Below are 57,671 nucleotides of genomic sequence, written 5' to 3' on the forward strand. Positions count from 1 at the left end.
AATTCAAGGGCAAGAGCACCAACGGGAATTGGGGTGATTCGCTGCTGATGCTCGACCACGACTTCGGCAGCATCCTGGACTACCTGACCGAGCTCGGTATCGCCGACAACACCATCGTGATCATGGCCGGCGACAACGGTGCCGAGGACCACCTGGCCGGTCGGGGTACCGCGGGGTTCTTCGACGGCTCCTACTTCAGCTCGGCCGAGGGCGGCATCCGGACGCCGTGCCTGATCCGCTGGCCCGGCCACGTGCCGGTGCGCGAGAGCAACGAGATGGTGCACGTCACCGACATGTTCCCGACCCTGCTGCGCTGGGTGGGCTGCGAGGTGCCCGACGACCGCATCATCGACGGCATCGACCAGCGCGAATTCTTCGGCGGGGCAGAGGAATCCAAGCGTGACGGGTGCATGGTCTGGCTCAACGAGGAGCTGCATGCGGTGAAGTGGTCACAGTTCAAGATCAACTTCAAGCGGCAGCAGCACTTCCACGACCCGGAGATCCCGCTGGGCTTCGCGCGCATCACCAATCTGCTGGAGGACCCGAAGGAACGCGAAGCGGTCAACCAGACCTGGGTGCGGTGGTGGGTGATGCAGCACGCGTACCGGTTCATCCAGGAGTTCGACGCCAGCGTCGAGACCGAGCAGCTCATCCCCGCCGGGGCGCCCATCGATTTCGTCCCCGAACGCAACCAGTAGCACCAGCGCGGCGCGGCCCCTGCATGTCAGGGGCCGCGCTCGACTGTCAAAGGAGTACAGCCGTGTCCAACAGCTATGGCGCCCAATCGATCACGATCCTCGAAGGGCTTGACGTCGTTCGCAAACGGCCCGGCATGTACATCGGGTCGACCAGCGAGCGCGGCCTGCACCACATGGTGTGGGAGGTGGTCGACAACGGCGTCGACGAGGCGATGGCCGGCCACGCCAGCCGCGTCGACGTCACGCTCCTCGCCGACGGCGGCGTCGAGGTCACCGACGACGGCCGTGGCATCCCGGTGGCCATGCACCAGACCGGGATACCCACTGTCGACGTCGTGATGACCCAGCTGCACGCAGGCGGCAAGTTCGACGGCGACTCCTATCAGGTGTCCGGTGGCCTGCACGGTGTCGGCGTATCGGTGGTCAACGCTCTCTCGACGCGGCTGGAGGTGCTGATCCGCCGGGACGGGCACGAATGGTTCCAGACCTATGACCGCTCCGTGCCGGGCACCTTGCGGCAGGGACAAGCGTCCGCACGCACCGGCACCACGGTCCGATTCTGGTCGGACCCAGAGATTTTCGAGACCATCGAGTACAGCGCCGAGACCATCGCGCGCCGGCTGCAGGAAATGGCCTTCCTCAACAAGGGCCTGGTGCTGACGCTGACCGACCGGCGCCGCCCCGACGAGGAGACCCGCGTCTTTCACCACCCGGGTGGACTGATCGACTACGTCACGCACATCAATCGGGTGAAAGACGCCATCCAGCCCAGCATCATCGCGTTCGACGGTGCGAGCCCCGGCCACGAAGTCGAGATCGCCATGCAGTGGAATGCCGGCTATTCGGAGTCGGTGCACACCTTCGCGAACACCATCAACACGCATGAGGGCGGCACGCACGAGGAGGGCTTTCGGGCCGCATTGACGAGTGTGGTGAACAAGTACGCGCGCGACAAGAAGTTGGTCAAGGACAAGGACCCGAACCTCACCGGTGACGACATCCGGGAGGGCCTGGCCGCGATCATTTCCGTCAAGGTCGCAGAGCCGCAATTCGAAGGGCAGACCAAGACCAAGCTCGGGAACGCGGCTGTCCGGTCATTCGTCCAGAAGATCTGCCATGAGCAGCTGACGCATTGGTTCGAGGCGAATCCGGCGGAGGCGAAGGTCATCGTCACCAAGGTCGCGTCGTCCGCGCAGGCCCGCGTCGCCGCGCGTAAGGCGCGGGAGTTGGTGCGCCGCAAGAGTGCCACCGACATCGGCGGCCTGCCCGGCAAGCTGGCCGACTGCCGCTCCACGGACCCGACTAAGTCGGAACTGTATGTGGTCGAGGGCGACTCGGCCGGTGGCTCGGCCAAGAGCGGCCGCGACTCGATGTTCCAGGCGATCCTGCCGCTGCGCGGAAAGATCATCAACGTCGAGAAGGCCCGCATCGATCGCGTGCTGAAGAACAACGAAGTCCAGGCCATCATCACGGCCCTGGGCACCGGTATCCATGACGAGTTCGACCTGTCGAAGTTGCGGTACCACAAGATCGTGCTGATGGCCGACGCCGACGTCGACGGCCAGCACATCTCCACGCTGCTGCTGACCCTGTTGTTCCGCTTCATGAAGCCGCTGGTGGAGAACGGCCACATCTTCCTGGCGCAGCCGCCGCTGTACAAGCTGAAGTGGCAACGCAGCGAGCCCGAGTTCGCCTACTCGGACCGCGAGCGTGACGGTCTGCTCGAAGCGGGCAAGGCGGCCGGCAAGCGCATCAACACCGACGACGGCATCCAGCGCTACAAGGGTCTGGGTGAGATGGACGCCAAGGAACTGTGGGAGACCACCATGGATCCGTCGGTCCGCGTACTGCGCCAGGTCACCCTCGACGATGCCGCGGCAGCCGACGAACTGTTCTCGATCCTCATGGGCGAGGACGTCGAAGCCCGCCGGAGCTTTATCGTCCGCAACGCCAGGGACATTCGCTTCCTGGACGTGTGACCGGCTAACCGATCACCATCAGGTAGGTCAGGATCAGCACGCCCTCGGCGACAACGGCCAGACCCACCACGGGCAGGTAGTGCATCGCCCAATAGCGTCCCTGAGCCAACTGCCGGCGGCGGTGGGCACCGAACCCCCACACCGCTGCGGCGAGCGCCGCCACCGCGACCACGACGGCGACGCGCGCGACGTCGAGTCCGCGGTTGAAGGTGTCGGCGTTGCGAAGTAGCACGAGGACCCCCGAGGTGGCGATTGCCAACCCGGTGCGGCTCCACGCCAGTGCCGTACGTTCGGCCTGCAGGCCGCGATCCTGAGCCAGCGCCAGGCGCGTCATCGGACCGTGGCCGTGATCGCCAGTGCCACCGTGGTGATGCCGATGATTGCCAGCCCGGTGGTCAGGTACGTGGGCGCCGAGGCCGGGGGGAGCGGCTCGTCGTTGCGAATGGCGCGATCCACCTGGCTCCACCGGCGCAGCCCCGCCATCGCGGTCAGTACCGCCATGCCGGCCACAGCGACCCCCAACACGTGGCGCAGCCCGGGGATGGCCAGCTCCGGCATGAACTGCACGACGGCGACCGCAGCGGCCATCAGCCCGAGCGAGGTGCGTTGCCACGCCAGGAAAGTGCGTTCATTGGCCAGGGTGAACCGGTAGTCGGGCTCGACCTGGGTATGTGCGGAGGTCATGTTCGAGATGTCCACGGCTACAAGCTTTTCCGAATACTCTGCGACATTCCAGCGGTCGGCGGGTGGCGTAACACACTCGTCACAGCCGTCATCGAGCCCCGCGGCGCAATCGGCGCGAAACCGTACCTGACGAGGGATTTCGTCCGGCGAAGATGGCGTAACTACCGCGCAACCTCAAATGACAGCTAGGTAACAGAAACGGTCGACCCTTGTTGACATGGACAAGGAAAAGCGCACTGGCGGCTCGCGGCACGCCCGGTCGGTTGCCTTGCTGACCGCGCTCACGGTTGGTGGGGCCCCACTCCTGACCGGGTGCGGCGTGCTGTCCGAGCCCAGCGTCGTCGTCAACGTCGGCTACCAATCCAAGACCATCAACACCGTCAACGCCGGAACGTTGCTGCGGGATCGCGGTGACTTCGAGAACCAACTCAAGGCACTCGGCGCGGCCACCAACACGAAGTACCGGGTGGTGTGGCAGGACTTCGCCTCCGGTGCCCCGCTGACGGCACAGATGATCGCCACCCACGTCGACATCGGCTCGATGGGCGACTACCCACTGCTGACCAACGGTTCCAAGACCCGCAAATACGATGACGCGGCAACGGAATTGGTGGCGACCACAGGCTACAACCTGCGCGGCTCGCTGAATCAGGTCGTGGTGCGGTCGGACTCGTCGGCTCGGACCCTGACCGACCTCACCGGCAAGAAGGTGTCCACCAGCCTAGGATCCGCCGGTGACGGCATGTTCTCCACCGCGGTGAAAACCGTTGGTGTCAGTAAAGACTCGATACACGTCGTCAACCAGGACCCGTCGGTCGGCGCATCGTCCATCGACGGCGGCCAGGTCGACGCCCTCGCTCAGTTCGTGCCATGGCCGCAATTGGTGATCTACCGCAACCAGGGCCGCCTGCTCTACGACGGCGGCGACAACAACGTGCCCACCTTTCACGGCGTGGTGGCGCGCCGGCAGTTCGCGTCCGCACACCCCGAGGTGATGGCGGCATTCCTGCGGGCGATGAAGAGCACCACCGACGAGATCGTCGCCCATCCACTCAAGGCGGCCCTGCGGGTCAGCGCGCTGACCGGGATCGAGCCCGAGGTGATCTATCTGTACAACGGCCCCAACGGCTTGGTCAGCTTCGACATGACGCTCAAGGACCAGGTGCTCGCGGCGTTCAAGCCGATCAAGACCTATCTGGTCGGCCGCGGCGCGGTGACAAAGGATTTCGACGTCGCCGGTTTCATCAACGACGGATACCTGCGCCAGTTGTTCGGCCCCGACTACGCACAGCGGCAGTCCAGTGTCGCGAATCCGATGGCGCTCAACGGGTTCGACAACGTATGCGGACTCCCGGTGAACGATCCAGCGCAGGCATCCGAGCTCTGGGTATCGGGCACCGCCACCGAAGTGGCCGCCACCCCGAGCTGTCTGCTGCGCCACCTGTCCGCGACACCGCACGTGCGGGCCGCCTACGTGCCCGACACGTTGACCGGCCTGCGGATCTTCGCCGATCACGCCGTCTGGCTACAGGATCCGGACGCGCCACCGACTCAGCGGTACAAGCCATTCGCAACCACGGCGGGTGCCGATGCCTACCGCACCGGCCATCCGCAAGCACTCACGGTCGGCTACACCGCCGCCGCAGGACAGTCCCGCACCGCGGGCTAGCCACACCATCAGGAGAGAAAGGAAACGCATGACCGAGCTCATGACCCGACCCACGTTGGCCGTACCTCGCCTGTGGTCACCGGCGAACCGAACCGGAAAACCGATGCGGCACAAGGTCGCCGATCTGCGGTCCAGCGCCGTCGCCCGGCGACTGCCGGCGGTGCTGCTGCCGCTGATCCCGATCGCCGCCTTCCTGGTGCTGTGGCACCTGCTGACGGCGCACAACGTCGTGGCGTGGCTGCGGTTCAACCGGATGCCGGCACCCGAGGCGGTGTTCCACACGCTGTTGGCGCGGGTGAGCTCAGGTGGCTACTACGACGACCTGCTCGCCAGCCTGCAGCGCATCCTGTTGGGCTTCGGCCTGGCAGCGGTGGTCGGCATCGGCCTGGGTGTGCTGGTCGGGCGCTCGGAGATCGCCCGGATGACGTTGCGGCCGTTCATCGAACTGATCAGGCCGATCCCCGCCATCGCACTGGTACCGCTGACCATCCTGCTGTTCCCATCCAGTGAGCAGGGCATCGTCTTCATCACGTTCTTCGCCGCGTTCTTCCCCGTGGTGGTCAGCACCATCCACGCCATGGACTCGATGCCCAAGGTGTGGGAGGAAGCCGCCCAGACCATGGGGGCCGGGCGAATGTCGTTGCTGTTCCACGTGATCATCCCGGGCGCGCTGCCGGGCATCTTCGCAGGACTTTCGGTGGCGATGGGTGTGGCGTGGATCTGTGTGGTGAGCGCCGAGATGATCTCGGGCCAATACGGCATCGGCTACTACACCTGGCAGGCCTACGGGTTGCTCGACTACGCGGGCGTCGTCGTCGGCATGATCTCCATCGGCGCCCTTGGTCTCGGTACCGCATGGTTGGTGGAGCGGGTCGGGCGGCGCGTCAACCGCTGGCTGCCGAGGGCCGCCCGATGAGCGCCGGCGCCGTCAACCTGCAGCAGCTGCAGCTGGGCTTCAACGGGGTCGTCGCGGCCAACATCACCCTGAGCATCGATCCCGGCGAAGTGGTCGTCTTCCTCGGCCCGTCCGGCTGCGGCAAGTCGACCATCCTGCGGGCGCTGGCCGGGCTGCTCAAGCCGATGGGCGGCACCGCCACCGTCGACGGCGCTGCCGTCACCGGCAGTGCGGCCCAGTGCGCGATGGTGTTTCAGGAAGACGCCCTGTTCCCGTGGCGAACGGCACTCAAGAACGTCCAGTTCCCCCTGAAGCTCCGCGGCGTACGGGGCAAGGAACTCAAGGAGACGGCCACCGACCGGCTGGAACAGGTCGGCCTCGGCGCCTACCTCGATCATCTGCCGAGCCAGCTGTCCGGCGGCATGCGGCAGCGGGTGCAGCTCGCCCGCACCCTGGCCTGTAAGCCACGGGTGATGCTCATGGACGAGCCGTTCGGCGCCCTGGACGCGCAGACCCGGCTGGAGATGCAGCAGCTGCTGATGTCGGTCTGGCAGACGCATAGAATGACGCTGCTGTTCGTCACCCACGACGTCGACGAGGCGCTGCTGTTGGCCGACCGGATCGTCCTGCTGAGCCACCGCCCCGCAACCGTCGCCGACGTCATCACGATCGAGAAGCCCCGCACACCCGAGGCGCAGTTCGAGGAGTCCTACCAACGGCGCCGCCGCGCCATCTTGGACTTCCTCGGCCACCGTCCGGCTGCCTGACCACCGACCTGGCTGTCCGCCAAGGAGATTCGATGAGTATCACCGTTCCTGGATTCCGCACGCCCACACCCGGCGTCGACCGGCCGTCGCTGTGGTCGCCTGCGGTGCTGCGCACCGAGGTACTGGCCGGATTGGTCGTCGGGCTGGCGCTGATCCCGGAAGCCATCGCCTTCTCCGTCATCGCCGGGGTCGATCCCCGCGTCGGGCTGTTCTCCTCGGTGACCATGGCGATCACCATCGCCTTCGCCGGCGGACGGCCGGCCATGGTGTCGGCCGCCACAGCGGCGGTGGCCCTGGTCGTGGCGCCCATGGCCCACGAACACGGCGTCGGGTATCTGGTCGCGACCATCGCGCTGGCCGGGGTCATCCAGATGCTGCTGGCTTTCGTCGGTGTGGCCAAGCTCATGCGGTTCATTCCGCGCAGCGTGATGGTCGGGTTCGTCAATGCGCTGGCGATTCTGGTGTTCGTCGCGCAGCTGCGGCATCTGATCGACGTGCCGTGGCTGGTGTATCCGCTCACCGCGGTCGGTATCGCGGTGATGATGCTGCTGCCCAAGGTCACCACCGCCGTGCCGGCGCCGCTGGTCGTCGTGCTGGTGCTGACGTTGGCGGTCGTGGCCTTCGGTTGGCACGTGCCGAACGTGGGAGACCAAGGGGCACTACCTGATTCGCTGCCGATGCTCGGCATTCCGCACGTGCCGCTCACGCTGCATACGTTGCAGATCATCGGGCCGTACGCGTTGGGCGCGGCGCTGGTCGGGCTGCTGGAGTCGTTGATGACGGCCAAGCTCGTCGACGACATCACCGACACCCGGTCGAACAAGACCCGCGAAGCCTGGGGACAGGGCGTGGCCAACGTGGTGACCGCCGCGTTCGGCGGCATGGGCGGTTGCGCGGTGGTGGGCCAGACGATGATGAACGTCAAGATCGCCGGCGCCCGGACCCGACTCTCGACGCTGTTGACCGGTGTCTTCGTGCTGATTCTGGTGCTGGCCTTGGGTGACCTGGTCGGACGGATCCCGATGGCCGCGCTGGTGGCGGTGATGATCGTGGTGTCGGTGGCGACGTTCGACTGGCACAGTGTGGCGCCGCGGACGCTGAAGATGTTGCCGCGCAGCGAAACTCTGGTCATGGTGATCACCGTCTGCGCGACGGTCGCCACCGGGAACCTGGCCATCGGCGTCTCGCTCGGGGTGCTGGCCGCGATGGTCGCCTTCGCCCGCCGGGTCGCGCACTTCACGTCGGTGTCGGCGGTGGCGCCGGGGGCCTATCGGGTGCGCGGTGACCTGTTCTTCGTCTCCAGCAATGACCTGGTGCACCAGTTCGACTACGCGGGCGACCCCGACGAGGTGGTGGTCGACCTGTCGGGCACCGCGGTGTGGGACGCCTCGTCGGTGGCGACGCTGGATGCGATCCGGTTGAAGTACGCGTCGCGGGGGAAGACCGTGGAGTTCACCGGACTCGACGAGGCGAGCTCGGACCGGTTGAACCGACTGTCGGGGCGTCTCGGGGTTTAGTGGCCTGAGTCCGCGGCATTGCGCCATCATGGAAGCGTGAAGGTGAACTGGCGTGGTGTCCTCGGGGTCGTTGTCGGGCTGCTCATCGGGTTGCTGATGGGCGGTCCGGTTGCGGGCCAGGCACACGCCGCCGCCGTGGCACCGGCCGGCGACGTCATCTCCATCGGCGACCCGAACGCGCTCGGGCAGATCGACCTCTACGTCGACCCGCTGTGCCCATTCAGCGGCAAGTTCATCCGCTCCGACGGCGAGGAACTCGGGCGGCGCATCGAAAGCGGCGCACTGCGGGTGAACCTGCGGTTCGTGAACTTCCTCGAAAAGTATTCAGCCAGTGGCACATACGACCAGCGCGCGATCTATGCGGCGTTTACCGTGGCCGGCCAGTCGAAGTCGAGCGACGTGGCGTGGCGCTTCGTTCAGCAGATCTTCTCCAAGGAGCACCAGCCGAAAGAGGGCGGCCCGGCGGACCTGAGCAATGACCAGCTGGCCGAGCTCGCCGGTCATGTCGGCGCGCCGCAATCGGCGCAGGACATGATCCGGCTGGGCTTGCCGATCGGTCATGACGCCAAGGTCATCGCCGCCAACAACCTGGCGCTCCTGCACGAGTTTCCGGAACCCGGCGTGCCGCTCGTGGTGATCAACGGGCAGGTCGTCAACGACGATTGGCGCACCCAGATCCCGGCCTGACCGCCGGCGTTCCCCCGATCGGGGGACAACAGGTTCAACCGGTGTAGGGGCCGGTTGGTGGATACAGGTCGACGGCTGTCGGCGGCATTCTTAGTTCAACACCGGATCACACCGGACCAGAACTTGAAAAGCCTTATCCACCAAAGGAGTCGACATGAACCTCACCCACCGCCTCGCCGCCGGTTTCGCCCTCGTTGCCGCGCCCGCCGTCATCTTCCTCGGCGCCGCCACCGCACACGCGGACGTCACGACCGCCAGCAGCCCGGTCGGCACGCACCACGCGTTCCCGCACCAGCAGAACAACCCGCAGCCGGGCTCGCCGGTGCATCACCACCACCAGCACAACCACCGCTGAGACTTTCCGTCACCGCTGAGGCCGCCCCTGTCATCGACGGGGCGGCCTTACGCATCTACGGGCTGACCGCCCTGCCGAGGAACGCCATCAGCTTGGTGGTGCGCGAGGCATCCGCCGGCGCGAGTTGCTCCGGCCCGAAAGCGCCGGGCCGCCGGAGCATCTGTTCGGGCACCGACTGGACCAGCCCTTCGGACAGGGTGAGCAGGTCGTCGGGCAGCTCGATCGGCTCGCCCAGGGACTTGCGCAGATCCCAGGTGTGCATGGCCAAATCGGCGATCGGGAACATCAGCGCCCGGCGCAGCGGAACCTCGCCTTGCGGGGACTTACGCGGGGCATCGAGGTCCGCGGTGGGCAGGGCGTCGCGCAGGCGAATGCCCAAGGCGCTCAGCTGATCCACCGGGCTGTCGTACATCCAGTCCGACGGTTGTGAAGGTCCGTCCCAGAGTTCGCCATCTTCGGCGAGCACGATGATTCGGGTGGCGCTGCCGGTCGCGTGCGCCACCAGTTCGCGCAGCGTCCAGTCCTGCAGGATCGACGGATCGTCCCAGCGCTCCGCTGGAACCTCACGGACGGCCGTGGTGAGCAGGTCGAGGGCCTCGATCGCCAACACGCCAAGGTCGGGAGTCGTGTCTTCGCTCATGAGGAACACCGTACGAGCGGGCGCCGACATTCGCGGACGGATCGACGGAGCCGGTTCGCTGATTGGCCTGCTGCGGCCCCCTCCCCGTAGCCTTCCACAGTGACCGCGATCGATCCTGACCAGCTCAGCACCTGCCTGCGGGTGCTGTCCGAGGTGAGCGCGCTGCCGCCCGAGCACCCCGACGCCATTGCTGTGCGCAAGGCCACCGGGAAGATGTTCAAGGCGTTGAAGAAGGAGCGCCGGACTGCCAAACGCGACGCGATCGCGGCTGCTGACCGCGCCGTCGTCGCTGCTACCGCCACGGGCGCACCGGGACGGATCGATGACGAGACGCAGGGTCTGCCCTTGGTTTCCACCGCGGTCGGGGCCAGTGCGGGCACGCTGTTGCGCTCGCGGGCCTGCTACATCTGCAAGACCCATTACACCGTGGTCGACGCGTTCTACCACCAGCTTTGTCCGGAGTGCGCCGCCTTCAACCGCGCCAAGCGCGACGCCCGCACCGACCTGACCGGTCGGACCGCGCTGCTCACCGGTGGGCGCGCCAAGATCGGCATGTACATCGCGCTGCGGTTGTTGCGTGACGGTGCGCACACCACGATCACCACCCGGTTCCCCAACGATGCGGTGCGCCGCTTCGCCGCGATGGAGGACAGCGCCGACTGGCTGCACCGGCTGCGGGTGGTGGGGATCGACCTGCGGGACCCGGCTCAGGTGGTTGCCCTGGCCGACGAGGTGGCCGCGCAGGGGCCGCTGGACATCCTGATCAACAACGCCGCTCAGACCGTGCGTCGCCCGCCGGGCTCGTACGCCGCGCTGGTGGAGGCCGAGCGCACCCCGCCGCCGGAGTTGGTGGAAGTAATCACGTTCGACCACGTCAGTGACGCGCATCCGCATGCCCTGGCCGGGAGTCTCGGTGAGCACCCTGCCCCGCATGCGCTGACGTCGCTGGCGTTGCAGGCCCGCAGCGCGTCGCCGGAGCGGATTGCCGCCGGCCTCGCGATCGACGCGGGTGGGTTGCTGCCCGATACCGCGTCGGTCAACAGCTGGACCCAACGCGTGCACGAGGTCGATGCGATGGAGCTGCTCGAGGTGCAGCTGTGCAACCAGACGGCGCCGTTCATTCTGGTGAGCCGGCTGCGGCCGTCTCTCGCCGCCTCGCCCGCCCGGCGCAAGTACGTCGTGAACGTGTCCGCGATGGAAGGCCAGTTCAACCGCGGCTACAAGGGGCCCGGCCATCCACACACCAACATGGCGAAGGCCGCGCTGAACATGCTGACCCGCACGAGCGCGGGGGAGATGCTGGAGCAGGACGGCATTCTCATGACCGCCGTCGACACCGGCTGGATCACCGACGAACGTCCGCATCCGACCAAGCTGCGGCTGGCCGAGGAAGGCTTCCACGCGCCGCTGGATCTGGTGGATGGTGCTGCGCGCGTGTATGACCCGATTGTTCGGGGGGAATTGGGCGAGGACATCTACGGGTGCTTTTTGAAGGATTACTCGAAGAGCGATTGGTAGGGCGGGACTCTCGCGCAACTTGCTCCGCACCGGCGAGGTGACGCCCTACGCTGCGAACCATGTCGATCGACCGTGTTGGGCTCGTCGTTGGTGGCATCCGTCTTGCGTCGGGGGTCTCGTTTCTGGTCGCCCCGGCCCGCGCGAACCGGCTGTGGGGTGACCCCGAGAAGCCGACCGGATCGACGTGGTTGCTGCTGCACTCGATGGGCTACCGCGATGCCTTGATCGGCGGGCTGCTCGCCGCGGCGGCGCTGCGGGGTCGGGACACCCGCGGCTGGTTCCTGGCCTCGGGTGGCGCCGACGCGGCAGACCTGTTGGGCGGCATGGGTGTTCATCATGAGATGAGGCCGTCGCAGAAGTACATCGGCCTCGGCGGCGCCGTGGTCGGGATCGGTGTCGGGTTGTGGGGTGCGAGGCGACGCCAGCCTGTCGGCGAGGCTGCCGGTACGCCCTGACCGTGTTCGGGTGCCGCGCTACGCCGCCATGCGCGCTGCGGTCGCCGCGGCGATCTGGTTGAGGTGGTTGGTGGCCACCTGCACCGAGCTCTGGTGGGGGAGTGCGTCGACGAACTCGTAGGTGATGTGCGGCAACGTCGGCGGATTGGTGGCGTAGAAGGCGACGGCCCGGTCGATGGCTTCGACGAGGGCCGGGCCGCCGACGATCGGATCGGTGACGAACGCCAGTACCTGCTGGGCCAGGCTGCCCTGGCCGGTCAGACCGGCGATCAGCGCGAGGGCCGCGTTGATGCTGATGCCGAGCTGGACGGCGGCCTTGTAGACGGCGCTGATGTCGGCGCCGGCCTGGTTAGTGGGCGTGGTGGTGTAGAGATCGCCGGGATTGGCGAAGTCCCACCAGGTGTCAATGCCGTTGCTGTCCTTGGGGATTTGTGCGGCGGTCAGGTTGGTTGTGGCGATGCCGCGGCCGCCGGGATCGGTGCCGCCGGGGAAGGTGTGGCCTTTCATCCGCCAGGGGTTGCCGAAGGTGTAGCCACCGATCAGGTTGGGCTTGGCCCACTGCAGGCTGCCGGTCATGATCTCTGCGAGGACCCGCGATGCGGCCTCGGAGCCCTGGCTGTAGCCGCCGAGGGCGAAGGTCTGCTTCGGGTTCGCGTTGATCCAGCCGATCGCGTTGGTGACCGCGATCCGCACCGACTCGGCGTAGCTGGGGGAGAGCGGTGCGCCGGGCGGGATGGGGCCGAAGGTCCACGGTGCTTGGATCGGGACTTCGAAGACGAGGTCGGGGTCGGCGGCGTGGACGACGTCGGACGGATAGCCGGTGCCGGGAGCGGCCCAGGTGCCGGCAAAGGTCAGGACGGCGTGGCGGACGTGGAAGACCCCGGAGATGTTGGCGGCGATATCACTGAAAGTGGTCATCGCTCAGCTCATTTCGCGGTGGTAGGCAGTCCGTTTGCCTTGCGCCACTGAATGGCGAACTCCATCAGCTCGATGAGGACATCCCCGCTGTCGCGGGTGATGCCGTCGCTGAAGGTATGCACCCAGGCGATCTGCTCGGCGGTGGTCACCTGCTGTTCGAAGGCGTCGAAGGTGCCCTGGTAGGTCTGGCCGTTGTGGGTGGAGTTCCACGGGCCGCGGTTGGGGTCGTCGACGATGTCGCCGATGTTGCGCGGGTGACGGGCCAGGACCGCACGCCACGGCTCGGGCATGCCGTTGGCGGTGACGCCGGAGATGTCGGTCTGGAGCGATTGTGCATCAGCCATGGTGGTGCCTCCTTGGATGTGGCGCTTGTTCTCCCTGGACGTATGGCGGTGGGATGGAATGCCTTGGTGGCGAGGGTTTTTGCGACGCGTGCGGCTGGCGGTGCCGGGTGGTCCCCGGACCGGTGTGCCGCCTCGTCCTTCGTCATGGCCCGCCTTATTTGACTAGGTCGTCCAATTCCCACAGTAGGCGTGGATTGATGGGCCGTCGAACTTGTCGGTGGGAGGTTCGACGGTGCGCGGCTCACTCAAATTAGGAGGACGACGTGACCCCGCCGGACGCCTCCGACAGCACCATTGCACCCTGCTGCGGTTGACCGCGAAGCACCGACGACCGGGCCAGGCAAGCAGGCCGGTCACGCTGTGCCTTCCGTTCGAGATATCCAGCATCGCGGCAAGCTCATCGCCACTAAACTCGCGTTCCTGGTGGTTAATGAGCGTTGAGAACGGACCCTTTGCCGTGTCACTGACCTTGTCCCACACCGCAACAGCCAGCGCAGCACCCGAATCGGACCAGGATAGGCGTTGAACCGCACTCTCCGTGGTCCTTGCGTCGGCCGCGAAAAGCCCAGTTGTCGCACGTTCCGCCGTCCCCGCTAGACGTGTGCTCGTTAGGTTGGCACCTTTTCAGCTAGTTCTAATCGCCAATCACGTCGGCTCTCATCTGTACAGTGATGCACGTTAGTGCTGTTGACTGTGGGGCAATTGGGGTCTTTGCGTTCCAAACCGCAGGCGAAGTCCGCAGATGGGAGTTATCTTGGCGCTGCCAAAGGTTGTCAGTCTGTTCTCCGGTGCCGGCGGCCTTGACCTCGGATACCGAGATGCTGGCTTTCCGCTCGTCTTCGCAGTGGATAGCTCGCCATCGGCGATCCAGACCCATAAGCGGAATTTTGCGACTACGACATCGCTGGCCGCCGATCTCGTCAAGCTGCAACCTGCGGGCGTCTTGCAACATCTCGACGAGGTGCTTAGCCCCGGTGACTCCATCGGAGTCATTGGCGGGCCGCCGTGTCAGGGGTTCTCGCGCGCGAATACCGCCTCTGCTGCGAGCGATCCACGCAACAGATTGCCGCTCTTATATCTGGAGATCGTAGAAGCGTTACAGGCGAAGTACGACGTCAAGTTCGTTCTTTTCGAGAACGTCCTCGGAATACGGGACGCGAAGCACTCGGTTGTATTCAGAGGAATTCTCGCCAAGTTCCGTCGCCTTGGATTCGACGCCGGAGCGAACGAGTACTCAGCCTTGGATTTTGGCGTCGCCCAAACGCGAAACCGAGTCATAATCTCTGGGTTTTCGTCCTCTGCCGCTGCGTCATCCTTTACACCAGCCAAGGTCCCGCAGAAAGACCTCACTGTGCGTGCCGTGATCGGCAATCTTCCCGAGCCAGTCTTTTTTTCGCGCGGGCTAACCCCGGATCGAATTCCTCACCACCCAAACCACTGGACGATGCGACCCATTTCAAAACGATTCAGCGATCCCGGCGGCCCTGCTCCTGGTAGCAGGAGCTTCCGTCGGCTGGCATGGGACAAGCCAAGTCCGACAGTTGCGTACGGTCATCGAGAGATCCACGTCCACCCCGACGGCCGCCGTCGGTTAAGCATCTTTGAGGCCATGCTCCTTCAGGGCTTCCCGCCAGAGTTCGTGCTTGAAGGGACGTTCTCTGCGCAGGTGGAGCAGGTGTCCAACGCTGTGCCTCCGCCTCTGGCCCGAGCGCTGGCCGAGGCTGCGAAGCGAGCACTCAAGGCTGCTGGGGCGTCGCGTAATCGCAGAAAAGCTTTTATTGCTTGACGAGTCCGAGCGACCGCCGTGACTCTTACTGCAGCAAATGTCGGCTCGCGTCTCTATCATCAAATGCGCGGGCCTTAGGCTCGGCTGCAGCTAAGTAGGGGGATTGTGTCCAGGGCAGGGGGAGGCGGCCAGATCAGGCTGGCTTTGCGCGGAGAACCACCAGCTGAGCCTGCGTCTTGGATAGGTCAGCTAATGATGCTCGGCAGCCGTGCCGCCCATTGGTCTAGGGCGCACCCGGATCGTCAGCTGGTGGTCGGAATCTCTGTTCCCACAAGGGACTTCGCTGCTGCGCTGGTCGGATGCGGCTGGATGATGGCCGCCACGGCGCCACAACTTAGGCCCGTGGGAGAGGTCGCCGGATCGGTCGCCGTCGGCACCCCCGTCCGCATTGTCACTCAGAACAAAGTCATCACTGACTTCTTCCGGGGTGTCGATACAGTACGAGATCGGCTCTACGTAAGCGGCCAATGGAAGCTCAACAAGATTCAGGCGATGACACCGTTGCCGAATCTGGCGACTCCGCGTACTCAGCCCCTTGCCGAGCCAGGAGTCATCAGTCTCATGAGCGGCCTGGCTACGAATTGGGTTGCGCGGATGTGCCGACCGCCCACTGATCTCGCGCTGGTCGGCACGTTGAAGTGGCTGCGCGAAGATATAGACGCTCTCCTCGGTCGTGGATGCGACTTCGAACCGATCGCAAACATTCTGCAGCCGGAGGATCCTCATGCCGCAACATGGTCGACCCGTTTGTACGCCGCGTCGCGCCTCAACGACGAGTTGCCGCTTCCCGGGGACCTTCAGGCAATCGTCCTGGATGGAGGCGCCGCGACGGAATACTTGTCGGCTGTAGAGACCCCGGTCGTCATCGCAGTCCTTGACCGTAGCGTCTTCGATGAAGCCGCCGCCGAGCACTTAGTGCGGTATCGGAACAACCGAGGCGAACCGTTGTCCGTGAGGCACGACGTCGCGTGGGCGCCGCCTCTCGGCATTGAGGCACTCGGCTTCTGGGTGCCATTGTGAGTCGAATCGATGACGTCAACACCCGGTACGAATTTTCGGCGGGGCTCGTTGCGCGCGGTGTCGAGCTAGTTGTGATTGGCGACCCTCCTAGCGCGCGTGTGAACGCCGCCGTACGACAACAATTACTACTTGCGCGTGAAGACCCATCGGGATTCTGGGACGATTTGGTCGGTGCTGCGAAAGCGCTGCGCTGGCGACTACTTACTCAACCGCAGCCGGTGGAGTTGAACAATGCACTCACACAGTCCGTCAACGATGTCGCGGAGGAGGCAGCCCGGCTCCGGTCGGGTATCTCCCCGGCTCATCAGCTGAAGCTAGACGAACTCGTCGCCGCCGCCACCGGCGTTTTGACCGAAGACCCAGTCCTGGGCAGTGTGCTGGTTGAGTCGATCTTTGACGCCGGCGTGGAAAATTGCGTGGTCATAGCGGCCAGCGGAGCGGCCGCGGCCGGACTCGAATCCTGGCTAGGGCCTCGTGACGTAGTAGTCCGGGAAGCCGGACAGTTCATCCGCAATCGTAGTTTCAGCGAACAGGCATATGTGGTCGGGCCACCGCGGTTCTTCACGTCTTCACTTGTGACGACGCCGAGGACTGAGTCATTGACGTACCTCATGCCGGCGTGGTTCCGAGATAGGTCGATCCCCCGCTCGGTACTCGCGGCTTACGCCGAAGGCGCCTTGGAGATAGAGGCTCGCTCGTTCAACGTTGGCGACGCCTCAGAGCCCGCGATCACACATACCGAAGACACCCTCAACGAACAAGACCTACTGCCGCAGCCGGTATGGAATGTCTCAGCCGCCGTGGTACGCGATCCCGGCAGGGATGAGGTAGCGGCTCGCCGTGTCCTGCTAAGTGGCGGCTACGCCATTCTGCTCGACGACGGTGAGCGGATTCGAGCAGTCGCGCCCGCGCAACCTGGCGGCGAGCGGGTGGCATACGTCGATGTTGACGCGGTGGCACCTGGCACGTACCTGATGCTCCGTGACGGCGAAACTGAACGTCAAGCGTTGTATGACGCCGCGCTGAAACTCCTGGGCGCTCACGCGCCGGCTACTGAGCAGTCGCAGGCTCGTTGGAAAGGCGAGCTCCAAGCTCGGTTGGACCGATACGGCCAGGCCGCTGTTATCAGGGACCTTGCCAAAGCCGGCGTGCAGACGCTTGACCGCGTCGGCGCCTGGACTGAGCCGACGCTTGCCCGGCCGCGGAGCGACCGCGACTTCGGGCTGCTTCTCGAATGGCTCGGCGTCCCATTGCACCCCACCTATGAATTAGCAACTGCCCTGCGCCGCAAGAGGTCGCAAGCAAGCGCAGATGTCGCCGATCAGCTTGAACAAGCGGTAGGTGAGGCAGATATGGACCATTTGCAGCGCGTGGGCCATATGCGTCTTGAGACGAAAGCCGAAGGGTTTCGGGGTGTGATCGCAACGCGCGTTCTCGCGCTCGCGCCGACTAAAGAGATCGTCCTGCGGCACGATGTGCGAGTGCCATTTCTGGATCGAGGTGCCAAGTGGCTCGAATGATGCCACCTTATTGTCCAGACAACGCGCCACCCGGCGAACTGGCACTCTTCAACGCGCTGGCTACCGCGCCCGGGACAGATGCATGGATAGTGCTGCACTCGCTCGCCATCGCTTCCCATGTCCGACAGGTCGAGGGGGAGGCCGACTTCGTCGTAATCGTGCCCGACCACGGCATTGTTGTCGTAGAGGTCAAGTCGCACTCCGTAATTGAGCGCCTGGACGATGGGCGATGGAAACTCGGCAATCACGCGCCCACGCCCCGCAGCCCGTTCCAACAGGCCAGCGAGGCCATGTACAGCGTTCGCGACTACCTGTCGGCACGCGGCGTCGCTCTGCGCTCCATCCCAGTGTTGTCAGCTGTCTGGTTCACACATGTCCGTGCGAGAACGATGCTCCCAAGCGGCCCCGAGTGGCACGATTGGCAGATCCTGGATTCTGAGGATCTCCGCGCCGGCGCGCTATCGGCAATCCTTCGTGTGCTCCGGGCGGGGGCTGATCATTTGGGCCGCAAAATAAAAGGGTTCACGAACCCGGGAATTGGGCCTGATGCGGCAGGGGCACTTCGGATCGCAACGGTCCTGCGCCCACGGTTCGAGGCAGCCATCGTGCCGAGCGATGTCCGTCGAGCACGTGAGGCGCAACTGGTTGGCTTTGTCGACGAGCAGTACGACGCACTGGACAACATGCAACACAATCGTGCGGTCCTTTTCACGGGACCGGCGGGGTCCGGTAAAACCTGGCTTGCGCTCGAGGCCGCTCGCCGGGAGGTCGAGCTAGGGCAAAAGGGACGCCTCCTGTGCTTCAACCACCTACTCGGCCAACGTCTACAGAGGGATGCGGCTGATGTGCCCGGTCTTCGTGCGGCGACATTCCATCAGGAGGCGCTGCGTCTGAGCGGGTCGTCAGCGCCCCCTAACGCTGGACCTGATTTTTGGAGCCTGAAGCTGCCCGAGCTCGTGCTCGACGCACTTCTCAATCATGGCAACGCAGAAACGCTCGACTTTCTCATCGTCGACGAGATACAAGATCTGGCCACTAATCCGCTCCTCGATGTGCTGGACCTGCTAGTACGTGGAGGGCTCCGAGGCGGGAGGGTGCTGCTCTTCGGCGACTTCGAACGGCAGGCGATCTACGAAAGCGGCGATGGACGAGAACTGATCCGCCAGCGCATACCCGATCTCCCTAGCTACAACCTGACAATCAACTGCCGAAACATGCCGCGCATAGGCACAGTGGTCAAGAAGCTGAGCCATATGGTGCCGGGGTACAGACGCTTCCGTCGACCCGACGACGGTGTGGATCCGGTGTTCGTGACATATGAGAGAGCTACCGATCGGTCGGCGGCATTGGTCGACGCAGTACATCAGCTGAAAGGAGACGGTTACAAGCTAGACGAGATCGTCGTACTTAGTCCGTTTCGCCGGCAATCGACTTCAGAATCCACAACCGACCCTTGGCTGCGCCAGATCCTCCAAGTTGCGGACGGCGGAGCGCCGCGCCCTGGCAGGTTGCGTTACAGCACAATTCACGCGTTCAAGGGACTCGATGCTCCGGCAGTCATACTCACGGATCTCGATGATTCAGCCATTCCGAACTTCGATGCATTGCTCTACATCGGGATGACACGAGCAACCGACCGTCTGACCGTTTTGATCGAAGCCGACACACTTCGAACAGCATATGGAGGGAAATCATGACGGGGATTGCAGCACGTGAAGTGATGGACGCCGCCGTACGGCGAGAGCTGTTTGGCCCGCCCGCGAGTGAGCCACCCCGCGGCAAACCCCTGGATTGTTCGTCGGGCTCGGTTAACTTTGGCAAGCGTGAAGACAGCTGGGGCCTATGGCATGACTCCGTAAGTAAACAGGAAGTGCTCACCGAGTCCGACCCACTGCGACGTTACGGGATCGGCATTTTATTTTCGGGAGCGGCCGCCGGTGGCAGTGCAATCACCGGGCCCTCTGGGTCCACTGGCGGCGGCGAAGACGGCGAAGACGGCGAAGACGAGATCGTCGGCGTCACAGGACTGAGCGTCAACGAAGAGACGCCAGCGGAACCCGTCGAGATTGATGTGAAGTCGACTGCCGCGCCCAGAGGGGGCGCCGACAGCGACGACTTTGACCTAACGGACGCAAACTCATTCAAACCATCAGCTATGGCTATCTCTTTTGAATGCGACGTGAGCGGTCACGGCAAGCTGGCGATCACCGTGACCGGCGCGTACTACGACCGCATTATGGTGAACTTCCCGGGGCTACGCAGACCGCGACGATGGTGGGTACGTCGCCCATTCGAACTGACCGGGTCGGTACCCGACATCGTCCTTCTGAACGAGACCAATCGCTTGAAAACGATAGCTCTCAGCCCAACAAACGGACTGCGAATCGCGCCCACGCTGAAAGTGTTTAGCCGCCCGGTGCCAGGTCTTCCTATAGCAAATGGACGCCGCCTCGTTACGGTTGCATGCGTTAACAACTCAGCTGGGAGTGGCTCCTCGGCCGCATTCTTCCAAATGGGCTTCCAGGTAACTCCGGAAGGACACCTCACAATCAACCCGTATCCGGATATCGAGCAGTTCGATCCAGACGAAGAAGAACAGTCGATCGACCTGCTCTATAGAAATCAACGAACCTACGCAATTGGGCATGGCTGCGCTGCTGACTGGTCACTTTCGAGCGGCCAAACCGCCAGCAGTGTTCGCGCCGACCCACTACCTGCCTATGAGGTCGCTAGCCTCACTCCGAATGTCTACGTCACCGAGGAAGGAAAACGCCAAGAAGTCACTGTCAGCATGGATGAACTAGCCGCAGGCACCGAGACGGGCCGCACGCAAGTCGAGACGATCCTCCGTCTGTACGAGGAGTGGATCGTTGCCCGAGAAACGGAGACCACCTCCCTACCGTCCCCCCTCCAGTCGGCGGCTGAACGGCACACACGTCTTTGCCGTGATGCTCTGGATCGCATGCGAGCAGGATGGCAGCTAGCCACAACGGATCCGATCGCGATCCGCGCATTCCGTCTTACTAACGAGGCGATGCTCAATCAACAACTTCGCTCAAACTTCGATCGGCGCGAAGTGACACGCATGGGAAACGGCACCCTCAAAGTGCTAAGCCCCCATCCCGTACCCACCCCGACGCCGGGCAGGGGTAATTGGCGCCCGTTTCAGATCGCCTTCATTCTTGCCAGTTTGCCGGAACTGATTCACCGGTCTTTACCAAGTCGCCCCATTGTCGACTTGATCTTCTTTCCAACTGGCGGTGGTAAAACCGAGGCGTACCTGGGTGCGTCAGCACTGAGCTTGCTGGCGCGCCGTCTTCACGATAAGGGGGACACGGGAACCGACACGCTAATGCGTTACACGCTGCGCCTACTTACGGCCCAGCAATTCCTACGCGCTGCCGCCCTCGTCTGTGTGCTAGAGGACATCCGATCAAAGAACGAAAACGATCTTGGCACCGAGGCATTTGGTATCGGCATTTGGCTTGGTGGATCCTCGACACCGAACACATGGAAACAAGCACTGGCGAACATCCGTCAGCTCGAGCGCGACAACTCGGCTCAGAACATGTTTCTTCTCCTTCGCTGCCCGTGGTGCGGAACGGAGATGGGACCAAAGCCAAGACCCAATGGTGGACAAGACCTCATTGGTTACCAGCAGATCGGCAAGAAGGTGGAGTTCCGGTGTCTCGATGCCGCTTGCCGCTTTGGTGGCCGACGAAGTCTGCCGATCCACGTCGTTGACGAAGACATTTACGCCACCAGGCCGTCGATAGTAATTGGGACTGTGGACAAATTTGCAACGATGGCGTGGCGGCCAGAGGTGCGTGCGATATTTGGCCTAAGGAGCGACGGCCGCCGCCTAGCATCACCCCCCGGTCTGATCATCCAGGATGAACTCCACCTCATTTCCGGGCCGCTCGGCTCGATGGCCGGCATCTATGAGGCGGTAGTCGATGACCTTTGCACAGATAAGCGACACGCTCAATGGATCGTTCCGAAGATCATTGCTTCAACCGCAACCATTCGACGCTATGAAGACCAGATTCGGAGTCTGTTCGGTCGGGAGCGGGTAGCCCTCTTTCCGCCGCAGGGGCTCGAAGAAGGACATTCGTTCTTTGCGGAACCCGATACTTTGGCAAACGGCGAACCGGCGCCTGGTCGCCGCTACCTCGGCATCATGAGTGCATCTCTGGGATCGACTCAGACGGTCCAGGTCCGAGTCGCCGCTGCGACTCTCCAAGGCGCCGCCGGTATTCCTGAAGCCGACAGGGACGGTTACTGGACTAATCTGAATTTCCTCAACAGCTTGCGCGAACTTGGCAATACCGTCTCGTTGATCCAGTCCGATATCCCTGACTACTTGACAGGTCTTCGGCGTCGCGAGAACCTGCCGTCGCCCAGATGGCCACGGATCCAGATGGAACTAACGAGTCGCCGACGGAGCGACGATATTCCGAAGGCGATCGAACAGCTTCAATTGCAATATGGCGACCCTGGCTGTGTTGATATCTGCCTAGCGTCAAACATCATCGAAGTCGGCGTCGACATCGACAGGCTAGGGCTCATGACAATCGTCGGCCAGCCGAAGACAACCGCTCAGTACATACAGGTCAGCGGCCGCGTGGGCCGCCGCGCTGATCGCAGTCCGGGCCTGGTCATCACTATCTATGGCGCTGCCAAGCCACGCGATCGGAGTCACTACGAACGCTTCCGCACGTACCACCAGCAGCTCTACGCACAGGTGGAACCAACCTCAGTAACTCCGTTCGCGATGCCGGTGTTACGCCGCGCGTTGCACGCCGCGACTGTCTCGCACATGCGTCAAGCATCTGAACTCGGGTTGCCGGTCTACCCATTCCCACAGCAGGAATACGACGACGCAGTCGAACTACTGCGTATACGCGCCCGGATGGTTGATGAGGGTGAGCTCCCCGCCCTGGAGCGGATGCAGCGCAAACGCGCTCAGGAGTGGAACAAGTGGGAACGCACTAATTGGAGTGCCAATGTCAATGGGGGTGATCCTAAGCAGGGCCTGATGCGATACGCCGGTACGTTGCCCGATCTACAAGCGAAGTCGACGATATGGGACATCCCTACCAGCATGAGGAACGTAGACGCCGAATGCCGACTTGAGATGTCGCTGGACTACAACCGGGAAGACGCGGCTACCGAGGAGGATCAAGAATGAGTTCGGGCAGCATCCGCCGTGCGCAGTTAGTGACGCCATTTGGTGTAGGGGCAATGAGTGTTCTGGTCAACGGAACTTCGGTGATCACTGCAGGTTTGGATCACTGGTACGGCGTAGACGATCCGAACAACCTCGAACTCGGCGAATACCAAGCCTACGACTGGCGACTGCAAGATCGACTGCAAGTGCGCGAGTTCCGGTTACCGCCTGACTTCCGCCGCCGTCAGAGAGGTGAGGATCCGCGCAACACTAACCTGAAAGTGCCGGTGCTTCGATTCCCGCGCTGGTCTTTCTGTATGTACTGCAAGCGCCTGGAGCTACGTCCGTTGACGATGGCCCAGCCGGTGGAATGCCCCGACCCGAAGCATCAGCTGGATGCGGGTGGCGCCGCGATCAAGCGCAAGCCTCCTCGCATGGCGCAAGTCCCCTTTGTTTCGATTTGCGCGCGTGGCCATCTCGATGACTTCCCTTTTCGTGAATGGGTCCACCGAAGCCACTCCCCAGCTTGCCAGGGGGTGCTTCGGCTTGAGTCACGCGGCGGAGGTGGCCTTGAAGGACAGGTGGTCGTCTGCGACCCCGACAAGGCAAGTAAAGGATGCGGTGAGGCTCGGTCGCTTGAGGGAATCATGACCTCCCGGTGGGAGAACCAGGTGGAGCACACGTATCTGACTGACCAATTGAGCTCAGATAGAAGCGATCCCTTTTATTGCAGAGGCGCCCGCCCGTGGCTTGCTCAACTTGATGGCCTGTGCGGCGAACCCCTTCGTGGCGCGCTGAGGGGTGCCGGCAATGTCTACTTCCCGAAAGTTGAGTCGTCGATTTACCTGCCCCGGCAGATTGGCGCGGTTAGCGCCGAGCTGCACGAACTGCTAACCCGAGCCGATGTGGGGCCATTGCTCAAGATGATGAATCGGCTCTTTAAAGCAAATGTGACGGCGGAACAGATCCGCGAGGAGTTGCCACCCGAATTATTTAGTCCGATTACCGACGATGAGCTCCTCGCAGGTTATCGCGACATGTTCGGAATTGGCGTCGACGGAAGCGACGCCAACAGTAGCGGACAAGATGGTGGCGAGGAGGGCAATAGCAACGAAGAGGACAACGCCGAGACGCTAACCGGTAATGACGAATGGCGTTATCCGGAGTATCTACTTCTGCGCGAGACCCCAACCGATGACTACCTAACGGCATCAGATCCGGGCATGCACGAGGCGCTAACAAGCGTGCTTGACCGTGTGCGCACCGTCGAGATACTCAGAGAGACGCGTGCCCTACGTGGCTTCACTCGGGTGCGCGACGACGGCCTAAAACTCTCAGTGGGAAAGGGGATGCTGCGGCGCAGGCAGCTCCCGCACGGCCACGATTGGCTGCCCGCATACGTAGTGAAGGGCGAAGGGATCTATTTAGAACTTGGCCAGCAACGTCTTGAAGCCTGGGAGCAACGGCCCGAAGTAATCGCGCGTGCACAGAAGATCACGGACCACTACGGGAATGTGACGCGCCTACGTGGCCTCCAAGAGCGGGCGATCAGCCCAAGATTCGTCTTGCTACATACGCTAGCGCATTTGCTGATTAACGAGTTGGTCTTTACCTGCGGCTACAGCTCGGCATCGCTGCGCGAGCGCCTATATGTCTCAGAGACGCCGCCACGGCGAATGGCGGGGCTGCTGATATACACCGCCGCCGGTGACTCTGAGGGCACGATGGGAGGCTTGGTGCGAATGGCGCGGACAGACAACCTCTGGCCGGTGGTAGCCAATGCCCTCACGGACGCCCGTTGGTGCTCGACGGACCCAGTCTGCATGGATGCGGGAGAGAAAGGTCAAGGGCCTGACTCGTGCAATCTTGCAGCCTGCCACGGATGCGCGTTGTTGCCTGAGACGAGCTGCGAGGAGTTCAACCGATTCCTGGATCGTGGACTCGTCGTGGGCACATTCTCAGATGCCAGCTTGGGGTTCTTCTCAGATCTCAATCTGGGTTAGGCATTACCCCCGGGGTGGACTCGGGCTCGTCATTTTGGGCTGGTTATTTTGACCGCACGATCACTACCGGTGCCGCTCGAGGGCAAGACCTATCTGGTCGGCGACTTTTGTCCCATCCTCGTGCTCCCAGAACCTAAGCACTGTCCAGCCGGCTGACTGAAGCTTGTCAGTTGTGTCAGCATCCCGCGCGATATTCGAAGCGATCTTGGCTGACCAGTAATCAGTGTTGCGGTTGAAATCCCGCCGGCCATGCTCGGGGCAACCGTGCCAGAAACACCCGTCGATGAACACCGCGACCCGGACCTTGGCGAATACGATGTCGGCCTTCCTGCGGAGGCCTGGTTCCGGTGCTGTGCCAACGCGGTACCGGAACCCTCGGCGATGAAGGATCCGGCGCACCGCGAGCTCCGGTTTGGTGTCCTGAGAGCGGATCGCCTGCATGTTTCGGCGGCGTCCCGGCGATGATGCCCACGACCCCTCCACCCCGATCGCTCGCACCTCCCAATGCTAGATCCTGTGACCGGGGTACTGAACACGAACCTCTGATCATTTTTGGCAGCCGATGAGGACGCCCGTCACGAGAAACGTAGACATTTCGTAGCCTTCACTACGGCCGCGTGAAAGCCAGGTTTTCGACCGGCCCGGACAATGCCGCTTTGACCTGAACCGAGAGGTCATCGACCAGCACCTCAGCCGCGCCGGCTTCCAGGCCGTCGATGATGCGTCGGGCCACCTCGGCCGGAGCAAGCTTGGGTGCGTGGATGCCGTCGGTCATATCGGTGTCGATGTACCCGACATGCACCCCGACCACCTGGGTGTGCTGGGGCTGCAACTCTTGGCGCAGCGAATTGGTGATCGACCAGATCGCGGCCTTCGATGCGCCGTAGGCGCCGGCGCCGCCCAGCCAGGACAGCACTGAGTGCACGTTGACCAGCGCGCCACCGCTGTTGGAGGCCAGGATCGGCGCAAAGGCGCGCGTCACCCGCAGCGGTCCGAACACGTTGGTGTCGAAGGTGTCGGTGATGTCGTCGAAGCTGCCCGTCAGGAGGTCGTCGAGGTGGGAGACGCCCGCATTGTTGATCACAATGTCGACGTCCGTGGCGATATCGGCCAGTGCGGCAACCGAATCCGCCGAACTCACCTCAAGTCCGTACGCGACGACCTCGGAGCGGTCGTCGATGAAGGCGGTTCGTGCGGTGGAGTACACCTTGCGGGCTCCGCGGGCCAGCACCTCGTCGACCAGGGCTGCGCCCAGGCCCCGTCGGCCACCCGTTACCAGAACCACCTTGCCTACTACATCGGTCATGTCGAATCCCTTCCGGTCTGACTAACGATCTCGTTATTGAGATAGAACCACTGACACTGCCGAATGTGACCGCTAGTCGTATGTGGGGTTCGTGACACGGGCAGCGGGGAATGGCGGCGTGGTGTGCGGTGTTGTGGGGGCGCCGCCTGCGGTGGGAGAGGGCGACGCCGGAGCGCTGCTAGCGTCGCTAAGCGCGTGGCGTCGAGAATCGGCCGGGGGAGTGGATTGTCGCTGGCTGCCGCTGGAGCGCGGCGGACACCTGCGCGCTCACGACTCGTTTGAGCTCCGGTAAGTCCGCGGGTAGGCCCGGAGCGGTTCCCGTCTCGGCGAGGAGGACGACGTCATTGGCAATCCCGGGAACCGCGACAGAACCGACGGGGACCACGAGCGTGGCGGGGAGCAACGCCACTTCCATTTGATCGGGATACCGGGACAGCGGCCCGATGAATCGTCCGGTGATGGTCACGATGGCGACGACTCGTTCCGCGGCGAAATTCTCGGTGGCGACGCGCGGGTCAGCTGACGTTGGCATCACCTGGGACAAGGTGATCGCCGATGTCGCAGGTGCACCCGACAGACCTCGGTAGGTAATGCCTGGTGTCGCAGGCAATTTGGCAAGGGTTGCCGCGATGTCAGCCGACATGCTGGCCTCGTTCAGATGGTTTCGCGGTCGCGTCCCGGCTGAAGATTGAAGGCTCCGGTGTGGAAGGTGACGGTGAGTTCTCGGAGCGAAGCTGTTCTGGCATTCCGTCGAACATCCGGGATTCCAACTCGTCCTCTGCCAAAGGATCTTCCGTTGCTCGCATCAGACGGGCGTTCCTCGGTTGGTGCCAGGTTTCAGGATCAACAGATCGTCGTGGTGATGTCTCCGGCAGGTCTCGACAAACTTAATTGCGGCGCTGCGGTTAGACAGAAACTCCTCGGACTGTTGAGGTGAAATGGCGTAGTACTCTTCGTAATCCACCACTCCGTTGCTGACTGGGATCGCGACGTAGTGGCTCCCCGAATCGAGCTCGGCACCTATCGAATAACGATCTTCTTGGGAAACGAACACGTCACTGAATCTCACATGAGCCTCTGGATCAGTTTTCGCACCGGGATCACGGTCAAGACCAGTCGGCGAGTTCGTTGGCGACTGCGGAGTCGGAGAACTTGGGCTGCTCGCGCAGACTCCAGCTGGTGGGGACGGCGTGGGTGTCGTAGTAGTGCTGGAACAGTGCGATGGCCTCGGTGGCTGTGAGTACTTCGGAGGGGCGCACCATGTAGGTGTTGTCGCCGTTCTGAATTGGCTCGGTTTCGGCTGAGTCGGCGGCGCCACCGGATCGACCGATCGTGTACAGGCGGTGCACACGGTTGGCGTCGCGCTGCTTGATCTCGACAGTGAGGCGGTCAGGCGCGATGCCCGTCGCTTGTATCCACTCGTGCGAATAGGGGAATTCGTCGTACGGGACTTCCGGACCCACTGGGTAGATCGAGTAGTAGGTGTACCTGCCGTCGCCGAGGCGATTGATGCCTGCGGCGAATTGACCGGGAATCTCCTCGGTGAAGTCGCTCATACGACTCTTTGCCCTGTTGGATTCGAGGATGTGCGTCGCCTGTTCGAGTCTCATTTGGCGCCTACTTATCCGCACCTGGAATCCGTTGGTTCTCAACACCTTGAATACCGGTCAAGCGACTGGCGTCGACCACAGCCTCGAACACCCCAGCCTCAACCAGTCCAGCGCCAACCCGCTCGGCATCAGCGGGGTCATCGCTGAGCAGCAGCACCTCGGCCGTTGAGCCAGCTGAGCGCAGCATGCGCACAGGCACACCGTCGACCTGGGCCGTGAAAACGCGTTCGAACACTTCACATTCCGACAAGGGAGCAGTCGCGGACCACGCGCCCGGGCGGACCTGTTCGAAACCTGCCGGGCCAGTGTCGGCGATCGCAGTCAGCAGCACGGTCTCTGCCATGACGTCGGCGAAGAACTCACGACCCTGCCACCGCGCCAACGTGCCCACCATCGGACTTGGCGGTCGCCAGCGTTTGGCGCCCACCCAACCACGCGCCGCTCCTTCGTAGCGCGACAAGCGTTTCTGCTCACCGTCGGAACGGATTCGCCAGTACTCCGCACCGTAGGAGAATCGGGTGCGGCTCATGCTCCAGACTTTCGCTAGCGAGTCGCCATGTAAAAATCCGTGGGGAAAGCTGGGCCAGGGCCGCGCCGTATCACCCGGAGTAGTGAAAGTGGCGAGCCGCGGTTGCTCGAATCGGACCACATCGGCAAAGTCTGGTGCCGCATCAATGCCGTACGCCGCCAACAGGTCTGCCGGCGTCCTCAAACCGACTACCGCAGACGCATCGGTGACGAACCCACCAACCTGGTCGAGTCCGTAATCCACGATCGCGCTTGAGACAGAGGCCGCGAGGAGTTTCTGCAGCACGAGCTGCTCAGGCACGACGTGTCTCCTCTACCCGAATGTCCTGCAACCTGTCAGGATCGACCAGTCCGGTCCATCCCGTGTGCTGGTCCCCGTCCAGCCCGATTTCGCGAGCGATCTGCGGCGGGCCAACGAACTCCACCCCGATCCTGCCGTCCCGCAGCCGGCGTCGCAGAGAAACGGTGTGCCCCGCGATGGTTGCGCTGGCGCTGACCTGAATCACGCCATCGAGAGCCGACCTCGGGACCTTGGCCCACGGGTCGTAGTGACCCGGTTCGGCTGGTGCTTCACCGCGCGCGAATGCGTCTGGCAGCTCGACGTCGGGCTCTACGTTCAAGGCGACCCAATCGGTGCCACTGAACAAGATTCGAAAGCGCTGGCCGCGGTACTCCGCGACGGCGCCGGTCACCGGAATGTCAGTCATCAGTTCCCCTGGGGGATCCATTCTTTGTCCTTGAGCACGGCCACCAGACGCTGGGTTCCGTCATCGAGGACCTCCCACATCTCGGCGCCGTCTCGCATCGTCACATTCTTGGCGTAGTACTCAGGAATGACATCGTCACCGGACTTGGTGAACCCGTTGCCGGTGAATGGATCATCCCACCCGTCGTAGGCGTTAGTGCCGCCCATATCCGTATTCCGCGGCACGTCGTAGGAGCCGGGGGCATCCGGATCTGCTTGGAACCGGATGATGTGAGTACCCGGATCCTCAGGGGTGTACGGAGAGTCGGTGTAGTCGAGACGCAAGCCGTCGTGGATTTGTTGGGGCGTCCCGAGGTGGGCGGTGTCGTCGGCCATCGACACCGAGCCGCCCACTTGATCGACGTTGAGCCACGGCTGGTTGCCCATGATGTAGTCATCCGCCCGGCTCGGGACGAACCCTTTCGCGTCATCGAAGTACCCCGGCGGGATCACCTTCTGCATCACCGAATCGTCGGTGGGGTTGGGCAGTGCGTCGCGGACGTCGTTGACCAGGTCACGTTCGGCCGGAGTCAGTGCGTCTGTCGGAGTGTTGATGAGGTCGATGAGGTCACTCTTGCTCACACCGTTGTCAGCGATCGCATCGAGCACCCGCTGGTTGTCGCCAAGCTGCTCCGGCGCGAATGACGTCGTGTGCGAACTGTCGTCCATCATCGAGTAGACGCGTCCGTCGCCGGCATCGAAGTGGCCACCGGGGGCATGCGGCGTGGAGTCACTCGGACCGGAGAAGTGCGTTGAGTCGCCGGGCGCGTGCACGGGCGCGGTCGGCTCGTGCGTAACTGGTGCCGGCTCATGGGTCGCAGGCGCGGGAGAATGGTCGGACGGGCCTGCAGGTGGTTCGTGCGATGCTGAACTGCTTGGCGCGGTGTGTGTTTCGGCTGCCGGAGCGCTTGAGTGTGGTTCGGTCGGCTCGGCCGTGTGCGGAGCCGGAGATTCGGTGTGTGGCGCGGGCGCAGGTTCTGGCTTTGGCGCGGGAACTGCTTCCGGTTTCGGCGCCGGAACCTCCACGGGCGCCTTGCCTGCGGCACTGGTCCCCGGCGCGGCCTCCGGCACGCCGACCTTGTCAAGATTGCTGCTGATCTTCCCGGCCTGGCCGGCGACTTCCTCGGCAGCGCTGGCCGCACCGACCTTCGACGCGGCCGTACCTGCATCGCGCGCAACCGTCCCGCCGGCCCGAGCCTCTGCCGCACCGACACGGGCGGCGCCACCGGCAGCGTCGGCCGCGGGTGCCGCTTCGCCGGCGCCGGGCAGGAAGAACGTCGCGACTTGTGCTGTGTCGTAACCCAATCCACGGAAGGGGTGGCCGTTCTTGAAGTCGTCGTAGTCGATCATCGACTTGCCGAGAGTCGTCAAGTCCTTCCGGATGCCAGGGTCCGACAACGCCAACGGCGCGGTCAGTGGATTGGCCACCAGCGCCACCTCACCCAACGCCTTGCCGGTGCCCTCCCAGGCCTTGGCCGCCCCTTCGGGGTCGTAGAGGAATCGAGTCGGATCAAGCTGTTCCAGCCCATTGGCGGTCTGTGCGACGAATTTGAACGCACCCTCGTCGAAATCGACGATGGCATTGAAAGTCGAGCCCAGCGCTCCGCCGACCTCTTGGCCGAACACCGCGACAAACTCCTTGTCCGCCCACTTCTCGAGCTTGTCCGTCAACGCGTCGAGGTCCTGCATGCCCTGGGTGAACATCTGCTGCATCGCATCGGCTTCGCGCTTGATATTGCCCAGAACCGCCTTGATGTCGTCCGCGATCTGCTTGATCTTGTCGAGGGGATTGTGGCCCTCGAACATCCCGCCGATGGTGCTCAGGATGCCGCTCGGACTCAACTGATGAAGCAGGTCGCGGATTTTGTTCTGCGTGTTCTCGACCGTGCTTGCAAACGAATCGATCTGACCGGCCAGCTTCTGCGCCTGCGTGTTGATGGCGGTGAGGCCGCCGCTGATGTCGTTGGCGGCCTTCTGCATCTGCGGTGCATCGGGAATCTGGAACCCACCCAACGTGGTTCCTGCGGCCGCCATGGGACCGGACCCGCCACTCATCGATGCGCCGAAAGCGCGCCACGCTGCCGCGGTGGCGCGCATCTGCGCTGGATCGCCGTCGGGCCACAGGTCACCGACGAACGCTTCGACCAGACTCCATCCCAGCGGCTCGGCAATGTCGCCGCCGAACACCGACGGAGCACTGGGCGTCGGGTACTTCGGCGGTTCGGTCGGCTTGGACACCGGCGACTCGCCACCACCGACAGTGGAGTGGGCGTTGGCCGTCCCGTAGTTGAAGGCCGACATCTGGATACCGAAGCCGGTCCTGTGTGACGCGTTGACGGCCGACGCGGCCGACTGCAGCAACGAGTTGGCGGCGTTCATGTAGCTGCGAGCGAAGACAAACGCGGCGGCGTCGTGACCGAACCCGGACTCGTGCCCGGACAGGGCAGCCGTCAGTGTCGAGATGGCGCTGGTGGCGGCGTTGGATTCAGCGCCGACCGACGCCCCCGCCGAGTTGAGCGCGGTCGGATCGACCGTGATCGGGCCGGTCACAGATCAGGACCACATCTGGTGGTTCTTGCTCGCGGCGGACGAGTAGTTCTCGTGAGCGCCCTCAGCGATCTGGCGGAGTCGTGCCAGCGCCTCCCGCATCTCCCGGGCGCCTTCGTTCCACTGCGCCTGCGCTGACCGTTCCGCCTCGCCGGCGTCGCCGTACCAGCTGGAACCCAGACGAGCGACCGAACCCGCCGCCTGCGCCAGATGCGCTTCTAGGTCGGAATCGAACGCCGTCATCCGGTCGATGACCGCCGCCAGTGCCGCGGGGTTGACGCTGAACTCGCTCATCAGAGGCCCGATCCCGCGATGTGGGCGCCGCCCTCGGCGTCGGTGCTCGTGTACTTGGCCGCCGCATCGTTGAGCAGCGCCGACATGCGGCTCAGACCGGCCGCCACCTGGGCCGCGCCTTCGTGCCATTCCTTCCATACGTCCGCGTATGCCGAGGCCGCAGACCCTGTCCAACCGGTGCCCATGAGGCCGGACACCTCGTTGTCCAGGGACGTAATGCCAGTGCGGAGCCCGTCCGCGACGGTGGACAGTTCGTGCGACGTCGCGACCAACTCCGACGGTTCGACCTGTAACTCGGCCATGCGATACCCCCAACGCGTTTGGCTGACGAATGGAGCTTACCGAGCATCGCCGAGGGTGCCCGACGCGAATTTCCTTGCCGCTCACAGGCTTTAGGCAGGTTTCTGCCAGATTGCTGGCAGGAATGGCTTCCGTGGTGCGCCGCTGCTGTGAGCCGAACAACGATCAGCCCCAGCCACCGACTGGATCTCTCGCCGACTCGAAGCCGCTGGTCCAGCCTGCAGCCGGGAATCGCCGTGGCCAGGGGATTCCACGTCCTCTCGTAGGGTCGGAACCGTGCATGTCTACCAACTGGCTTTCGAATGGACGGAAACGAACCGACACTGGCTGATCGAGGTCCCGATCCGGATGGTGTCCTATGCCGTGATCGCGCTGATCGCGCGGTTGGTCCTGCACAGGGTCATCGACCGCGCCACCACCGGCCGCACCGGCAAGTCCGAGGCGGTAGACGAGCAGTCGCAAGCCAACCGCCCGCCGCTGCTGCGTTACCTTCGTGACCGTGCGGCGTCGTCGAACGCGCGTAAGGCCGCCGAGCGGCGCCGTCAGCGCGCCCAGACCATCGGGTCGGTCCTGAAGTCGACGGTGTCGATCCTGCTGCTGATCTGGCTGGTGCTCGCCCTCTTGAGCGTGCTGGGCGTGAACATCGCGCCGTTCATCGCCTCGGCCGGTGTGGTCGGCCTGGCCATCGGTTTCGGCGCGCAGAACTTGGTGCGCGACTTCGTCAGCGGCATCTTCATGCTGCTCGAGGACCAGTACGGCGTCGGCGACAACGTCGACCTCGGCGACGTGACCGGCGAGGTGCAGAGCGTCGGCCTGCGCATCACCACCCTGCGCGGCGGCGACGGCACCCTCTGGTACGTCCGCAACGGCGAGATCAAGCGCGTCGGCAACATGAGTCAGGACTACGCCGTTGCGCAGGTTGAGGTTCCGGTTGCGTTGACCGCGGATCTCGATCGGGCCGAGCAGGTGGCTCTCGACGCGGCCGAGTTTGCGATCACTGATCCGTCGATCTCCGACAACGTGCTCGGCGAGCTGGAAATGCTTGGTGTGCAGGAGGTCTCGCCTGACCTGCTTACCCTGCGCGTGTCGGTGAAGACCCGGCCGAATACCCAGGGCTCGGTGCAACGCCGACTCCGCCGCGAGATTCTGCGCGCGTACGCCGAACACGACATCGCGCTGCCGTACCCGCAGGGGCGGATTCACGCGGTGGTGGGCGGTCGCTCCGCGGAGTAGCGGCCTGGGCTCCCCGAACAACATTGGTCGGGGAGCGGTCAGCGCCCCGCCGTCTCCTTCGGGTTCACCGTGTCGACGGCGAGGACCGTGATCGCCATGCTCCGCCCGGATTCTGTCACGTATCTCCGGGTTTCGCCGACGTGCGTGGCGACGAGCGCTTTGCCCAGCGGACACTCCACGGAGCAGGTGTCGCCCAGCGCCTTCGCGTCGGCGGGCAGGACGAGCTGGAAAACGTCGGTGTCGTCGGGGTCTCCGTTGAACGACACGGTGACCCAGGCGCCCGGCACGGCCTGACCATCGAGGATCAGCGCGTCGCGGGCGTCGATTGTGTTGGTGGATGAGGTTTCTCGCGGGTGCCGGTCTGCGGTGACCGCACCGTGTTGTTCAGCGGCATTCGATGACACCGGGTGTGGGGGCGAAACCCTTGACGCGGTGTTCGGGTGAATTACAGCGTCCACACTTGTACTATCCGCCGACGCGCAGGTTGCGACTCACGCACGCGAGCTTGTTTGCCGTGATGTCACGTGATGTACGTCCGCGTGTCAGGAGAGCTCGCTCTGCACCGCACCGAGCGTGCGTCAGGACCGCGAAAACTGGCTAGCAGCGCGCTGACCGCACACTCGACGCATCAGCGCTCAGCCAAAACCGGCTCACTTCCCGCAATCGTGCGCGTCCGCTTGTACATCCACCCGAGCACCGCCGCAAAGGCCACGACGCCGATCATTTCGGGAAGAGATCCGCCGAAACCGGAGAACAGTGCGAACGGCTCGTCGGAACCGGTCCCGGCTACGAACCCTGCGAACACCACCCCGTAGAGGCTCTCGCCGACGATCATGCCGGTCGCCAACAACACGCCCAGACGCTTCTTGCGTTCCACGTCGCCGCCCGTCCGGTCAGCCCAGCGGTTGTAGAACCAGCCCAACAATGCGCCCAACGGAATGATCAGCGTCAGGCTCATCGGCAGGTACATGCCCATGCCGACGGCCAGCGGCGGCAGCGCGAATCGGGAAGTGCGGGTGAGGGTCTCGTCGACCACGATGGCCACCACCCCGATCACGGCGCCGAGCCCGATCAGTCCCCAGTTCAGCGAGCCGCCGAAAACGCCCTTGGCCAACGACGAAATCAACGCGGCCTGCGGTGCGGCCAGCGCATGGTCGCCGGCCCCGGGAGCGCCCAGGAACCCGAACGCCCGCTGCATCAGGTTGAGCACCGGCGGAATGATCGCCGACCCGAACGCCACGCCAATCACCAACGCCACCTGCTGTTTCCACGGCGTGGCACCGACGAGCTGGCCGGTCTTGAGGTCCTGCAGGTTGTCGTTCGAGATGGTCGCGACACCGAACGTGATGGCGGCCGCGAACAGGGTGAACGCCACCAGCGCCGTGGATTGCCCAGCCGACGCAGACCCGAACACCACCTTGACCAACAGCGCAGCGATGAGCACCGTCAGGATGCCGACGCCGGAGATCGGGCTGTTCGACGAGCCGATCAGCCCGGCCATGTACCCGCACACCGACGCGATGACCAGCCCGATGACGAAGATGAACACCAGGCTCGCCGCGATGATCCCGGCCGAATGACCTTGCAGCACAGTGCCGCGACTGAAATCCCACAGCAGTACGGCGATCGGCAGCAGCATCACCACGACGGTGCCGACCACTATGGGGAAGGGGATGTCGCGCTCGGTGAGTTCGACGACCTGACCTTGCCGCCGGTCCCGCGCGGACACCAGCGCATCGGTGACGCCCTTGAGGATCGGGCGCAGAATCTTGAGCAGGGTCCAGATCGCCGCGACGGCAATGGCGCCGGCGCCGACGAACCGCACCTCGTGCACGAAGATGCCGTCGATGATGTCGCCGATCGGTTCACTGCCTGTGAGAGCGCCGTTGGTGCGGATCGGCAGCAACACCCCGAACGAGATGACGAGCCCGACGAGCATCGCGATACCGACCGTCATACCGATCAGATGCCCGACGCCGATCATCGCCATCGACAGGCCGGCGCTGAACATCGTCCCGCCCGCACCGATCCGGGTATATGCGGTAACCGAATTCGCGAGCAGCTTGAGATTCGCCAGCAAGCCGAACGCGGCCGACACAACAGATCCGAACGTGATGACCTTCAGCCCGGTGCGGTTGGCCTCCACTCCTTCGGTGCCGTCACCGACCTTCAGGACCTCGGCGGCGGCGACGCCTTCGGGGTAGGGCAGGTCGGTTCCGGTGACCAGGGCCCGCCGCAGGGGTATGGAGTACATGACGCCGAGCGTGCCGCCGACAGCGCACACCGCGACCGTCGTCCAGTAGGGGAAGCCGGTCCACCAGCCGATCATGATCAATCCGGGCAGCACAAAGATGATCGCCGACAGCGTGCCCGCCGCCGACGCCACCGTCTGCACGATGTTGTTCTCGACGATCGAGTGGTTGGCGAAACTGCGCAACACCGCCATCGAGATCACCGCGGCCGGGATCGCGGTGGCGAACGTCAGGCCGACCTTGAGTCCGAGGTAGACGTTGGCGGCGGTGAACACGAGCGTGATGGCGCCGCCGAGCAGGACGCCGCGGACGGTCAGTTCACGCAGTGTCGGGGTGGCGGGGGTCGCTGGAGTGGCGGTGGCCAACTCGTCGTCCTCTCTCTTGGGTGCTCTACACCGTAAGCGCTGAGCGCCGAGGTGCGCGCACCTTCGAGGAGGACGTGCCTAGCTGTCGGCTGCCGCCACCAGAGAACGCAGCTTGATCGACGGGTTGTCCCGCTGGAACCCTTCGAGGCGCCAGGGTGTCGAGAACAGCACGAGCATGACGCCGTCGGAGCGGGTCAGCACCTCGCAGGACACCTGCTTGCTCATGAACTCGGCGTCCTCGGGCTCGACGACCCGCGCCACCTGGTACGGCAGTGATTCCATCATGATGGCCGCGCCGATCTCGGTGGCCATCCGGTGCGCGGCCACCTCGAACTGCATGGGGCCGACGGCCGCGAACACGGGCGCCTGCTCGCCGCGCTTGTCCGAGCGCAGCACCTGGACGACGCCCTCCTGGTCGAGCTGCTCGATGCCCTTGCGGAACTGCTTGTGCTTGCTCGGGTCCTTGCCGCGGACCACCGAGAAGTACTCGGGGGAGAAGCTCGGGATCGGCGGAAACTCCACGGGCACATCGCGATACAGCGTGTCGCCGGGGCGCAGCGCCGCCGCGTTGGCCAGGCCGATGACGTCACCGGGCCAGGCGTCGTCGAGGGTCGAGCGCTGCTGCCCGAACACCGACTGCGCGTACTTGGTCACGAACGGCTTGCCGGTTCCGGCGTGGGTCAGCACATCACCGCGCTCGAACGTCCCCGAGCACACCCGCGCGTAGGCGATCCGGTCCCGGTGCGAGCTGTCCATGCCGGCCTGCACCTTGAACACGAACGCACTGAACGGCGAATCCACCGGACGCGGCTCACCGGCCACGTCGACGATCGCGCCGGGCGAGGGCGCCAGCTCCACCAGCACGTCGAGCAGCTGGTTCACGCCGAAGTTCAGGGCTGCCGAGGTGAACAGCACCGGCGAGGATTCGCCCGACAGGAAGGTCTCGCGGTCGTAGTCCGAGCCGTCCATCGACAGCAGTTCGGACTCTTCGACAGCGGTGTCCCAATCACCTTCGGCGGCGTCGTGCGCCTTGTCCGCCGGAATGTGCTCCTCCGGCGCGGCGGTGGCGCCACCGGCGGTGCGGGTGAAGCGGATGTAGTGGCCCTTGCGGCGGTCCATCACACCCTTGAAGTCGCCGGCGATGCCCACCGGCCAGGTCAGCGGCGTCGTCCGCAGCCCGATGCGCTCGTGGATCTCGTCCATCAGCTCCAGCGCGTGCCGGCCCGGGCGGTCCCACTTGTTGATCACCGTGATGATCGGGATGCCGCGGTGCTTACACACCTGGAACAGCTTCAGGGTCTGGGGCTCAAGGCCTTTCGCGGCGTCGATGAGCATCACGGCGCAGTCGACGGCCGTCAGCACCCGGTAGGTGTCTTCCGAGAAGTCGGCGTGGCCGGGGGTGTCCAGCAGGTTGATGACGCAGTCGCGGTACGGGAACTGCAGCGCCGTCGAGGTGATCGAGATGCCGCGGGCCTTCTCCATCTCCATCCAGTCCGACACCGTGGACTTGCGGCCCGCCTTGCCGTGGATCGCGCCCGCCTCGGTGATCACCCGGGCATGCAGTGCCAGCGCCTCGGTCAGCGTCGACTTACCGGCGTCCGGGTGGCTGATGACGGCGAACGTACGGCGACGGGCGGCTTCGGTGGCGACCCGGCTGGCGGAGCCGGTCGCTGAGGCGGAACTGGTGGCGGGGGCGGTGTCGGTCATGGCACCAGACATGCTATTGGCCGACCAGGCGAAACCTGTAATCGCGAGGGCGTGACCAGCGGGTTTGGCTACGGGCGGAACCGGCACAGCAGGCGCCGGACGGCGCTGCCCGGCTCCGGTGGCCGCCTGCTCACATACGGCCACGGATCGTTGCGCTCGGGCACCGACGCCGTCCGGACCAGCTTGAGCTGCGTCCGCAGATGCCGGCGCAGCTCGTGCAGGCTGGAGTCGGCCCAGCGGTTGGACGCCTCGATCGGGTCGGCCGTCAGGTCGTAGAGCTCCCACTGGTCGTCGAGCGGGTCGGTGCGGTATGTGTCGCCGCCCCGGCTGTTCGCCGCCAGATGCCGCACGCCCGGTTCGGTCCAGGTCGCCGGATCGTCGAACGTGCGGACCAGCTTCCACAGGTGTCCGGCACCGCCGGCCGCCTCGGCGTTGGTGACGCGCGAGACCAGCCCTTCGAAGTTGGCCGCGACGTTCGCGGGCACCTTGATGCGCAGCAGCGCGGGCGGATTCGTGTTGGCGCCGATCGCCTGCGCTGCACCCGACGCCCCGGTATCGCCCTCGAGGATGTTGTCGCGCGTCATCAGGTAGATGGACCGATCCTGTTCGGCCGCAGCACCATCCACCACCGGCATGAGGTCGCGGCCGGGCAGCGGATGCACCTCGGTGAACGCGGCGGCCAGGGTTTCGGCGGTGGCGTCGACGTCGACCCCGGCTGCACCGAGCAGCGTCGGCACCAGGTCGACGTGTGACGTCGGCGCATTGACTTCGCGGGCGGCGGTCGCGTCGGCGCCGATACGGGCGATGACGAACGGGACGCGCGTCGCCTCGTCGTACAGGTTGAACCACTTCTGGTGCAGCCCGCCGTGCGCACCGAGCAGGTCGCCGTGATCGGAAGTCCGCACCAGCACGGCGTTTTCGGAACCGTTCTCGGTGACGGCCCGGCGCACCCGGTCCAGCGGTCCGTCGACCTCGGCGTGCAGCCGGTAGTAGAGGTCGCGGTACTGCTGCGCGTTGCGGCGGTAGGTGCGTTCGATGACCGCGGCCGGGCCGTAGCCGGAGTAGTAGGCCTCGCGGAAGGCGGCCTGCGCGGCCGGCTTGTCGCTCAGATCCTCACTGGCCGTCGGCGCCGCGGGAACGTGCGGCGGTTCGAGGACGGGGTAGTCGAGCAGGGGGCTGCGGCGCACCCAGCCCGGAAACAGCACGATGTCGTGGGGGTTGACGAAGCTGGCCACCAACAGGAATGGCCGCAGCGCATCGGTGTCGCCGGCGCGCCGCCGCGCGTAGCGGTCGTCGAGCCAGGCGACCACGCGATCGGCCACCAACGGGTCCCGCCGAAAACCGCTGTTGGACAAGGCTGCCCCGTGCGGCTCCGGCCCGACCCAGCCGGAGAAGCCGTACGGCCCCAGTGGGTCGGCGTCGAGGTAGGCCTGCACGGCCACCGGGTCGACGACGCCGTCGGCGTCATTGGTCGCGAGTGGCTTGCCGGTCTTGGGGTCTTCGAGGTCGGCGTGCGAGATGTGCCACTTGCCGTCGTAATGCGTGTCGTACCCGGCGGCGCGCAGCCAGTTGCCCAGCGTCGGCACCTCGCCTTGACGCAGCCACCGCAGCCGCGAGTCGTCGTACCGCTTGCCGAGACCGTCGGTCTGGGTGACGCCGTGCAGATCGGGATATTGACCGGTGAACAGCGTCGGCCGGCTGGGTGCGCACGCCAGCGAGCCGGTGTAGTGCCGGGTGAAACTGACGCCGTTCTCGTCGAACCACCGCCGGCCCGTGAGAGTCCGGTGACGCCAGTCGAGGATGTCGTCGGTTTCGTACGGCGGGATGGCGCGTTCTTCGTCGGTCATCAGGATGACGATGTCGGGGCGCTGCTCCGTCATCTCGGTGCTCCCATCGGCGGAATGGGCCCTACTCAAGGGGCTACCCCGTCATCCAACACGAGCAGCGAGCACGGCGGCGCAAATTGGCGCGATCGACAAATAACGTTCTGTTAACTCTGACGACTCGTGCCCCAGTGGGCTGCGGCGGCCCCAAATCGGAAGTGCCGCAACAGGGCCCGAGACGCCGATCGCTAGTCGAATTGACCGGCCAGAAACTCCGTTCGCGCGGCGCTGCGCGCCAGCTTGCCCGAGGTCGTGCGTGGGATGCGGCCCGCCGCGACCAGGCGTACCTCGGCGACCCGAACCTGATGATGACGCGACACCGCGGCCCGCACGGCCTCGGCAACGGGCTCCAATTCGGCACGGCCAGCGCCCACCGCGCGCTCGGCCACCACGACCAGTTGTTCACCCGAATCACCAGGTACAGCAAAGGCTGTCACGTAGCCGGAGCGCACGGCCGACGAGGCGCGGCTGACCGTCGCCTCGATGTCCTGCGGGTAGTGGTTGCGGCCGTCGACGATGACGAGATCCTTGATGCGGCCGGTGACGAACAGCTCACCGCCGACGTAAACGCCCAGATCGCCTGTGGCCAACCACAATGCGTTGTCCTCGGCGCCGTCGGCGTGGCTGACGGTCTGGCGGGTCTGCAGTTTGTTGCCGAACACCCGCTCCGACTCTTCGGGCCGGCCGAAGTAACCCCGACCGATGTTGTTGCCGTGCAACCAGATTTCGCCGACGACGCCGTCGGCGGCCTCGTCGCCGTCGGGCGTCACGATCGCCACCCACTGGTCGGGGATGGCCTGCCCGCACGAGACGTGGGGGACCGCACCGTCCGCGTGCCGGCCGACGACGACGGCCCGGCCCGCCGCGAGCTCATCACGGTCCAGATATGTGGCGCACGGCTTTTCGTCCGCACCGATGCTGGCGACCGACAGCGTGGCCTCGGCCATGCCGTACGACGGCTTCACCACCGTCTCAGGCAGCCCGTACGGCTTGAAGGCTTCCATGAACTGCTCGATGGACGGCAGTGTCACGGGCTCGGAGCCGTTGAGCAGCGTCACCACATTGGTCAGATCCAGGTCCTCGCCCTCCGGCGGCAGGCCACGCTGCGCACACAACTCGAAGGCGAAATTGGGTGCGGCCGCGAACGTCCGGCCGTGCGCGGCCTCGTCGGCCAGCCGCCGGATCCACCGGTAGGGCCGGCGGACGAACGCCATCGGGTCCATCAGGCTGATCTGGCCGCCGCACAGCGCGGGGAACATGATCATGATCAAGCCCATGTCGTGATACAGCGGCAGCCAGCTCACGCTGCGGATGTCGGTGTCCAGGCCGCCGGCGAGGATCATCTGAATGACGTTGGTGCACACGTTCCGATGCGTGATCTCCACACCGGCCGGGGTGCGCGTCGAACCCGAGGTGTACTGCAGGTAGGCGACATCGTCGGTACCCACCTCCGGGTTGACGTACATCTCGGCGAGGGTGTCCGGCACGGCGTCGACGGCGATCACCCGCGGGCGCTCGGCCGCGGGCAGCGTCTTGATGAACGTGCGGACCGCTTCGGCGGCGGCAGTGGTGGTGAGCACAGCGGCCGGCTTGGCGTCGGCCAGCACCGCGGCCAGGCGCTCGGTGTGCCCGGCGAGGGCCGGCGCGAACAATGGCACCGCGATGTTCCCGGCGTGGACCGCTGCGAAGAACGCGGCGACGTAGTCGACGCCCTGAGGCGCGAGGATCGCCACCCGGTCGCGAGGCTTGGTCACCTGCTGCAGCCGGGCCGCGACGCCGTTAACCTGAGCCCAGAGGCCGTTCCAGCTGAGTTCGATGATCTCGCCGTCGGGGTTCTGCGCGTAGTCGATGAACCGGTACGACGGCTGGTCGCCCATCGCCGCGCGGTTGCGTTCCAGGAACGACGTCAGCGTGATGCCGTCAGGTATGACGATGGCGCCATTTGGCTGGACGTATTGTTCCAGCGATTCCGCTGCCCCAATAATGCTGTGACTCAAGGCTTCCCGACCCATATGTCGACACTAGTAGCGAATCTAACTAACTGACGAGTCCGGCGATTATGAAAGTCACCACTGCGGGAACGGTGTTGTGACGCGGCCCACCGGCAATGAGTGCCTGAGTGTGGTTCGGTCGGCATCGACCGGCAGATTTATTCCCGTAGATATACCCCCCTCGGGTACTATGATTTGCATACCGACACCCGAACCGGAGGCCGACGTGACGCATCGCAGCACGCGATTACACGTCGTCGGCATGCTCGTCCTGATCGCGGGCATCATCGGCATGCATTCGCTGGTCGTCACGTCCGCGCACGTTCCGTCGCACCACGCGCAGGTCGCGGTGCATCACCATACGAGTGCGCCAGTTGCGCATACGTCCATGTCGGATGCCTGCGACTGCAACGGACACAACGGTTTTCATGCGTGCGTGTTCGTCATGACCGAACTGCTGACCATCCTGGGTCTGGCTTTGCTGTACTGGCTCGGTGTCGCGCCCCGGCAGAACGTGGAGGCGCGCATTCGACAGGCGTTGCGGCGCAGGCAAAGAGCCCCGCCGTGGACGGTGCTGACCCTCGCGGAACTGTCGCTCCTCCGAATCTGATGGGCCGCGCCCCGCGTCAACCCATCCAATTCGTAAGGAGTTCAACCATGTTCAAAATCGCATCTATCGCCACCGTTGCCGTCGCCGGAACCGCTGCCGCCATCGCACTCGCGGCCTGTAGCCCGCCGAATGAGCAGGCCTCGACCATGTCCGCCACCACCTCGTCCATGCCGATGTCGGGCCACGACATGCCTGGCCACTCGATGCCCGGGATGTCGGGCACCAGCACCGCCGCGCCGGCCGCCACCTTCAACGACGCCGACGTGATGTTCCTGCAGATGATGTACCCGCACCACGCGCAGGCCGTCGACATGGCCAAGCTGGTGCCGACCCGCTCGCAGAACCAGCAGGTCAAGGACCTCGCCACGGCCATCGAGAAGGCGCAGGCCCCTGAGATGCAGCAGATGACGACGCTGCTCGCCGGCTTCGGCAAGCCCGCACCGTCGGCCACCATGAGCCACTCGATGCCCGGCCTCATGACCCCGCAGCAGATGACCGAGCTGACGGGTCTGTCCGGCGCGGCCTTCGACAAGATGTGGCTGCAGATGATGGTCGAGCATCACCAGGGCGCCATCACCATGGCCAATGACGAGCTGAAGAACGGCACCAACGCCGACGCCAAGGCCATGGCCCAGGCGATCATCACGGCGCAGCAGGCCGAGATCACCACGATGAACGGCATGCTCGCCAAGATGTAGCGGCGACAGCGGGCCGCCGACGGCTGAGGGCGGCCGGTAGCCACAACTTCGGCACCGGCCCCCTCGGCACCTTTCGCTGGGAAGTGTCAACTTTCCCTGACACAGTCAGGGAAAGTTGACGCCGTCAGATCGCATGCGTCACAAGGCGGCCCGACACGCCGATGACGACACGCCGCGGCGGGCCTAGATCATGTCCTTCTCGGTCAGCCAGCGCATCACCGGCCACCCGATGAACACCGGCAGCCAGCACGTCAGCACCCGGTAGAGCAGTACCGACGGCACCGCGACCGCGGCGGGCAGGCCGAACGCGGCCAGGCCACCGATCAGTGCCGCCTCGACGGCGCCCACACCGCCGGGGGTCGGGGCGGCTGAGGCGAGCGTCCCACCGATCATCGTCACGACGCACACCGTCACGAACGACGTCGACCCGCCGAAGGCCTCCACGCTCGCCCACAGTGCCAGGGCTGCGCCCAGAGTGGTTGCGGCACAACCCAACACGATCAATCCGAGACGCCGGGGTTCGCGGGCCAGGTTGACCAGGTCGGCCCACACCTCGGTCAGCCGCGGTCGCACCGAGGTGCCCAGCCAATGGCGGGCCCGCGGCACCAACATGAACGTGCCCACCACACCCAGTGCCGCGCCGGCGATCAGATAAAGGACCGTCGATGACGGGACGAAATGCGACAGATCGGCCGATGCGCCGGCCGCCGCGCTGAAGAAGATCAGCAGCGCCACGTGGGTGAGCACCTGAACCGACTGCTGCAGCGCCACCGCGGCGGTCGCGCGCAAGGCGCCGAGCCCGGCCTTCTGCAGGAACCGTGTGCTGAGCGCCAGGCCGCCGACGCCGGCGGGCGTCGTCGTCGCGGCGAAGGTGTTCGCCACCTGCATGATGGTCAGGTTCTTGAAGCTCACGGCCTCCGAGGCGCTGGCCCACAATGCTGCCGCTGCGCCGACGTACGTCAGCGCCGACACTGCAAGGCCGAGCAGCGCCCACCACCAGTTGGCGGTCCGCAGCTCGGAGAAGAACGTCGGCACCGTGCTGATGAACGGGTAGGCGACGTACACCAGCGCCACGAGCAGGACCAGCTGGATGACCTGGTTGCGGGTGAAGCGGGTGATGGTCTCGGTCTTGATGCGGTCGGCGCCGGTCTGGTGCTTCACCTCGTCGCGGGCCGCGGTGATCACGCTGCGCGAATCGGGCAGCGACTCCCGCAACCGCTGCGGCATGGCCGATTTGGTCAGCCGGCGCGACGCGGTCAGCACGGTGTCCTCACCGAACTGCTCGATGGCCGCGGCGACCGCCTCCTCGGCGCCGTACATGGCGGTCGTCGTCACCAGTAGTTGCGCGACGTCAGATTGCAGCTGCACATCGGACGCGCCGTACTCGGAGTTGCCCAAGCCGCCGAACCGGACGGCCCGGTCGTCGACCGTGAGTTCGGAAGCCCGCAGGTCGCCGTGCGCTATCTGATGGTGGTGCAGCGCGCCCAGCGCACGCCATACATCGGTCACCGGTGTCTCGGTGGTCAGTGGAACGCCGCTCGCCGGGGTGTGCGCGAACATCGTCCAGCCGCGGTCGAGTGCCGCGAGCGCGACCGTCCGGGTGTTCGCGAGCTCGAGGTCGCCGACCGCGATGGTCATCAGGGCGCGGTGCTCGACGGCGCGGCGCATCGACGTCTGCAGGGGAGCGGTCTCGTCGTTGCGCAGGGTGATCTTGCGCCAGAGCTGGCTCATGGCGCCGCCCACGCGCTGGTTCGGCCCGTAGAGCTCGACGACGGCGCGCGTCCCGTCGGCCGAATCGGCGCTGAGCACCAGTGGCCCGGTGCCGGCCGGCCGGATGACCGTCAGCGCCGACACGTCGAACTGGCGGCGAGCCAGCGCCTGCACCGAACCGGCCAGCGGAACTTCGAGTGCCGGGGTGCCGCTGACCAGAACCACCAGCGCGCCGACGAACCAGCCGACGGCCAGACCCAGCAGTGACCGCGCCGGCACGATGGCGCTGACCACCAGATGGATGGGCACGAACGCCAGCAGCAGCGTCCACCACCAGCGGCGCAGCCGGGCCGGCTGCCATGGGCCCGACACCGTCAGCACCGCGGCCAGCAGAGCGATCCAGCGTGGGTCGTCGAGGAACTGGGAGAAGACGGTGTTGAGGCGGTCGGAGAGGTCGAAATGCCAGTTCGGCGCCGCGATGCCGTTGGAGTTGATGGACAGCGACAGCACGGCGATCAGCCCGGCGGCGGCATACGGACCGAGCAGTTTCCATTGCCGCGTGACCAGCAGGCTCAGCAGGATGACGAACGGCAGCGCCAGGATCGCGATGGCGTAGGCGATATAGACGAGGTTCGACTGGGTCGGCGTGAGCACGCCGACGATCCGTGACACCGACCGTTCCAGCCGAACCCAGTCGTTGCGGGTGATCAGCGAGCTGGTGACGACGGTGATGAGGAACGCCGTCGCGGCCACCAGACGCAGGATGTCGTTGGTCCGTCGGGTGATCGGTTGCAGCAGGCTGCCCGAGACCGCGACCTCGCGTCCGTCAACCCGCATCAGCCAAGAATCCCAAGTGCTGGGCCAATTGGCGAAATTGGCACGCCGTTACCCGGCCAGCGCCGGCCGTAGAAAGTCTCCGCTGACGGCCACCGCGGGTGCCGACGAATCCCCGCCGACCACCAGCGTCGCGAACGCGAGGTCCCCGGCGATGCCCGCGAACCAACCGTGCGAGTGTGTGTTGTCGCCGAATTCGGCCGTCCCGGTCTTGCCGCCGAGGCCGTCGATGTCCTTGAGCGCCGTCGCGGTGCCCTCGGTGACGGTCAGCCGCATCATGGCGCGTAGGGCGTCGGCGGTCGGCTGGTCGATCGGGGTCGACGGCGTGCTGGCGGTGGTCTGCTGGCCGGGCAGCAGCGTCGGCGTGATAGTCGATCCGTGCGCGAGGCTGGCCTCGGCGACGGCCAGCCCGAACGGGCTGACCGTGACGGTGCCCTGGCCGATGCCGTTCTCGACGCGCTGCGCCGGGGTGTCGGCGTTGGGCACCTTGCCCGTCACCGTGGTGATGCCAGGGACGACGAAATCGACGCCGATACCGAGGTTCTTGGCCGTGTTGGGCAGCGCGTCGGCGGGGAGCTTGTCGGCCAGCGCGCCCATGGTGGTGTTGCACGAATGCGCGAAGGCCTGCTCGAGCGGGACGGTGCCGAGATCGAACTTGTCCTCGTTGGGGATGGTGCGGTTCTCGATCGTCACGGTGCCCGGGCAGGGCTCGGGGGTGTCGGCCTTCGCGAGCCCCTTCTCGAGGGCGGCCGCGGTGGTGACGGTCTTGAACGTCGACCCCGGCGGGTACAGGCCGGTGAAGGCGATGGGTCCCTGCGCGTCGGCGGCGTCGTTCTGGGCCGCGGCGAGGATGGCGCCGGTGCTGGGGGCGATGGCGACGAGCACCGTCGGGCGGGGATCGGTGGCCACGGCGTGCTGCGCGAGGAGCTGCAGGCGCGGGTCCAAGGTGGTGCGGACGGGTTTGGTGTCCGCGGGGGCGTTGTTCGTGAGTTCGTCGGTGGGCTGGCCCTGGTCGTCCACCAGATCCACCGACCAGCCGGCGGTCGCGTCGATGGCCTTCTGCCAGACCTCGGGCAGTCCGCTGATGGCCGGCGAGTGCAGGTTCGGGTCGGCGGTCAGCAATGCGCCCTGCTTGGTGACGGTGACGCCGGGAATCTGGGTGAGTTCGTCGGCGACCTGGGCGAGGTCGGCCTCGCGGAGCTTGATGACGGTGACGCGGTCGTCCTGGTTGCCGTTGAACTCGGCTGCGATCGATTCGCTGGTGATGGTGTTGTCGAACCGGGCAATCACGGGAGCCAGCGCCGTGGCGGAGTCGAGGTGGTCGCGGCCGAGGGTGATGACGCCGACCGTCTGCCAGTTGAGCAGCGGCTGGCCGTTGCGATCGATGACGGGTGTCAGCAGTGCTTTGTCTTCGCTGAACTGGAACGTGCCGCCCTGTCGAAGCTTGGGATGCAAAAGTGCCGGGGCCCAGCGGATTTTCCAGTCCTCGCCGACTTTCGTGGCGATTGCTGTTGTGTCGTAACGGAATTCGCGCCCCGGGCCGAACGACCAGGTGTAAGCGAGTTTGCCCGTCGACTTGTTGTCACCTTCGCCGGCCGTGGCCTTGACGTCGATCGTGGCGTTTTTGCCCATGCCGTCGAACATGGACTTGATGGCCGCTTCCGACGCGCCGGCATCGGTGGTGTCTTTGGCGGCGGCGCTGGAGTCCTTGCGGTGCAACGCATCAGCAAACGCGTTGAAAGCGTCCTCTGGCTCCGGGCTGTCGAACATCGAGCATCCGGTGGTGCCGAGGATCAGCGTGCAGGTCAGTAGCAGCGCAATACGTTTCGTCATGACCCGTCGAGCCAACCATGACTCGCTATGAATTCCGGCGTTGAAACGCTGGGGTCGGCCCGTATCGCGTAATGTCCGAGCCGTTCGGCATTCCGCTACATGGCGGAGCGTATTTGATGGATGGGGTATGACATGAGTGGTGTGGTGGTCACTGGCGGTGCATCCGGTATCGGCTTGGCGTCGGCCAGGGCGCTGATCGCCGACGGCCGCGCGGTGTCGCTGTTCGACATTTCACCGCAGGTGGTGTCGGTGGCTGAATCGCTCGGCGCGCACGGCGTCGTCGTCGACGTGAGTGACACCGCCTCCATGGCCGCCGCCGTCGAGCAGGCCGCCGCGGCGATGGACGGCATCGACGGACTGGTGCACGCCGCCGGCCGGGTGCTGCCGGAACCGGTCGGGATGTTCACTGTCGAATCCTGGGACGCCGTCGTCGACGTGAACCTGCGCGCGCAGGCGCTGCTGTCCCAACTGCTGCTGCCGCATTTCGAGAAGGCGCTTGCCGGTGGTGCGGCCCCGGCGATCGTGGGGATATCGAGTATCGAAGGGCTGGTTGGCAATCCGTTCATCCCGGCGTACTGCGCGTCGAAGGCCGGCCTGCTGGGCCTGACCCGCTCGATGGCAGGTCAGTTGGGACCCTTGGGAATTCGTGTCAATGCCGTGTGCCCGGGCTTCATCGAAACCCCGATGCTGGCTGACGCGTTGGCTGTTCCCGAGGTGAAGTCGGCGTTTGTATCGGCGGCGCCTCTGGGCCGGCTGGGGCAACCCGACGAGATCGGCGCGGCCGTCGCGTTCCTCATGTCGCCGAAGGCGTCGTTCATCACGGGGACGCAGATTGTCGTCGACGGGGGAGTGACGTCGCGGCACGCTTAGGGGCCGCGCGGTGATCAGTGAATGCTTGTGAAGGTCGTGCGCGGCATCGAGCGAGAACGTCGCGATCTACCGAGCTCAGTGATCAGGAATGTGAGACGCCGACTGAGAACGGATACCCGGAGAGACAGCTATGCTGGCGCGACCAGCTGCTTACTTATCGTCGTCTGCCCCTTGTCCGATGTGGCCGTAACGGACGTCAGCGCACACCGCAGAGACGTACATGCCCTTCGAGCCAGACCTGCTGTGCGGCAATAGAACCCGGAAGCCACCCCTGGCTCTATATGGGTCATGCCACGCCAGCGGCTCCTTACCTTTCTCTGCGACCAGCCCGAAGTAGCTTGGGTCAAACTCCACCGCATCCATCTCGCGCTCCGTGGTGGTGCCAAGCATGAACCGAGCCCGCTCAAAGGGGTCTGAGTTGGCGTAGGCGCGGGAGAGCTTCTTCTTGTTACCCTTGCCGGTGGCGAGTTCGCATAGTTTTGTTGGCCCGTCTGTGCGCGACAGCGTGAAGACCGACAAGGGGACCATCATCGAGTCGGTCACGACGGTGTGGCCTACCGACCAGGTGGTGAGCTTGTTGCTCCCGAATGCACCGACGATCTTGTCGACGACGATTCCGACCGCGGCGGCAGCCGCGGCGGCGGCCAACGGAACGAGAGGATGCAGGATGGCACTGGCGGCGACTGCGCTCACCCCGAGTGCGGTGGCCAACTGCGGGGCGATTTTGTCGGCGATGTCCTGAGCCAGCTTCGTTGTCTTACTACTGACTTCCTTGGTGATGGCGTCGCGGTGTTTCTCGAGCTGCTTGGCCGCGACGTTGTTGGCAAATTGGAGATATCCCTCGGTGGCATTAAGGGTGTAGACCCATGAATTGACTCCTGGCAGATTCCAGTTCCGGTAGAAGTCCTCCACACAATGATCATTGATGCTGGGGTCGTAACCATGTTTGTGCTCATAATCGATCCTGACCGAGCTTCCGCCGGTAAGTCCTTCACCGACTGGTCCTGGCGCATGCACCCGGCCTGTGAAAGTCTCGCGGAGCGACTGACCGTACGAAAGCTCAGCAACACTTAGCAGATCGTGCGGCGGCCAAGTGTGCGCAAGTCGCGCACAATCGATTGGCACCGCACCGAGATACCCCGGTACCTCGATAGAACACGACGCCTGCAGGACGACGTCCGCACTGGCGTGCAGAGCGGTCACATAGTCGGCAAGACGGCCATGGAGCTCCTCGATCTCACCGTCGTCGCCCATCCGCGGCGACCTGCGAAACAGAGTGGCCACCGCATCAGCCAGCCCATTCGGCGCCATGATGAACTCCCGCTCCGCGGGCGAGAGTCGCCCGCCCGCGGCGACAAGCGCATCAACGAGCACGTCCGCACTGAGCGGGAAAGCGCTGTCGGCCAACGAGTTCTGCAGGGCTCTGTACATCTGGGGCGACATGCCGAACCGGGAAGCCGCCATCTCCACCAAACCATCAAGCTGGCCCTCGGCCGTGACCCGAGCCAGACTGGATAGCAGCACCATGAACTCGGCGATGCCGGGAGCCGTATCCGACACAACGTCGGCGAGGACCATCCATCCCTCAAGCGGCCTCTGTTGCGGAGCGTCTTGGTCGCTCATGGGCGCCTCTTCCGGACGGTGGACAGAAGATGATGCTGCAAGGGTTTCAAATTCGACGGCACATTGCGGCTGAACGGCAGTTCCCACTGGCACACGGCCTTGCCCGCCGACGGATGAGCCCACACTCGTTGCCAATTGCGACGGCCAGTAGGTCATTGGCTCTGCCGCATCGATGGCCGCATCCGTCGCTCATGTACCGGTAGTCGCATCGCGCGCAGCTAGAAACGGGCGGGAGTGGAGTTGCTTAGACTCTGACCGCCGACAGCCATTCGCTGTAGAACAGCGCGATGCCGAGTCCGCACGCGATCGCGGCGATCAGCCAGAACCGAATGGTGAGTGTGGTTTCCGGCCAGCCCATGAGTTCGAAGTGGTGGTGCAGCGGGGAGTTGCGGAAGACCCTTCGGCCGGTGGTGCGGAACGATACGACCTGGATGACGACCGAGGTCACCTCGACGACGAAGAGAGCGCCCAAGACGACCGCCAGGATCTCGGTGCTACTGGTTACCGACAGGCCCGCGATGATGCCGCCGAGCGCCAACGAGCCCGTGTCGCCCATGATGATCTTGGCCGGTGCCGCGTTCCACCAGACGAATCCGATACAAGCGCCCGCGGTCGCCGCCGCAACCACCGCCAGGTCGAGAGGGTCACGCACCTGGTAACAACCAGCCGCTTGTGAGACCGCGCAGGCGTTTCGGTACTGCCAGAACGTGATCAGCACATATGCCGCGCTCACCATGGCCATGGCGCCCGCTGCGAGCCCATCCAGGCCGTCGGTGAGATTGACGGCATTGGACCACGCTGAGACGACGACGATGCAGAACACCACGAACAGCGCAGGCGGGAGAGTGAGCGCGGCAATGCCACGTACGAAGGACACCTCCGTGATGGCGGGCGTCAGACCATCAGCATTGCGGAACTGCAGTACGAGTACCCCGAACAGCACGGCCGCGACCAGTTGGCCGGCGGACTTGGCTCTCTTGTTCAGTCCGAGATTGCGGGCACGTCGTAGCTTGATGTAGTCGTCGGCAAATCCGACGCCGCCCAATGCAGTGGCCAGACCGAGGACGAGCAGACCAGACGCCGATGGGCCATCCCCACCCTGCGTAAGTCCAATGAGGTTGGTGGCCAGGTAACTTACCCAGATCGCGATCAGGATCGCGATACCGCCCATGGTTGGGGTTCCGCGCTTGCGTTGGTGGGTTTGCGGGGCCTCATCTCGGATCGGCTGACCGAGTCCCCTTCTGGTGAATGCGCCGATCAACACCGCGGTCACGAGGAGTGCCACGACCAGCGCGATACCTGCGGAGACAAGTACCTGGGTCATCGCTCACCGCCACGGCGGTAGTTGTGCCCAAGACATCTGCCCCGCGATAGATCCCGATCCCCCACAGCCCCAGTATTGCCGGTGTCATGGTCAGGCAGTAGGACTTCTCGTTCTGGCGCGGCTACGCGCGCAGGCAGCGGCATCGGTCGGGTGCTGGCATCATTTGCAGTGTGCAGCGACAGGTGGGTGCGGAACTCAACATCGATGTGACCGCTTCGACGACTCTGGAGTTCCAGATCGCGGTCGCGCCCCATCCAGGAGCCTCGGTAGAGGAATCGCTGTCTTTTACATTGGACGGCGACCAAGTGCAGGCCCGCGAGATCTGTGGCGCGCACGGCACCCGGATTCACACGTTCGATGCGCATGCCGGCAACGTGAGCGTCAGCTACTCGGCGACAATCGCGGGTCACACCGACCCGGCGCCGGTCACGGACTACGACAGAACGCTGTACCTACGGCCCAGTCGATTCGCCGAAGCTGACAGGCTGTACGGCTTCGCGGCAACGGAGTTTGGCCAATACTCTGATGCGGCAACATTATTGGAGAAGGTGTCCTATTGGGTGGGTTACCGGCTGAACTACGTGCCGGGCTCCAGCGATCCGATCGACGGCGCGGTGGACACGCTGCTCGCGGGTAGGGGAGTGTGCCGCGATTATGCCCACCTGGTCGTTGCGCTGTTGCGTGCCGTGAAAGTTCCGGCCCGTCTGGTCGCCGTATATGCGCCAGGGTGTATGCCGATGGACTTCCACACTGTTGCCGAAGCGCTGGTTGACGGACGATGGTATGTCGTCGACGCGACGGGATTGGCTCCACGACAATCGTTGGTGCGCATCGCGACTGGCCGCGATGCCGCAGACATCGCTTTTCTGGATAACCACAACGGCGCGGTCACCCTCAACCGGGTCGCAGTAACCGCCACCGTCGATGCGGACCTGCCTATCGACCCGGTCCACGAGCTGGTGTCGATCACCTGATCGATTTGGCGTGCCGCGACTGGCAGGTTTCGGATCAGCAGGCGGCGTCCCTTCGCAATCTTCGTTGCAGGTTTGACGGTCCGGTGCCGCGGTCGAGATGTCCGGGCCACCCCGACGACTGCCTCCACCCAGAGACCCCGTGGCACACGGCGCTGCTTGTTGCAGCGGATCCACAGGTAAATGGTGCCTGAAACGGCTGATTCTGGGTATTACGCCGACAGCGGTTCGTCAGATGAAGAGGGTCGGTGTGATTCGGTTCGGAATCGTCGCGGCATTGGCCGCGGCTGCGGCAGGTCTTGCCGTTACTGCGCTATTCGGTAGTTGGGTGTGGTGGATTGCCGCGGCGGTGGTAGGTGGGGTGGCCGCCGTGGGTGTCTTCGATGTCACTCAACGACGTCATTCTGTGCTGCGCAATTACCCCGTGATCGGGCACATGCGGTATCTGCTCGAGGCACTGCGGCCCGAACTGCAGCAGTACTTCATCGAACGCAATTTTGACGGCCGACCGTTCGACCGCGACGTCCGCTCACTGATCTATGAGCGGGCCAAGGGCACCGTGGCCGAGCTGTCGTATGGCACCGAACGGGACGTCGACCAGCCCGGGTACGAGTACCTCGTGCACTCCACCGCACCCGTGGAGCCCCCGCCGGAGCCCTACCGGGTTCGCATCGGGGGCCCGGACTGCACCCGGCCCTATGACATGGCCTTGCTGAACGTGTCGTCGATGAGTTTCGGAGCGCTCTCGGCCAACGCATTGAAAGCCCTGAACGCCGGAGCGCGACGGGGAGGCTTCGCCCACGATACGGGCGAAGGCGGGTTGACGCCCTACCATCTCGGGGGCGCGGACGTGGTGTGGGAGATCGGGTCCGGCTACTTCGGCACGCGCACCAGCGACGGGCACTTCGACCCTGAGCAGTTCGCCGACAAGGCCGCACACGATGCGGTCAAATGTGTCTCGATCAAACTCAGTCAGGGCGCCAAACCCGGAGTGGGCGGCGTGCTGCCCGCGTCGAAGGTGAGCAAGGAGATCGCCGAATATCGTGGGGTGCCCGCGGGCGAGAAGTGTGTGAGTCCTGCTGCGCATTCGGCGTTTTCAACTCCACGTGAGCTCATCCAGTTTGTGGGCCGGCTGCGTGAGCTTTGTGACGGCAAGCCGGTGGGGTTCAAACTGTGTGTGGGTTCGCGAGTGGACGTTTTGGCGATCTGCAAGGCGATGCTCGCCGAAGGGGTGACACCCGATTTCATCATCGTCGACGGTGCGGAGGGCGGAACGGCCGCTGCGCCACTGGAATACGAGGACCACGTCGGGCTTCCGCTGACCGACGGATTGATGACGGTGCACAACGCGCTGGTCGGTACCGGCCTGCGCGACGTGATCCGCATCGGCGCCAGCGGGAAGGTGGCCGCGGGCAACGACATCATCAAGCGGCTCATTCAGGGCGCCGATTACACCAATGCCGCGCGCGCCATGATGATGGCCATCGGGTGTATCCAATCGCAGCGGTGCCACACGAATCACTGCCCGGTCGGGGTCGCCACTCAGGATCCGAGGCGGGCACGAGCGCTGGACGTCGGCGACAAAAGCGCGCGCGTATATCGCTACCAGAAGGCCACCGTCGAGCAGGCGATGAAGATCATGGGTTCGATGGGGATCGCCGATCCAGCATTGCTGTCACCGCATCTGCTGCGCAAGAAAGTCTCGGCCACTCAGCAGCTCTCCTACGCGGAACTCTACGAGTGGTTGCAGCCTCGCGAGCTCATCGAGCAGGCACCCGAAAGTTGGGCCTTCGACTGGGCGGCCGCCGACGCCGATTCGTTCCGGCCCATCGTGCGGTCTCGACGAGTGTCCTGAGGCATCCAGCCTTTGGTGTTCCAGGTGTCGCCGAGGCGTTTTGGGCGATTGGCTTGGTCGCAGCCGGGGTAACTCTCAGCCACGGCCCGGATCAGTCGGGACCGTGAGATATGCGAGGAGCACGATGAGCACGGTATCGAAGTCACTGTATTTGCCGCTGTCGGCTGCGTTCAGCGTCGTGGGCGGCCTGCTCGCGGGCAAAGTCTTCCGCGTGGTGTGGGAACGATTCGACGACTCGGGGGAGGGGCCTCCAGACCCCAAAGACCTGAACCGCTCGGGCGGGCAAGCACTGGTGGCCGCCGGCGTGCAGGGCCTCATTTTCGGCCTGGTCAAAGCGGCCGTCGATCGGGCAGGGGCGCGCAGCTACCGTGCTGTGGCACACGAGAATCCAGTGTAAAGCGCGCCGGCTCGTCCGCGGGGGCGGACGCACATCAGGTCCGCATGCTGCCATGAAGACGTTTGCGTCGCAGCATGTTTGGGTATGGCGTTGGCAGGCTCGGGCCCAGCCCGAGCGCTGTCAGCGTTTTCCTCATTCCGTCAGGAGACACCATGCCCCCTCGCCGCAAGCCTGACCAGTCCGCCCCCGCCGGCGTCGGCCCTGCCGGAACTGTGCCTGCCTCGCAGGCCGACGCACCGGCGCGCGCCCAGTCGGGACAGTTCCTGACGACCAGTCAGGGGTTGCGCCTGCCGGACACCGACCACTCCTTGAAGGCAGGTCCCCGCGGCCCGTCGCTGTTGGAGGACTTTCATCTCCGCGAGAAGATCACCCACTTCGACCACGAGCGCATACCCGAGCGCGTGGTACATGCGCGCGGCGCCGCGGCGCACGGCATCTTCGAGTCGTACGGCACGGCTTCGTCGGTCACCAGGGCAGGGTTCCTGGGACGCAAGGGAACGACCACCGATGTCTTCGTGCGCTTCTCCACTGTTCTGGGATCGCGCGGGTCCGCCGACACGGTGCGCGACACCCGCGGCTTTGCGGTCAAGTTCTACACCGACGAAGGCACATTCGATCTGGTCGGCAACAACATGCCGGTCTTCTTCATTCAGGACGGCATCAAGTTCCCCGATGTCGTTCACGCGGCCAAGCCGCACCCGGATCGTGAAATCCCCCAAGCACAGTCGGCGCATGACACGTTCTGGGATTTCGTCTCCCTGCATACCGAGGCCACGCACCACGTGTTCTGGAACATGAGCGATCGCGGTATTCCACGCTCGTTCCGAACCATGGAAGGGTTCGGGGTGCACACTTTCCGGCTCACGAATGCAGCCGGCAAGACCAGCCTGGCCAAGTTTCACTGGAAGCCGGTCGCCGGCGTGCATTCCCTGGTCTGGGAGGAAGCGCAGATCGCGGCCGGCGTGGACCCGGACTTTCACCGCCGTGACCTGGCCGACGGGATCGAAGCGGGGGCCTTCTTCGAATACGAACTGGGACTGCAGATCCTGCCTGACGACGGCACGGACACCTTCGAGGGCATCGACTTGCTGGACCCCACCAAACTGGTGCCCGAAGAACTGGCCCCGGTCCAGCTGGTCGGCAAGCTCACGCTCAACCGCAACCCCACGAACTATTTTGCCGAGACCGAACAGGTCGCCTTTCACGTCGGCAACCTGGTGCCCGGTATCGAGCCCACCAACGACCCGCTGCTGCAGGCCCGCCTGTTTTCCTACGTCGACACCCAGCTCACGCGTCTGGGCGGCCCGAACTTCACCCAGCTGCCCATCAATCGGCCGCATTGCCCGGTCAACGACATGCTGCGCGACGGGATGCACCAGTCGGCGATCCACACCGGCTTGGCGCCGTATCACCCGAACAGTATCGACGGTGACGAGCCCCGCCCGGCAGAGGCGAAAGATGTTGCCTACGTTCACTTTCCGCGCCGGATCGAGGGGGAAGCGGTACGTGCGCAGCCGTCGTCCTTCGATGACCACTTCAGCCAGGCGACGCTGTTCTATCGCAGCCTGAGCGCGGTGGAGCAGGCCCACCTTGCCGACGCTTTCATTTTCGAGTTGGGCAAGGTCTACGAGCAAGGCATCAAAGAGCGCGAGCTGCAGGTGCTCGCCAACGTTGATTCCGCTCTGTGCGAACAGGTTGCGGCCGCGCTCGGCCTGCCGGCACCGAAAGGCCGTCCCGCTGAGGACATTCCGCTGTCGCCGGCGCTGGCGCAGGTGATCGTTGAACCGGGGCCCATCACCGGACGCAAGATCGGCATCCTCGCCGATGCGGGTTCAGACCTCGCCGGCGTGGCGAAACTCGTGAAGGCCGCGGCCGCTGCAGGCGCGACCGCCCTGGTCATCGCCCCCACCGGCGGGGTGTTGAAGGCCGGGCGTCGCCAGGTGACCGTGGACCGGACTCTGGCCACAGTCCGTTCGATCGAAGTCGATGCCCTCGTCGTGGCGGCTGGGACGGAACCGGCCCGCGACAGCAGACTCGTTGTCCTGTTGCAGGAGATCTTCCGGCACTGCAAAGCTCTGGCGGCGTGGGGTGATGGCGACGCGGTATTCAAGATGGCCAAGATTCCGCTGAAGGCACCCGGCGTCGAAATCGCCGGGGAGGTCGACAAGGACTTCATCGCCCGCCTGACAGCCGCAGTGGGGCTGCACCGGGCATGGGACCGTGACACGAAGTAACTTTCGCCGGTGACGCCGTAGCTTCTTCGGCCGCGGCTGTTTGGTTGACTGACATCACAATGGCCCGATCGCGAATGGCGTGTGCCCTGTTCAGCGCGCTACGCCGGTCGCCAGAGATGACCCGTGGCCCGACCGGTCGGTGTTTGAAGGACGCACAAAACGAGCATGCCAATGGTCATGGGTGAACATGAGAAAGCTGACGAGGCACGTAAGGGCCTGATCGATTCGGTCAAGGGCAAGGCGAAAGAGATCGTCGGTGCAGTGACCGGCAACGATTCATTGACCGCCGAGGGGCAGTTGGAGCAGGCCGAGGCGCGGGCCCGTAGGGAAGCGAACACCATCGAGGCCGTTGCGGACGCCGAAGCCGAGGGCGCTACTGATCTGCTGTCATCAGCGCGCCACCAGGCAGCCGGCGCCCGGGGCGTGGTGCAGTCCGGCACCGACGCCGCGGAACAGGCGGCGCAGCAACAGCAGGTGGCCCACGTTCAGGAAGCCGCGCAGGCAGCGCGGCACCGCGCAGCCGAGGAGCAGGTCCGCGCGAGCGTCGACGAGCAGCGCGAGGAGCGGCAGGCCGAGACCCGGGAAGCGGCCGGCACCGCGGCAGCCGGTAGGGAGGCGGGCGAAGCGATCGCCGAACATCGCGCCGCCCTCGGTGAAGCTGCCGAGGAACAAGCCGAGGCCAGGCGCCTTCGTGACCGCGCCGAGACCCTCACAGATCAAGCCAACCTTCCCTGAGACATGTTGATAACCAAGGAGATATCGTGAGCATTATCGAATTGCCGTTGCGGGTCATGCGAATGCAGTACCGGCTGGTCCGGCTTCCCCTGCAGTTCATCGAGGAGCGGTGGATCGCGCGCATGGACGCCGAAGCACCCGCTCGCCTGATCTACGAACGGTCGTTTGGCGGGCTGGACGCCGCGGTCGGCGGAGTCCTGGGCGATTCGACCTTGCGCAGGCGAGGCGCGGTGCTGGCGCGGCGAAGCGAAGTTCGCGGCGAAGCGGCGGTGCGCAGCATGGACGCTGCCCGACAGCGTCAACAGGCCGGCGCCCAGTTGGAGGACTCGCTGGAAGAGGCCGCCGACGACCGCGACGAAGCCATCGCCGCCAAACAGGACGCGGTTGCCGATGCGCGCGAGCGCGCGCAGCAGCGTAAGCAGGAAGCGGCGGAAGACGCCGACAAGCGGATCGCCGCGGCCACCAGGGCAGGCCGGGCCGAGGCCGACCGGCAGCGCGAAGCCGCTGAAGCTACCGAACGGCAACGGCTGCAACGGATCAACAAAGCCGAGGCGAAGTCGGAAGCTGCGGCCAAAGCCGCGCTGGACGACG

Annotated in this window: 51 protein-coding genes (2 of these 51 running past the window's edge); 26 read left to right on the plus strand and 25 right to left on the minus strand. The window is 64.8% G+C overall.

The annotated features are described in order from the left end of the window. Positions 1 to 698 carry the 3' portion of an arylsulfatase gene (locus tag ACWW1C_RS06860; RefSeq protein ID WP_455982736.1) on the plus strand. 655 nt of this gene lie to the left of the window's left edge, so only the last 698 of its 1,353 coding nucleotides appear in the window; its start codon lies beyond the left edge, outside the window; it ends in the stop codon at positions 696 to 698. Between the two features lie 23 nt (positions 699 to 721). Then, a complete protein-coding gene (gene gyrB, locus ACWW1C_RS06865; RefSeq protein WP_455982737.1) occupies positions 722 to 2,677 on the plus strand; it encodes a DNA topoisomerase (ATP-hydrolyzing) subunit B in 1,956 nt (651 codons plus the stop codon). A 4-nt stretch (positions 2,678 to 2,681) separates the two neighbouring features. Here the strand turns inward: gyrB and ACWW1C_RS06870 are convergent, their stop codons facing one another. Together ACWW1C_RS06870 and ACWW1C_RS06875 are read right to left on the minus strand one after the other, a co-directional pair. Next, entirely contained in the window at positions 2,682 to 3,011 is a 330-nt protein-coding gene (locus ACWW1C_RS06870) for a DUF202 domain-containing protein (protein ID WP_455982738.1), read from the minus strand. Next, positions 3,008 to 3,361 carry a YidH family protein gene (locus tag ACWW1C_RS06875; RefSeq protein WP_455984181.1) on the minus strand — a complete coding sequence of 118 codons (354 nt, stop codon included), beginning with the start codon at positions 3,359 to 3,361 and terminating at the stop codon, positions 3,008 to 3,010. Before ACWW1C_RS06875 ends, ACWW1C_RS06870 begins: the two co-directional genes overlap by 4 nt. 217 nt (positions 3,362 to 3,578) lie before the next feature. Between ACWW1C_RS06875 and ACWW1C_RS06880 the strand changes: the two genes are divergently transcribed. The 6 genes from ACWW1C_RS06880 to ACWW1C_RS06905 all read left to right on the plus strand — a co-directional run bounded on the left by ACWW1C_RS06880 (position 3,579) and on the right by ACWW1C_RS06905 (position 9,251). After that, positions 3,579 to 5,030, plus strand: coding sequence for an ABC transporter substrate-binding protein (locus ACWW1C_RS06880; RefSeq protein WP_455982739.1), 1,452 nt, complete (start codon positions 3,579 to 3,581; stop codon positions 5,028 to 5,030). 28 nt (positions 5,031 to 5,058) lie between these two features. Then, the gene (locus tag ACWW1C_RS06885) at positions 5,059 to 5,946 is read left to right on the plus strand and encodes an ABC transporter permease (protein ID WP_455982740.1); all 888 of its coding nucleotides are present in this window, start codon (positions 5,059 to 5,061) and stop codon (positions 5,944 to 5,946) included. Next, positions 5,943 to 6,692: an ABC transporter ATP-binding protein gene (locus ACWW1C_RS06890; protein ID WP_455982741.1), complete on the plus strand. Its 750-nt coding sequence runs from the start codon at positions 5,943 to 5,945 to the stop codon at positions 6,690 to 6,692. Before ACWW1C_RS06885 ends, ACWW1C_RS06890 begins: the two co-directional genes overlap by 4 nt. 32 nt (positions 6,693 to 6,724) lie before the next feature. Further along, entirely contained in the window at positions 6,725 to 8,209 is a 1,485-nt protein-coding gene (locus ACWW1C_RS06895; protein WP_455982742.1) for a SulP family inorganic anion transporter, read from the plus strand. 96 nt (positions 8,210 to 8,305) lie between these two features. Next, on the plus strand, positions 8,306 to 8,896 hold the full coding sequence (locus tag ACWW1C_RS06900) for a DsbA family protein (RefSeq protein WP_455984182.1): 591 nt from the start codon (positions 8,306 to 8,308) through the stop codon (positions 8,894 to 8,896). 154 nt (positions 8,897 to 9,050) lie between these two features. Further along, a complete protein-coding gene (locus tag ACWW1C_RS06905; RefSeq protein WP_455982743.1) occupies positions 9,051 to 9,251 on the plus strand; it encodes a hypothetical protein in 201 nt (66 codons plus the stop codon). 55 nt (positions 9,252 to 9,306) lie between these two features. Here the strand turns inward: ACWW1C_RS06905 and ACWW1C_RS06910 are convergent, their stop codons facing one another. Beyond that, complete coding sequence (locus ACWW1C_RS06910) at positions 9,307 to 9,891, minus strand: TIGR03086 family metal-binding protein (protein WP_455982744.1); 585 nt, start codon at positions 9,889 to 9,891, stop codon at positions 9,307 to 9,309. Between the two features lie 99 nt (positions 9,892 to 9,990). On the opposite strand from ACWW1C_RS06910, the gene ACWW1C_RS06915 reads away from it, so the two are divergent. Together ACWW1C_RS06915 and ACWW1C_RS06920 are read left to right on the plus strand one after the other, a co-directional pair. Further along, a complete protein-coding gene (locus ACWW1C_RS06915) occupies positions 9,991 to 11,409 on the plus strand; it encodes an SDR family NAD(P)-dependent oxidoreductase (RefSeq protein WP_455982745.1) in 1,419 nt (472 codons plus the stop codon). Between the two features lie 59 nt (positions 11,410 to 11,468). Then, positions 11,469 to 11,864 (plus strand): DUF4267 domain-containing protein, encoded by a 396-nt coding sequence (locus ACWW1C_RS06920; protein ID WP_455982746.1) that lies wholly within the window; start codon positions 11,469 to 11,471, stop codon positions 11,862 to 11,864. 18 nt (positions 11,865 to 11,882) lie between these two features. On the opposite strand, the gene ACWW1C_RS06925 is transcribed toward ACWW1C_RS06920, so the two are convergent. From ACWW1C_RS06925 to ACWW1C_RS06935, 3 genes are all read right to left on the minus strand, one after another. Next, positions 11,883 to 12,782, minus strand: coding sequence for a hypothetical protein (locus ACWW1C_RS06925; protein ID WP_455982747.1), 900 nt, complete (start codon positions 12,780 to 12,782; stop codon positions 11,883 to 11,885). 8 nt (positions 12,783 to 12,790) lie between these two features. Then, entirely contained in the window at positions 12,791 to 13,126 is a 336-nt protein-coding gene (locus ACWW1C_RS06930; RefSeq protein WP_418003008.1) for a hypothetical protein, read from the minus strand. Positions 13,127 to 13,288: 162 nt separating this feature from the next. Continuing rightward, positions 13,289 to 13,606 (minus strand): DUF6416 domain-containing protein, encoded by a 318-nt coding sequence (locus tag ACWW1C_RS06935; RefSeq protein WP_455982748.1) that lies wholly within the window; start codon positions 13,604 to 13,606, stop codon positions 13,289 to 13,291. Between the two features lie 274 nt (positions 13,607 to 13,880). Here ACWW1C_RS06935 and ACWW1C_RS06940 point away from each other — a divergent pair, with 274 nt between their 5' ends. The 6 genes from ACWW1C_RS06940 to drmB all read left to right on the plus strand — a co-directional run bounded on the left by ACWW1C_RS06940 (position 13,881) and on the right by drmB (position 24,625). Further along, on the plus strand, positions 13,881 to 14,912 hold the full coding sequence (locus ACWW1C_RS06940; RefSeq protein WP_455982749.1) for a DNA cytosine methyltransferase: 1,032 nt from the start codon (positions 13,881 to 13,883) through the stop codon (positions 14,910 to 14,912). A gap of 342 nt (positions 14,913 to 15,254) precedes the next feature. Next, positions 15,255 to 15,932, plus strand: coding sequence for a hypothetical protein (locus ACWW1C_RS06945; RefSeq protein ID WP_455982750.1), 678 nt, complete (start codon positions 15,255 to 15,257; stop codon positions 15,930 to 15,932). Then, entirely contained in the window at positions 15,929 to 17,452 is a 1,524-nt protein-coding gene (locus tag ACWW1C_RS06950; protein ID WP_455982751.1) for a hypothetical protein, read from the plus strand. The genes ACWW1C_RS06945 and ACWW1C_RS06950 overlap by 4 nt, the downstream gene beginning before the upstream one ends. Then, the gene (locus ACWW1C_RS06955; protein WP_455984183.1) at positions 17,449 to 19,149 is read left to right on the plus strand and encodes an NERD domain-containing protein; all 1,701 of its coding nucleotides are present in this window, start codon (positions 17,449 to 17,451) and stop codon (positions 19,147 to 19,149) included. Before ACWW1C_RS06950 ends, ACWW1C_RS06955 begins: the two co-directional genes overlap by 4 nt. Beyond that, complete coding sequence (locus ACWW1C_RS06960; RefSeq protein ID WP_455982752.1) at positions 19,146 to 22,643, plus strand: helicase-related protein; 3,498 nt, start codon at positions 19,146 to 19,148, stop codon at positions 22,641 to 22,643. The genes ACWW1C_RS06955 and ACWW1C_RS06960 overlap by 4 nt, the downstream gene beginning before the upstream one ends. Continuing rightward, positions 22,640 to 24,625 (plus strand): DrmB family protein, encoded by a 1,986-nt coding sequence (gene drmB, locus ACWW1C_RS06965; RefSeq protein WP_455982753.1) that lies wholly within the window; start codon positions 22,640 to 22,642, stop codon positions 24,623 to 24,625. Before ACWW1C_RS06960 ends, drmB begins: the two co-directional genes overlap by 4 nt. 63 nt (positions 24,626 to 24,688) lie before the next feature. On the opposite strand, the gene ACWW1C_RS06970 is transcribed toward drmB, so the two are convergent. The 10 genes from ACWW1C_RS06970 to ACWW1C_RS07015 all read right to left on the minus strand — a co-directional run bounded on the left by ACWW1C_RS06970 (position 24,689) and on the right by ACWW1C_RS07015 (position 31,957). Then, positions 24,689 to 25,123 (minus strand): very short patch repair endonuclease, encoded by a 435-nt coding sequence (locus ACWW1C_RS06970; protein ID WP_455982754.1) that lies wholly within the window; start codon positions 25,121 to 25,123, stop codon positions 24,689 to 24,691. Positions 25,124 to 25,232: 109 nt separating this feature from the next. Next, positions 25,233 to 25,931 carry an SDR family oxidoreductase gene (locus tag ACWW1C_RS06975; RefSeq protein ID WP_455982755.1) on the minus strand — a complete coding sequence of 233 codons (699 nt, stop codon included), beginning with the start codon at positions 25,929 to 25,931 and terminating at the stop codon, positions 25,233 to 25,235. 187 nt (positions 25,932 to 26,118) lie between these two features. Beyond that, positions 26,119 to 26,463, minus strand: a complete 345-nt coding sequence (locus ACWW1C_RS06980) for a hypothetical protein (protein WP_455982756.1) — start codon at positions 26,461 to 26,463, stop codon at positions 26,119 to 26,121. A 273-nt stretch (positions 26,464 to 26,736) separates the two neighbouring features. Next, the gene (locus ACWW1C_RS06985; protein ID WP_455982757.1) at positions 26,737 to 27,000 is read right to left on the minus strand and encodes a hypothetical protein; all 264 of its coding nucleotides are present in this window, start codon (positions 26,998 to 27,000) and stop codon (positions 26,737 to 26,739) included. A 37-nt stretch (positions 27,001 to 27,037) separates the two neighbouring features. After that, positions 27,038 to 27,487: a hypothetical protein gene (locus tag ACWW1C_RS06990; protein ID WP_455982758.1), complete on the minus strand. Its 450-nt coding sequence runs from the start codon at positions 27,485 to 27,487 to the stop codon at positions 27,038 to 27,040. Positions 27,488 to 27,548: 61 nt separating this feature from the next. Further along, entirely contained in the window at positions 27,549 to 28,370 is an 822-nt protein-coding gene (locus ACWW1C_RS06995; protein WP_455982759.1) for a hypothetical protein, read from the minus strand. Then, the gene (locus tag ACWW1C_RS07000) at positions 28,363 to 28,776 is read right to left on the minus strand and encodes a hypothetical protein (protein ID WP_455982760.1); all 414 of its coding nucleotides are present in this window, start codon (positions 28,774 to 28,776) and stop codon (positions 28,363 to 28,365) included. The genes ACWW1C_RS06995 and ACWW1C_RS07000 overlap by 8 nt, the downstream gene beginning before the upstream one ends. Continuing rightward, complete coding sequence (locus ACWW1C_RS07005; protein WP_455982761.1) at positions 28,776 to 31,364, minus strand: WXG100-like domain-containing protein; 2,589 nt, start codon at positions 31,362 to 31,364, stop codon at positions 28,776 to 28,778. The genes ACWW1C_RS07000 and ACWW1C_RS07005 overlap by 1 nt, the downstream gene beginning before the upstream one ends. A 3-nt stretch (positions 31,365 to 31,367) precedes the next feature. After that, positions 31,368 to 31,655 (minus strand): WXG100 family type VII secretion target, encoded by a 288-nt coding sequence (locus ACWW1C_RS07010; RefSeq protein ID WP_020102348.1) that lies wholly within the window; start codon positions 31,653 to 31,655, stop codon positions 31,368 to 31,370. Further along, positions 31,655 to 31,957, minus strand: a complete 303-nt coding sequence (locus ACWW1C_RS07015) for a WXG100 family type VII secretion target (RefSeq protein WP_455982762.1) — start codon at positions 31,955 to 31,957, stop codon at positions 31,655 to 31,657. Before ACWW1C_RS07015 ends, ACWW1C_RS07010 begins: the two co-directional genes overlap by 1 nt. A gap of 274 nt (positions 31,958 to 32,231) precedes the next feature. Here ACWW1C_RS07015 and ACWW1C_RS07020 point away from each other — a divergent pair, with 274 nt between their 5' ends. Then, positions 32,232 to 33,188, plus strand: coding sequence for a mechanosensitive ion channel family protein (locus ACWW1C_RS07020; RefSeq protein ID WP_455982763.1), 957 nt, complete (start codon positions 32,232 to 32,234; stop codon positions 33,186 to 33,188). Between the two features lie 38 nt (positions 33,189 to 33,226). Here ACWW1C_RS07020 and ACWW1C_RS07025 read toward each other — a convergent pair whose 3' ends face one another. The 5 genes from ACWW1C_RS07025 to ACWW1C_RS07045 form a co-directional block, all read right to left on the minus strand. Next, positions 33,227 to 33,646, minus strand: coding sequence for a GreA/GreB family elongation factor (locus ACWW1C_RS07025; RefSeq protein WP_455982764.1), 420 nt, complete (start codon positions 33,644 to 33,646; stop codon positions 33,227 to 33,229). A 170-nt stretch (positions 33,647 to 33,816) separates the two neighbouring features. Further along, positions 33,817 to 35,805, minus strand: coding sequence for an OPT family oligopeptide transporter (locus ACWW1C_RS07030; RefSeq protein ID WP_455982765.1), 1,989 nt, complete (start codon positions 35,803 to 35,805; stop codon positions 33,817 to 33,819). A 78-nt stretch (positions 35,806 to 35,883) separates the two neighbouring features. Next, on the minus strand, positions 35,884 to 37,512 hold the full coding sequence (locus ACWW1C_RS07035; RefSeq protein WP_455982766.1) for a peptide chain release factor 3: 1,629 nt from the start codon (positions 37,510 to 37,512) through the stop codon (positions 35,884 to 35,886). 68 nt (positions 37,513 to 37,580) lie between these two features. Next, positions 37,581 to 39,392: a sulfatase-like hydrolase/transferase gene (locus ACWW1C_RS07040; RefSeq protein ID WP_455982767.1), complete on the minus strand. Its 1,812-nt coding sequence runs from the start codon at positions 39,390 to 39,392 to the stop codon at positions 37,581 to 37,583. Positions 39,393 to 39,583: 191 nt separating this feature from the next. Then, positions 39,584 to 41,407, minus strand: coding sequence for a fatty acyl-AMP ligase (locus tag ACWW1C_RS07045; RefSeq protein ID WP_455982768.1), 1,824 nt, complete (start codon positions 41,405 to 41,407; stop codon positions 39,584 to 39,586). Positions 41,408 to 41,612: 205 nt separating this feature from the next. On the opposite strand from ACWW1C_RS07045, the gene ACWW1C_RS07050 reads away from it, so the two are divergent. Both ACWW1C_RS07050 and ACWW1C_RS07055 read left to right on the plus strand, forming a co-directional pair. Then, positions 41,613 to 41,996, plus strand: a complete 384-nt coding sequence (locus tag ACWW1C_RS07050) for a DUF6153 family protein (protein WP_455982769.1) — start codon at positions 41,613 to 41,615, stop codon at positions 41,994 to 41,996. 47 nt (positions 41,997 to 42,043) lie between these two features. After that, the gene (locus ACWW1C_RS07055; RefSeq protein WP_455982770.1) at positions 42,044 to 42,694 is read left to right on the plus strand and encodes a DUF305 domain-containing protein; all 651 of its coding nucleotides are present in this window, start codon (positions 42,044 to 42,046) and stop codon (positions 42,692 to 42,694) included. Positions 42,695 to 42,877: 183 nt separating this feature from the next. Here ACWW1C_RS07055 and ACWW1C_RS07060 read toward each other — a convergent pair whose 3' ends face one another. Together ACWW1C_RS07060 and ACWW1C_RS07065 are read right to left on the minus strand one after the other, a co-directional pair. Continuing rightward, positions 42,878 to 45,241, minus strand: coding sequence for a lysylphosphatidylglycerol synthase domain-containing protein (locus tag ACWW1C_RS07060; RefSeq protein ID WP_455982771.1), 2,364 nt, complete (start codon positions 45,239 to 45,241; stop codon positions 42,878 to 42,880). 48 nt (positions 45,242 to 45,289) lie between these two features. Next, a complete protein-coding gene (locus tag ACWW1C_RS07065) occupies positions 45,290 to 47,071 on the minus strand; it encodes a penicillin-binding transpeptidase domain-containing protein (protein WP_455982772.1) in 1,782 nt (593 codons plus the stop codon). Between the two features lie 132 nt (positions 47,072 to 47,203). On the opposite strand from ACWW1C_RS07065, the gene ACWW1C_RS07070 reads away from it, so the two are divergent. Continuing rightward, entirely contained in the window at positions 47,204 to 47,941 is a 738-nt protein-coding gene (locus ACWW1C_RS07070; protein ID WP_455982773.1) for an SDR family NAD(P)-dependent oxidoreductase, read from the plus strand. A 150-nt stretch (positions 47,942 to 48,091) separates the two neighbouring features. Here the strand turns inward: ACWW1C_RS07070 and ACWW1C_RS07075 are convergent, their stop codons facing one another. Together ACWW1C_RS07075 and mraY are read right to left on the minus strand one after the other, a co-directional pair. Next, positions 48,092 to 49,564 (minus strand): hypothetical protein, encoded by a 1,473-nt coding sequence (locus ACWW1C_RS07075; protein WP_455982774.1) that lies wholly within the window; start codon positions 49,562 to 49,564, stop codon positions 48,092 to 48,094. Between the two features lie 244 nt (positions 49,565 to 49,808). Further along, a complete protein-coding gene (gene mraY / locus ACWW1C_RS07080) occupies positions 49,809 to 50,888 on the minus strand; it encodes a phospho-N-acetylmuramoyl-pentapeptide-transferase (RefSeq protein ID WP_455982775.1) in 1,080 nt (359 codons plus the stop codon). Between the two features lie 182 nt (positions 50,889 to 51,070). On the opposite strand from mraY, the gene ACWW1C_RS07085 reads away from it, so the two are divergent. From ACWW1C_RS07085 to ACWW1C_RS07110, 6 genes are all read left to right on the plus strand, one after another. Then, the gene (locus ACWW1C_RS07085) at positions 51,071 to 51,862 is read left to right on the plus strand and encodes a transglutaminase-like domain-containing protein (protein ID WP_455982776.1); all 792 of its coding nucleotides are present in this window, start codon (positions 51,071 to 51,073) and stop codon (positions 51,860 to 51,862) included. A gap of 247 nt (positions 51,863 to 52,109) precedes the next feature. Next, on the plus strand, positions 52,110 to 53,714 hold the full coding sequence (locus ACWW1C_RS07090) for an FMN-binding glutamate synthase family protein (protein ID WP_455982777.1): 1,605 nt from the start codon (positions 52,110 to 52,112) through the stop codon (positions 53,712 to 53,714). Between the two features lie 124 nt (positions 53,715 to 53,838). Continuing rightward, positions 53,839 to 54,111, plus strand: a complete 273-nt coding sequence (locus ACWW1C_RS07095; protein WP_455982778.1) for a DUF4235 domain-containing protein — start codon at positions 53,839 to 53,841, stop codon at positions 54,109 to 54,111. 152 nt (positions 54,112 to 54,263) lie between these two features. After that, positions 54,264 to 56,345 (plus strand): catalase, encoded by a 2,082-nt coding sequence (locus ACWW1C_RS07100; RefSeq protein ID WP_455982779.1) that lies wholly within the window; start codon positions 54,264 to 54,266, stop codon positions 56,343 to 56,345. A 177-nt stretch (positions 56,346 to 56,522) separates the two neighbouring features. After that, positions 56,523 to 57,080 (plus strand): CsbD family protein, encoded by a 558-nt coding sequence (locus ACWW1C_RS07105; protein ID WP_455982780.1) that lies wholly within the window; start codon positions 56,523 to 56,525, stop codon positions 57,078 to 57,080. 26 nt (positions 57,081 to 57,106) lie between these two features. Continuing rightward, positions 57,107 to 57,671, plus strand: the 5' portion of a protein-coding gene (locus ACWW1C_RS07110; protein WP_455982781.1) for an IF2 family translation initiation factor. It continues 104 nt past the right edge of the window; only the first 565 of its 669 coding nucleotides appear in the window; the start codon lies at positions 57,107 to 57,109; the stop codon falls past the right edge of the window.

It is taken from the genome of Mycobacterium sp. HM-7, from assembly GCF_053852335.1.

Excerpts from the sequence above, each read along its gene's own strand:
- gyrB (WP_455982737.1), top strand. The coding sequence starts at position 722 with ATGTCAGGGGCCGCGCTCGACTGTCAAAGGAGTACAGCCGTGTCCAAC.
- ACWW1C_RS06870 (WP_455982738.1), bottom strand. The coding sequence starts at position 3,011 with ATGACGCGCCTGGCGCTGGCTCAGGATCGCGGCCTGCAGGCCGAACGT.
- ACWW1C_RS06875 (WP_455984181.1), bottom strand. The coding sequence starts at position 3,361 with ATGACCTCCGCACATACCCAGGTCGAGCCCGACTACCGGTTCACCCTG.
- ACWW1C_RS06880 (WP_455982739.1), top strand. The coding sequence starts at position 3,579 with ATGGACAAGGAAAAGCGCACTGGCGGCTCGCGGCACGCCCGGTCGGTT.
- ACWW1C_RS06885 (WP_455982740.1), top strand. The coding sequence starts at position 5,059 with ATGACCGAGCTCATGACCCGACCCACGTTGGCCGTACCTCGCCTGTGG.
- ACWW1C_RS06890 (WP_455982741.1), top strand. The coding sequence starts at position 5,943 with ATGAGCGCCGGCGCCGTCAACCTGCAGCAGCTGCAGCTGGGCTTCAAC.
- ACWW1C_RS06895 (WP_455982742.1), top strand. The coding sequence starts at position 6,725 with ATGAGTATCACCGTTCCTGGATTCCGCACGCCCACACCCGGCGTCGAC.
- ACWW1C_RS06900 (WP_455984182.1), top strand. The coding sequence starts at position 8,306 with ATGGGCGGTCCGGTTGCGGGCCAGGCACACGCCGCCGCCGTGGCACCG.
- ACWW1C_RS06905 (WP_455982743.1), top strand. The coding sequence starts at position 9,051 with ATGAACCTCACCCACCGCCTCGCCGCCGGTTTCGCCCTCGTTGCCGCG.
- ACWW1C_RS06910 (WP_455982744.1), bottom strand. The coding sequence starts at position 9,891 with ATGAGCGAAGACACGACTCCCGACCTTGGCGTGTTGGCGATCGAGGCC.
- ACWW1C_RS06920 (WP_455982746.1), top strand. The coding sequence starts at position 11,469 with ATGTCGATCGACCGTGTTGGGCTCGTCGTTGGTGGCATCCGTCTTGCG.
- ACWW1C_RS06925 (WP_455982747.1), bottom strand. The coding sequence starts at position 12,782 with ATGACCACTTTCAGTGATATCGCCGCCAACATCTCCGGGGTCTTCCAC.
- ACWW1C_RS06930 (WP_418003008.1), bottom strand. The coding sequence starts at position 13,126 with ATGGCTGATGCACAATCGCTCCAGACCGACATCTCCGGCGTCACCGCC.
- ACWW1C_RS06955 (WP_455984183.1), top strand. The coding sequence starts at position 17,449 with ATGATGCCACCTTATTGTCCAGACAACGCGCCACCCGGCGAACTGGCA.
- ACWW1C_RS06960 (WP_455982752.1), top strand. The coding sequence starts at position 19,146 with ATGACGGGGATTGCAGCACGTGAAGTGATGGACGCCGCCGTACGGCGA.
- drmB (WP_455982753.1), top strand. The coding sequence starts at position 22,640 with ATGAGTTCGGGCAGCATCCGCCGTGCGCAGTTAGTGACGCCATTTGGT.
- ACWW1C_RS06975 (WP_455982755.1), bottom strand. The coding sequence starts at position 25,931 with ATGACCGATGTAGTAGGCAAGGTGGTTCTGGTAACGGGTGGCCGACGG.
- ACWW1C_RS06980 (WP_455982756.1), bottom strand. The coding sequence starts at position 26,463 with ATGCCAACGTCAGCTGACCCGCGCGTCGCCACCGAGAATTTCGCCGCG.
- ACWW1C_RS06990 (WP_455982758.1), bottom strand. The coding sequence starts at position 27,487 with ATGAGCGACTTCACCGAGGAGATTCCCGGTCAATTCGCCGCAGGCATC.
- ACWW1C_RS07000 (WP_455982760.1), bottom strand. The coding sequence starts at position 28,776 with ATGACTGACATTCCGGTGACCGGCGCCGTCGCGGAGTACCGCGGCCAG.
- ACWW1C_RS07010 (WP_020102348.1), bottom strand. The coding sequence starts at position 31,655 with ATGAGCGAGTTCAGCGTCAACCCCGCGGCACTGGCGGCGGTCATCGAC.
- ACWW1C_RS07015 (WP_455982762.1), bottom strand. The coding sequence starts at position 31,957 with ATGGCCGAGTTACAGGTCGAACCGTCGGAGTTGGTCGCGACGTCGCAC.
- ACWW1C_RS07035 (WP_455982766.1), bottom strand. The coding sequence starts at position 37,512 with ATGACCGACACCGCCCCCGCCACCAGTTCCGCCTCAGCGACCGGCTCC.
- ACWW1C_RS07040 (WP_455982767.1), bottom strand. The coding sequence starts at position 39,392 with ATGACGGAGCAGCGCCCCGACATCGTCATCCTGATGACCGACGAAGAA.
- ACWW1C_RS07045 (WP_455982768.1), bottom strand. The coding sequence starts at position 41,407 with ATGGGTCGGGAAGCCTTGAGTCACAGCATTATTGGGGCAGCGGAATCG.
- ACWW1C_RS07055 (WP_455982770.1), top strand. The coding sequence starts at position 42,044 with ATGTTCAAAATCGCATCTATCGCCACCGTTGCCGTCGCCGGAACCGCT.
- ACWW1C_RS07060 (WP_455982771.1), bottom strand. The coding sequence starts at position 45,241 with ATGCGGGTTGACGGACGCGAGGTCGCGGTCTCGGGCAGCCTGCTGCAA.
- ACWW1C_RS07065 (WP_455982772.1), bottom strand. The coding sequence starts at position 47,071 with ATGACGAAACGTATTGCGCTGCTACTGACCTGCACGCTGATCCTCGGC.
- ACWW1C_RS07070 (WP_455982773.1), top strand. The coding sequence starts at position 47,204 with ATGAGTGGTGTGGTGGTCACTGGCGGTGCATCCGGTATCGGCTTGGCG.
- ACWW1C_RS07075 (WP_455982774.1), bottom strand. The coding sequence starts at position 49,564 with ATGAGCGACCAAGACGCTCCGCAACAGAGGCCGCTTGAGGGATGGATG.
- mraY (WP_455982775.1), bottom strand. The coding sequence starts at position 50,888 with ATGACCCAGGTACTTGTCTCCGCAGGTATCGCGCTGGTCGTGGCACTC.
- ACWW1C_RS07095 (WP_455982778.1), top strand. The coding sequence starts at position 53,839 with ATGAGCACGGTATCGAAGTCACTGTATTTGCCGCTGTCGGCTGCGTTC.
- ACWW1C_RS07100 (WP_455982779.1), top strand. The coding sequence starts at position 54,264 with ATGCCCCCTCGCCGCAAGCCTGACCAGTCCGCCCCCGCCGGCGTCGGC.
- ACWW1C_RS07105 (WP_455982780.1), top strand. The coding sequence starts at position 56,523 with ATGGGTGAACATGAGAAAGCTGACGAGGCACGTAAGGGCCTGATCGAT.